At 37.7% G+C, this 57,671-nt stretch carries 57 protein-coding genes (2 of these 57 only partly in view); 28 read left to right on the top strand and 29 right to left on the bottom strand.

Annotated features, from left to right (window positions below; translation table 11 throughout):
• The 5 genes in view from EPR_RS04435 to EPR_RS04415 are tightly spaced (at most 15 nt apart) and all read right to left on the bottom strand, a layout consistent with a single transcriptional unit that may run on beyond the window.
• Positions 1-756, bottom strand: partial view of a TRAP transporter large permease gene (locus EPR_RS04435; RefSeq protein WP_200764068.1) — the 5' portion only. Its footprint begins 537 nt before the window's first position; 756 of the gene's 1,293 nt are visible here — the first part of the coding sequence; its start codon is at positions 754-756; its stop codon lies off the left edge, out of view.
• The gene (locus tag EPR_RS04430) at positions 753-1,253 is read right to left on the bottom strand and encodes a TRAP transporter small permease subunit (protein ID WP_200764067.1); all 501 of its coding nucleotides are present in this window, start codon (positions 1,251-1,253) and stop codon (positions 753-755) included. The genes EPR_RS04435 and EPR_RS04430 overlap by 4 nt, the downstream gene beginning before the upstream one ends.
• 9 nt (positions 1,254-1,262) lie before the next feature.
• Positions 1,263-2,693 (bottom strand): Mur ligase family protein, encoded by a 1,431-nt coding sequence (locus EPR_RS04425; protein WP_234697177.1) that lies wholly within the window; start codon positions 2,691-2,693, stop codon positions 1,263-1,265.
• Positions 2,694-2,708: 15 nt separating this feature from the next.
• Positions 2,709-2,981 carry an acylphosphatase gene (locus EPR_RS04420; RefSeq protein WP_200764066.1) on the bottom strand — a complete coding sequence of 91 codons (273 nt, stop codon included), beginning with the start codon at positions 2,979-2,981 and terminating at the stop codon, positions 2,709-2,711.
• Positions 2,968-3,693 carry an alpha/beta fold hydrolase gene (locus EPR_RS04415; protein WP_200764065.1) on the bottom strand — a complete coding sequence of 242 codons (726 nt, stop codon included), beginning with the start codon at positions 3,691-3,693 and terminating at the stop codon, positions 2,968-2,970. The genes EPR_RS04420 and EPR_RS04415 overlap by 14 nt, the downstream gene beginning before the upstream one ends.
• Before the next feature lie 123 nt (positions 3,694-3,816).
• On the opposite strand from EPR_RS04415, the gene EPR_RS09325 reads away from it, so the two are divergent.
• Entirely contained in the window at positions 3,817-5,001 is a 1,185-nt protein-coding gene (locus EPR_RS09325) for an OmpA family protein (RefSeq protein WP_200764064.1), read from the top strand.
• A 39-nt stretch (positions 5,002-5,040) separates the two neighbouring features.
• Here the strand turns inward: EPR_RS09325 and EPR_RS04405 are convergent, their stop codons facing one another.
• Genes EPR_RS04405 through ruvA form a run of 5 tightly spaced genes read right to left on the bottom strand, consistent with a single transcriptional unit; the run spans position 5,041 to position 8,782 of the window.
• Positions 5,041-5,649 carry a trimeric intracellular cation channel family protein gene (locus tag EPR_RS04405; protein ID WP_200764063.1) on the bottom strand — a complete coding sequence of 203 codons (609 nt, stop codon included), beginning with the start codon at positions 5,647-5,649 and terminating at the stop codon, positions 5,041-5,043.
• On the bottom strand, positions 5,636-6,760 hold the full coding sequence (locus tag EPR_RS04400; protein WP_420827469.1) for a BaiN/RdsA family NAD(P)/FAD-dependent oxidoreductase: 1,125 nt from the start codon (positions 6,758-6,760) through the stop codon (positions 5,636-5,638). The genes EPR_RS04405 and EPR_RS04400 overlap by 14 nt, the downstream gene beginning before the upstream one ends.
• A 27-nt stretch (positions 6,761-6,787) precedes the next feature.
• Entirely contained in the window at positions 6,788-7,108 is a 321-nt protein-coding gene (locus tag EPR_RS04395; RefSeq protein ID WP_200764061.1) for a hypothetical protein, read from the bottom strand.
• Between the two features lie 46 nt (positions 7,109-7,154).
• Positions 7,155-8,192: a D-alanine--D-alanine ligase gene (locus EPR_RS04390; RefSeq protein ID WP_200764060.1), complete on the bottom strand. Its 1,038-nt coding sequence runs from the start codon at positions 8,190-8,192 to the stop codon at positions 7,155-7,157.
• A gap of 29 nt (positions 8,193-8,221) precedes the next feature.
• Complete coding sequence (gene ruvA / locus EPR_RS04385) at positions 8,222-8,782, bottom strand: Holliday junction branch migration protein RuvA (protein WP_200764059.1); 561 nt, start codon at positions 8,780-8,782, stop codon at positions 8,222-8,224.
• 173 nt (positions 8,783-8,955) lie between these two features.
• Between ruvA and EPR_RS04380 the strand changes: the two genes are divergently transcribed.
• Positions 8,956-10,737 carry a sensor domain-containing diguanylate cyclase gene (locus EPR_RS04380; protein ID WP_200764058.1) on the top strand — a complete coding sequence of 594 codons (1,782 nt, stop codon included), beginning with the start codon at positions 8,956-8,958 and terminating at the stop codon, positions 10,735-10,737.
• Between the two features lies 1 nt (position 10,738).
• On the opposite strand, the gene EPR_RS04375 is transcribed toward EPR_RS04380, so the two are convergent.
• The 3 genes from EPR_RS04375 to EPR_RS04365 all read right to left on the bottom strand — a co-directional run bounded on the left by EPR_RS04375 (position 10,739) and on the right by EPR_RS04365 (position 13,712).
• A complete protein-coding gene (locus tag EPR_RS04375) occupies positions 10,739-10,945 on the bottom strand; it encodes a hypothetical protein (RefSeq protein ID WP_200764057.1) in 207 nt (68 codons plus the stop codon).
• Between the two features lie 130 nt (positions 10,946-11,075).
• Positions 11,076-11,459, bottom strand: coding sequence for a DUF2784 domain-containing protein (locus EPR_RS04370; RefSeq protein WP_234697194.1), 384 nt, complete (start codon positions 11,457-11,459; stop codon positions 11,076-11,078).
• Positions 11,460-11,519: 60 nt separating this feature from the next.
• Positions 11,520-13,712, bottom strand: coding sequence for an EAL domain-containing protein (locus EPR_RS04365; RefSeq protein WP_200764055.1), 2,193 nt, complete (start codon positions 13,710-13,712; stop codon positions 11,520-11,522).
• Between the two features lie 556 nt (positions 13,713-14,268).
• Here EPR_RS04365 and EPR_RS04360 point away from each other — a divergent pair.
• A complete protein-coding gene (locus EPR_RS04360) occupies positions 14,269-14,895 on the top strand; it encodes a multiheme c-type cytochrome (protein WP_200764054.1) in 627 nt (208 codons plus the stop codon).
• Entirely contained in the window at positions 14,892-16,430 is a 1,539-nt protein-coding gene (locus EPR_RS04355; RefSeq protein WP_200764053.1) for a GGDEF domain-containing protein, read from the top strand. The genes EPR_RS04360 and EPR_RS04355 overlap by 4 nt, the downstream gene beginning before the upstream one ends.
• Before the next feature lie 39 nt (positions 16,431-16,469).
• Here the strand turns inward: EPR_RS04355 and EPR_RS04350 are convergent, their stop codons facing one another.
• Entirely contained in the window at positions 16,470-17,012 is a 543-nt protein-coding gene (locus tag EPR_RS04350) for a DUF2231 domain-containing protein (protein WP_200764052.1), read from the bottom strand.
• Positions 17,013-17,202: 190 nt separating this feature from the next.
• On the opposite strand from EPR_RS04350, the gene murJ reads away from it, so the two are divergent.
• The 10 genes from murJ (at position 17,203) to EPR_RS04300 (ending at position 28,177) form a co-directional block, all read left to right on the top strand.
• Positions 17,203-18,609, top strand: a complete 1,407-nt coding sequence (gene murJ / locus EPR_RS04345) for a murein biosynthesis integral membrane protein MurJ (protein WP_200764051.1) — start codon at positions 17,203-17,205, stop codon at positions 18,607-18,609.
• The gene (gene cysS / locus EPR_RS04340; RefSeq protein WP_200764050.1) at positions 18,596-19,993 is read left to right on the top strand and encodes a cysteine--tRNA ligase; all 1,398 of its coding nucleotides are present in this window, start codon (positions 18,596-18,598) and stop codon (positions 19,991-19,993) included. Before murJ ends, cysS begins: the two co-directional genes overlap by 14 nt.
• 1 nt (position 19,994) lies before the next feature.
• On the top strand, positions 19,995-21,701 hold the full coding sequence (locus tag EPR_RS04335) for an ABC transporter ATP-binding protein (protein ID WP_200764049.1): 1,707 nt from the start codon (positions 19,995-19,997) through the stop codon (positions 21,699-21,701).
• Between the two features lie 58 nt (positions 21,702-21,759).
• Complete coding sequence (locus EPR_RS04330) at positions 21,760-22,851, top strand: quinone-dependent dihydroorotate dehydrogenase (protein WP_200764048.1); 1,092 nt, start codon at positions 21,760-21,762, stop codon at positions 22,849-22,851.
• A gap of 115 nt (positions 22,852-22,966) precedes the next feature.
• Positions 22,967-24,238 (top strand): M16 family metallopeptidase, encoded by a 1,272-nt coding sequence (locus tag EPR_RS04325; protein ID WP_420827468.1) that lies wholly within the window; start codon positions 22,967-22,969, stop codon positions 24,236-24,238.
• Positions 24,231-25,118 (top strand): 4-hydroxy-tetrahydrodipicolinate synthase, encoded by an 888-nt coding sequence (gene dapA / locus EPR_RS04320; RefSeq protein WP_200764046.1) that lies wholly within the window; start codon positions 24,231-24,233, stop codon positions 25,116-25,118. The genes EPR_RS04325 and dapA overlap by 8 nt, the downstream gene beginning before the upstream one ends.
• Before the next feature lie 2 nt (positions 25,119-25,120).
• The gene (locus tag EPR_RS04315) at positions 25,121-25,888 is read left to right on the top strand and encodes an enoyl-ACP reductase (RefSeq protein WP_200764045.1); all 768 of its coding nucleotides are present in this window, start codon (positions 25,121-25,123) and stop codon (positions 25,886-25,888) included.
• An 8-nt stretch (positions 25,889-25,896) separates the two neighbouring features.
• Positions 25,897-26,427 (top strand): CDP-diacylglycerol--glycerol-3-phosphate 3-phosphatidyltransferase, encoded by a 531-nt coding sequence (pgsA, locus tag EPR_RS04310; RefSeq protein ID WP_234697176.1) that lies wholly within the window; start codon positions 25,897-25,899, stop codon positions 26,425-26,427.
• Between the two features lie 15 nt (positions 26,428-26,442).
• Positions 26,443-27,507, top strand: a complete 1,065-nt coding sequence (rseP, locus tag EPR_RS04305; RefSeq protein WP_200764044.1) for an RIP metalloprotease RseP — start codon at positions 26,443-26,445, stop codon at positions 27,505-27,507.
• Positions 27,500-28,177 (top strand): YggS family pyridoxal phosphate-dependent enzyme, encoded by a 678-nt coding sequence (locus tag EPR_RS04300; protein ID WP_200764043.1) that lies wholly within the window; start codon positions 27,500-27,502, stop codon positions 28,175-28,177. The genes rseP and EPR_RS04300 overlap by 8 nt, the downstream gene beginning before the upstream one ends.
• Positions 28,178-28,192: 15 nt before the next feature.
• Here EPR_RS04300 and EPR_RS04295 read toward each other — a convergent pair whose 3' ends face one another.
• The 3 genes from EPR_RS04295 to EPR_RS04285 all read right to left on the bottom strand — a co-directional run bounded on the left by EPR_RS04295 (position 28,193) and on the right by EPR_RS04285 (position 30,445).
• Entirely contained in the window at positions 28,193-28,420 is a 228-nt protein-coding gene (locus EPR_RS04295; protein ID WP_200764042.1) for a hypothetical protein, read from the bottom strand.
• A gap of 62 nt (positions 28,421-28,482) precedes the next feature.
• Positions 28,483-29,556: a tRNA pseudouridine(13) synthase TruD gene (gene truD, locus EPR_RS04290; protein WP_200764041.1), complete on the bottom strand. Its 1,074-nt coding sequence runs from the start codon at positions 29,554-29,556 to the stop codon at positions 28,483-28,485.
• A gap of 70 nt (positions 29,557-29,626) precedes the next feature.
• Positions 29,627-30,445, bottom strand: coding sequence for a thiamine-phosphate kinase (locus EPR_RS04285; RefSeq protein ID WP_200764040.1), 819 nt, complete (start codon positions 30,443-30,445; stop codon positions 29,627-29,629).
• A 132-nt stretch (positions 30,446-30,577) separates the two neighbouring features.
• Between EPR_RS04285 and sdhA the strand changes: the two genes are divergently transcribed.
• The 6 genes from sdhA to EPR_RS04255 all read left to right on the top strand — a co-directional run bounded on the left by sdhA (position 30,578) and on the right by EPR_RS04255 (position 36,622).
• Positions 30,578-32,293 carry a succinate dehydrogenase flavoprotein subunit gene (sdhA, locus tag EPR_RS04280; protein ID WP_200764039.1) on the top strand — a complete coding sequence of 572 codons (1,716 nt, stop codon included), beginning with the start codon at positions 30,578-30,580 and terminating at the stop codon, positions 32,291-32,293.
• Between the two features lie 17 nt (positions 32,294-32,310).
• Positions 32,311-33,279 (top strand): succinate dehydrogenase/fumarate reductase iron-sulfur subunit, encoded by a 969-nt coding sequence (locus EPR_RS04275; RefSeq protein WP_200764038.1) that lies wholly within the window; start codon positions 32,311-32,313, stop codon positions 33,277-33,279.
• A gap of 10 nt (positions 33,280-33,289) precedes the next feature.
• Positions 33,290-34,168 carry a CoB--CoM heterodisulfide reductase iron-sulfur subunit B family protein gene (locus EPR_RS04270; protein WP_200764037.1) on the top strand — a complete coding sequence of 293 codons (879 nt, stop codon included), beginning with the start codon at positions 33,290-33,292 and terminating at the stop codon, positions 34,166-34,168.
• Between the two features lie 134 nt (positions 34,169-34,302).
• Positions 34,303-34,683 carry a class II SORL domain-containing protein gene (locus tag EPR_RS04265; RefSeq protein WP_200764036.1) on the top strand — a complete coding sequence of 127 codons (381 nt, stop codon included), beginning with the start codon at positions 34,303-34,305 and terminating at the stop codon, positions 34,681-34,683.
• Positions 34,684-34,745: 62 nt separating this feature from the next.
• Complete coding sequence (locus EPR_RS04260; protein ID WP_420827462.1) at positions 34,746-35,408, top strand: uracil-DNA glycosylase; 663 nt, start codon at positions 34,746-34,748, stop codon at positions 35,406-35,408.
• Positions 35,396-36,622, top strand: coding sequence for a type 1 periplasmic-binding domain-containing protein (locus tag EPR_RS04255; protein ID WP_200764035.1), 1,227 nt, complete (start codon positions 35,396-35,398; stop codon positions 36,620-36,622). The genes EPR_RS04260 and EPR_RS04255 overlap by 13 nt, the downstream gene beginning before the upstream one ends.
• On the opposite strand, the gene EPR_RS04250 is transcribed toward EPR_RS04255, so the two are convergent.
• Positions 36,585-36,965: a YbgC/FadM family acyl-CoA thioesterase gene (locus EPR_RS04250; RefSeq protein ID WP_200764034.1), complete on the bottom strand. Its 381-nt coding sequence runs from the start codon at positions 36,963-36,965 to the stop codon at positions 36,585-36,587. The two genes, EPR_RS04255 and EPR_RS04250, sit on opposite strands and share 38 nt — an antisense overlap.
• A gap of 226 nt (positions 36,966-37,191) precedes the next feature.
• Between EPR_RS04250 and EPR_RS04245 the strand changes: the two genes are divergently transcribed.
• Positions 37,192-37,539, top strand: coding sequence for a type IV secretion system DNA-binding domain-containing protein (locus EPR_RS04245; protein WP_200764033.1), 348 nt, complete (start codon positions 37,192-37,194; stop codon positions 37,537-37,539).
• A 424-nt stretch (positions 37,540-37,963) separates the two neighbouring features.
• The gene (locus EPR_RS04240) at positions 37,964-39,004 is read left to right on the top strand and encodes a hypothetical protein (protein WP_200764032.1); all 1,041 of its coding nucleotides are present in this window, start codon (positions 37,964-37,966) and stop codon (positions 39,002-39,004) included.
• A gap of 2,066 nt (positions 39,005-41,070) precedes the next feature.
• On the opposite strand, the gene EPR_RS04230 is transcribed toward EPR_RS04240, so the two are convergent.
• From EPR_RS04230 to EPR_RS04210, 5 genes are all read right to left on the bottom strand, one after another.
• Entirely contained in the window at positions 41,071-41,709 is a 639-nt protein-coding gene (locus tag EPR_RS04230) for a hypothetical protein (RefSeq protein WP_200764030.1), read from the bottom strand.
• Positions 41,694-42,689 carry a cyclic GMP-AMP synthase DncV-like nucleotidyltransferase gene (locus EPR_RS04225; protein WP_200764029.1) on the bottom strand — a complete coding sequence of 332 codons (996 nt, stop codon included), beginning with the start codon at positions 42,687-42,689 and terminating at the stop codon, positions 41,694-41,696. The genes EPR_RS04230 and EPR_RS04225 overlap by 16 nt, the downstream gene beginning before the upstream one ends.
• On the bottom strand, positions 42,686-43,702 hold the full coding sequence (locus EPR_RS04220; protein WP_200764028.1) for a patatin-like phospholipase family protein: 1,017 nt from the start codon (positions 43,700-43,702) through the stop codon (positions 42,686-42,688). Before EPR_RS04220 ends, EPR_RS04225 begins: the two co-directional genes overlap by 4 nt.
• Entirely contained in the window at positions 43,692-44,036 is a 345-nt protein-coding gene (locus tag EPR_RS04215; protein WP_200764027.1) for a hypothetical protein, read from the bottom strand. Before EPR_RS04215 ends, EPR_RS04220 begins: the two co-directional genes overlap by 11 nt.
• A gap of 90 nt (positions 44,037-44,126) precedes the next feature.
• Positions 44,127-45,053 (bottom strand): helix-turn-helix transcriptional regulator, encoded by a 927-nt coding sequence (locus EPR_RS04210; protein ID WP_200764026.1) that lies wholly within the window; start codon positions 45,051-45,053, stop codon positions 44,127-44,129.
• A gap of 511 nt (positions 45,054-45,564) precedes the next feature.
• Between EPR_RS04210 and EPR_RS04205 the strand changes: the two genes are divergently transcribed.
• The 6 genes from EPR_RS04205 (at position 45,565) to EPR_RS04180 (ending at position 50,628) form a co-directional block, all read left to right on the top strand.
• Positions 45,565-46,356 carry a TOBE domain-containing protein gene (locus EPR_RS04205; protein WP_200764025.1) on the top strand — a complete coding sequence of 264 codons (792 nt, stop codon included), beginning with the start codon at positions 45,565-45,567 and terminating at the stop codon, positions 46,354-46,356.
• A gap of 72 nt (positions 46,357-46,428) precedes the next feature.
• Positions 46,429-47,910 carry an OprD family outer membrane porin gene (locus tag EPR_RS04200; protein WP_200764024.1) on the top strand — a complete coding sequence of 494 codons (1,482 nt, stop codon included), beginning with the start codon at positions 46,429-46,431 and terminating at the stop codon, positions 47,908-47,910.
• Between the two features lie 9 nt (positions 47,911-47,919).
• Positions 47,920-48,666, top strand: coding sequence for a molybdate ABC transporter substrate-binding protein (gene modA, locus EPR_RS04195; RefSeq protein ID WP_200764023.1), 747 nt, complete (start codon positions 47,920-47,922; stop codon positions 48,664-48,666).
• 131 nt (positions 48,667-48,797) lie between these two features.
• Entirely contained in the window at positions 48,798-49,058 is a 261-nt protein-coding gene (locus EPR_RS04190) for a TOBE domain-containing protein (RefSeq protein ID WP_200764022.1), read from the top strand.
• Between the two features lie 8 nt (positions 49,059-49,066).
• A complete protein-coding gene (modB, locus tag EPR_RS04185) occupies positions 49,067-49,753 on the top strand; it encodes a molybdate ABC transporter permease subunit (protein ID WP_200764021.1) in 687 nt (228 codons plus the stop codon).
• Entirely contained in the window at positions 49,750-50,628 is an 879-nt protein-coding gene (locus tag EPR_RS04180; protein WP_200764020.1) for an ABC transporter ATP-binding protein, read from the top strand. The genes modB and EPR_RS04180 overlap by 4 nt, the downstream gene beginning before the upstream one ends.
• On the opposite strand, the gene EPR_RS04175 is transcribed toward EPR_RS04180, so the two are convergent.
• The 6 genes from EPR_RS04175 to EPR_RS04150 form a co-directional block, all read right to left on the bottom strand.
• Positions 50,600-51,313 (bottom strand): DUF481 domain-containing protein, encoded by a 714-nt coding sequence (locus tag EPR_RS04175; protein WP_200764019.1) that lies wholly within the window; start codon positions 51,311-51,313, stop codon positions 50,600-50,602. The two genes, EPR_RS04180 and EPR_RS04175, sit on opposite strands and share 29 nt — an antisense overlap.
• Before the next feature lie 96 nt (positions 51,314-51,409).
• Positions 51,410-54,460: an efflux RND transporter permease subunit gene (locus EPR_RS04170; protein WP_200764018.1), complete on the bottom strand. Its 3,051-nt coding sequence runs from the start codon at positions 54,458-54,460 to the stop codon at positions 51,410-51,412.
• A 9-nt stretch (positions 54,461-54,469) separates the two neighbouring features.
• A complete protein-coding gene (locus EPR_RS04165; RefSeq protein WP_200764017.1) occupies positions 54,470-55,684 on the bottom strand; it encodes an efflux RND transporter periplasmic adaptor subunit in 1,215 nt (404 codons plus the stop codon).
• On the bottom strand, positions 55,677-56,873 hold the full coding sequence (locus EPR_RS04160; RefSeq protein ID WP_200764016.1) for a TolC family protein: 1,197 nt from the start codon (positions 56,871-56,873) through the stop codon (positions 55,677-55,679). Before EPR_RS04160 ends, EPR_RS04165 begins: the two co-directional genes overlap by 8 nt.
• Positions 56,874-56,946: 73 nt before the next feature.
• Positions 56,947-57,252 (bottom strand): hypothetical protein, encoded by a 306-nt coding sequence (locus EPR_RS04155; RefSeq protein WP_200764015.1) that lies wholly within the window; start codon positions 57,250-57,252, stop codon positions 56,947-56,949.
• A 55-nt stretch (positions 57,253-57,307) separates the two neighbouring features.
• On the bottom strand, positions 57,308-57,671 hold the end of the coding sequence (locus EPR_RS04150; protein ID WP_200764014.1) for a bifunctional 3,4-dihydroxy-2-butanone 4-phosphate synthase/GTP cyclohydrolase II. 659 nt of this gene lie beyond the right edge of the window; 364 of the gene's 1,023 nt are visible here — the last part of the coding sequence; its start codon lies beyond the right edge, outside the window; its stop codon occupies positions 57,308-57,310.

Raw genomic sequence — 57,671 nt, 5'->3', positions numbered from 1 at the left:
CACACCTACAGCAGCAGATTCAGTCGGAGATGCAATACCGAAAAATATGCTTCCCAAAACGGCAAATATCAGCAAAAGAGGCGGTATTACACTTTTAAATACATCTATTACTATCTCTTTTCCTGGTTTTTCACTCTTTATGGCCGGAGCGCTTTGGGGCTTCAGCCATGCGACTGTCAAGATATAGGCTATATAGAGTCCAACAAGAATAAGACCCGGTATAACGGCAGCTTTAAAGAGGTCTCCAACACTTACACTCATAACGTCGCCAAGCACAATAAGTACTATTGAAGGCGGGATTATCTGCCCCAGAGTTCCGCTTGCAGCAATCGTTCCGGAAGCCAGCTTACTGTCATATCCGTGTTTTATCATAATAGGCAGCGAAATAAGACTCATCATTACAACGCTTGCACCTACAATTCCTGTAGCCGCTGCAAGTATGGCTCCCACTACCACTATGCTTACGGCAAGTCCGCCTCTAATGCCACCAAAGAGTCTTCCCATGGACTCGAGAAGTTCTTCAGCCATTTTTGTCTTTTCCAAAACAAGCCCCATCATGATAAAAAGAGGAACGGCCATGAGTGTGAAGTTTTGCATAATGCCATATATTCTGAAAGGAAGAAGGCTGAAGACTTCAAGTCCGATTTCAGGAAACAGGGCAGCAAACAAAACGGCAACAGTACCGAACACAAAAGCAACCGGAAAACCTAAAAGCAAAAGAATGAGTGCCGAAACAAACATTATGAGGCCAATCATTTGGCCTCCCTGAGATAAAGAATGTTCTTTATCACTTCAGAGATAGCCTGAAGCGCAAGGAGAGCGAAACCCAAAGGAATTGCCGATTTTATAACATATCTGCAACAAAGCCCTCCCGGATCGGAAGAGGACTCATGCTGCATATAGCTCATCATCACAAAATCAAAACTGTAATATATGATAAAAATACAAAAAGGAATAATAAAAAAAAGCGCACCGGCGATATTTATATAGAGTTTCGTCTTTTTGGAAAACTTCTCATAAAAGATGTCTACCCTGACATGCTTGTCATGTTTAAGTGAATAGGCAAGGCCCAAAAGAAAAACAAGATCAAAAAAATGCCACTCCAGTTCCTGTAAAGCGATAGAGCCGCTGTGAAAAAGATATCTGTTTACAGCATCGAAAACTATCAAAAGTGCCAGTAAAAAAGATAAAAGTGCTGCAATATATGCCGTATATTTCGTAAGAGTATCGATAAAATATGAAAGTCTCTTCATTCCTCACCTCTACATAAAACTCGGAGCATCATTTGAAAAAAGTATCAAATCACCGGCTTTTGTTTTGACGGCCAAAATTTCCTGAAGTTTTGTTTTGTCTTCAAGGATAATTTTTTCTGCTTTTTTTATATTTTTGTCCAGCACATCTCTGTTCAACTTTCCGGTGATTATAACAAGATCGAAAACTTCGTCAATTTTTTTAGCCAATTTTTCATTTGCCTCTGCCGTGCTCTCTACAATTCCTGGGGTTACCAACACTTTTCTTCCTCTGAATGTGTCGACAAGTTCGTACGAACTTATCATACCCTCCAGATTACCGTTGAAACTGTCGTCTATTACTGTTTTTCCGCCGGCTTCTATTTTTTGGAGCCTGTGTTCTACGGGCTTTAGTTCACTTACACTTTTTTGTATCTCTTTTATATCCATTCCCAACTCTTTTGCCACCATAATCGCGGCAGTTATATTAACAGCGTTGAAAGCACCGAGCACGGGAGCTTCAAAATGGTATATCCGCTCATCAATTTCCAAATCGAATGAAACACCGTTAAGATCAGCTTTGAGATTTTTTATATTTTGCCCGAACTTTACGATATTTTCTTTTGTTTTTACCGGTATTTCATAATACAAAAAAGCCTTTTTGAGCCTTTTACTGGCAAGTAGTTCAAGCTTGGTCGCAATAATCCTCTCCAAAGACTTGAAATACTCTATATGCTGTTCGCCTATTTTTCCTATAATTGCATAATGATGATTCAAAAAAGTAGCTATTTCGTAAATATCCCCCCTCTCTCTGGCTCCGGCTTCTACCACATAAATCTCGGTATCGTTCGGCAGTTTTTCGTTGATGTCTTTCAATATACCCGCAAGTGTATTTACGCTTCCGGGAGTTGCATAGGTTTTAAACTTTTTTGAAAGTATCTGTGAAGTGTAGTTTTTTATGCTAGTCTTTCCATAGCTCGCTGTAATGGCAATAATGGTCGGGTCTATATTATCGAGTCTTTTTTTGGCCTCTTTTTTAAAACCTGCAAAAAGAATTTTTTCTATGATATTACCGGCAATCAGGGCAGCGGCCAAAGGCAGTATAGTACTGAAAACTCTGCAGTCAAATTTGGCAAGGCATAAAAGATCAAAAAAGAGAGAAAAAAGAACAAGTGCAGCAAAAAAACGTTTTACCCTGCCGGTAAATACAAGTTTTTTGTCAATTTTGCGCTGCCATAGCCATAATGCGGCAACATATGGAATAAGAACAGCCCACACATACTCTCTTAAAGCTATGTAAGCAAAAAGCGGTATAAAAAAGAAAAAAATATGCAAAAGTTGATTATGGTGATGTAGAATGACCCTTTTAAGCCTGTAGCTATACCACTGTAAATTTAATATTAAATAATATCCCATAGCGAGAATCAGCAGAATATGACCTGTCAAATGTAAAATCTTCTCCAATGTCTTCTCCGTAAATTAGTAAATTATTTCAAAACCTTTATCAGATATATCATCTATAGGTTCTATTTCCACCTTCTCTACTCGAGATAATGGAGAACCTTTTTTCAGCCCTTCCAGAAAAAGCCTAAACTTTTCATCATCTTCAAAAGTTGCAGCCGCCTCTACTCTCCCGTCAGGTAGATTTCTAACATATCCGCTTATACCGAGATTTTCGGCGAGCTCTTTTGTATATTTACGAAACCATACTCCCTGAACCCGCCCGCTTACGATAAATCTATAGCTTTTCATAGTTTTCCTCAATACTTTTTGCGATTATGGAAGAGTTTTTCAAAAAGAAGTAGTGATCGCCCTCATATACTTCAAAACGGCAGTTTCGCAAAAGAGAGGCTATCTTCTCTCCTGCAGCCAAAGGTGTAGCTTTATCCTCTTTTCCCCAACAGACAAGCGTTCTGCCCTCATATTTTTCAAAGAGCGGAGCAAAATCCTCATCTACAACATTTTTAAATGTTTCATACATATTTTGCGGCATATCTTTTGCATCTTTTGAGACAAAAAATCTTCTGATTTTTGCTCCACCTACAGGTTTAAGCAACTTGAACAGAGCTATTTTTGCCCTCACTTTCAAAGATTTTGGCAGTTTTATGCCAGCAGTAGAGAGCAGCACAAGAAGTTTAGGCTTTAAAAACAGCGCAACTTTTCCTCCAAAGGAGTGACCAACCACGATATCCTTTTTCGCACCGATTTTGTTTAAAAAAATATCGATAATATTTGCATAATCTACGGTTGTCAGAACTTCACTGTTGGGACTTTTGCCAAAACCCGGCATATCGACATAAATGTGCCTGAATTCGCAAAGAGTTTTTGAAAAAGCGCTCTTCATCACCTTTTTATTGCTGCCCCAGCCGTGTAGAAAGACTATATCATCCTCTTTTTGCAAATTTAAAATATCATAACTTATAGTAAAGACCTTTTCTTTATAGGATATCTCTTTTATGGCCAAAAATAAACCTTTCATAATTTTTTAAAATTTTATCAGATATGGCCTTCAAAATGATTAAATCATCACCTCTTTTTAATAAAAAAATGTTATCATGTAATTAAGTAAAATTGAAAAGGAGCAGCGATGGGTAAAAAAATTGTACTTTGTGCGGCCGTGATTCTATTAAGCGGCTTAGCATATGGAGGAGAAAATAGTTATGAAGCTGCGGTTACAGGAGCAGTAGAGTTTACGGATAACGACAGTGCACTTGAAGACAACCTCAAAAACTGGGGAATAAGAGGAAACAAAAGGTTGACTGACAACTGGCTTGCCGGAATATCCTTCGAACAGTCAAACAATGCCGATTATTCCGGTTTATTAGATGAAACGGATATAAATAGATTCGCACTTAACGCCATATATGAATTTACTCCTCAAAACAGTTATACAGCTTATATAATCGCCGGTCTTGGTTATCAGGAGATAGACAATGAAAAAGCAGGCCTTGATGACGGAAATTTTGCACAACTGGGAGTCGGTTGGAAAACAAACATCATCGAAAATCTTGATTTTCTTTTAGAAGCGAGATATTTAAGGGATTTTGAAAATGCCTATAACGATTTCGCATTGACAGCCGGTCTTTCTATACCTTTTGGAGCAAAAAAAGCTGCTCCTGTACCGGAACCAAAACCTGTCCCTGTTCAAAAAGGAAGATATATACCTTTAGACAGTGACAACGACGGTGTTATAGATGAAAATGACAAATGCCCCGCAACACCGATAAATGTGAAAGTGGATACGGATGGATGCCCTCTGGATACGGACGGTGACGGAGTATACGACTATCTCGACAGATGCCCCCATACTCCAAAAGGCGTCAAAGTGGATGAGAAAGGTTGTCCTCTTGACAGTGACGGAGACGGAGTGTATGATTATCTCGACAAATGTCCCGGAACTCCAAAAGGATTTCAGGTAGATAAAAACGGTTGTCCTATAATTTATAACTTCAGAATCAATTTTGATTTTAACTCAGCAAAAATCAAACCCCAATACCTGCCGAAAATCAAAACTTTTGCCGAATTTCTCAAAAGGAACAAACCTTACAAAGCTGAAATTCAGGGCCACACAGACAGTATCGGCTCAAAAGCTTACAACAAAAAACTCTCGGAAAGAAGAGCAAAAGCGGTATATGAAATGCTGATAAAACTTGGTGTCGAGCCTGAAAGACTAACTTACATTGGTTACGGAGAAGAGATGCCAATAGCAGACAATAGCACAGAAGAAGGAAGAGCCAAAAACAGAAGAGTAGAAGCTCATCTTTTTTACTAAACTTTTATCTGCCGGACATATCCGGCAGATAAATCTTACTTATCTGACCTTTGGCAGATGCCAGTTTCTGTAATATGCAACAAGTCTAAGTATAAAACCGAATACAAAAACTGTCAACAAAGCAAGTAAACTTGTCTGATTGAAAATATCCAGCAAAAAGACAACAGTTCCGATCAATATAGCGACACTGCCGTAGAATTCACTTAAAAGTATAAGTGGTATCCGGTTTAGAAGAATATCTCTCATTACCCCTCCTCCTACTGCAGTTATCAAAGAAAGAAGTATCACACCAAAAAAGTTAAATCCAACCTCAATTCCTGCAAGAGCACCGGAAATGGCAAATGAAGAGAGACCTATAGAATCGCTGATGATAAAAAATTTATGATTTTGGATTTCGTTTTTGGCATAAAGTTTTAATGTAGATGCAATTATCAGCGCTGCAATCACAATCAATACAGGCAGATAGTGTGTAAAAGAGTAAAGTTCTCTTGAACTTAGTATATCTCTTACGATTCCGCCTCCTAAAGCGGTAAGAAATGCCGAAACAAAAATACCAAGCAGATCAAGTCTTTCTTGTACCGCAACCCAGAATCCGCTGAGAGCAAAAGCTCCTATCCCTATAATTTCAGCTATCTCAAGGGCATTCATCTATATATTTTCCTGCAATATATCCGCTTGAAAACGCCCACTGGAAATTATACCCGCCAAGTTCACCGGTAACATTCAACACTTCTCCTGCGAAAAAAAGATTTTTTACCTTTTTGCTTTCCATATTGAGAGGATCTATTTCATCGGTTGATATACCGCCTTTTGTCACTTCTGCTCTCTCAAATCCAAATGTTCCTGCAGGCGCAAACTCATAACTTTCTAAAAGTTTCAAAATTTCTATCTCTTTTTTGCCCAAATTCTTAACAGGTTTGTCTATCAGACCAAATCTGTACAAAAACTCTTTTACAAACCTTTTCGGTAAAGGAAGCTGCGATATTAGCTGCCTGTTTTTATATCTCAACAGCTCTTCAAGCTTTTTATCGTCAAGAAAATCGACTGAAATCTTTCCTCTATCCCAATACAAAGAAGCATTTAGCATTGCAGGACCGCTAATGCCTCTATGAGCAAACAGAATATCTCCTCTTATCTCTTTTTTTGCAGTTTTTACTCTTGCCCGAAAAGATATTCCACTTAGATTTTTGAACCAAAACTCATCTTTTTGGACCGTAAATCCAACAAGAGCCGGTTTCAAAGGGACTATACTGTGTCCAAACTTTTGGGCTATTTTGTATCCTATATCAGAAGCTCCCAGTTTTTTATAACTGATCCCGCCTGTAGCCACGAGAACAAATTTTGCTTTGAAACTCTCCTTGTCGCATCTGACTATAAAAAAATCCTCTACTTTCTCAACATCTAAAATCTCATATTTCAAAAAAACCGATATATTTTTTAACTCTTTTTTAAAAATGCCCAGTATATCGTCGGATGAGTGCGGACAAAAAAACTGATTCTCTTTCCTCAGAACAGGCTTTAGTCCCTTTTCTTTGAAAAATTTAAGCAGATCTTTATTTGTAAATCTCTCAATTACACTCTGAACGAAACTTTTTTCTCCCAGATAGTTGGTCCAGCCCAGATATCTGTTGGTTATGTTGCATCTGCCGCCGCCGGATATTTTTATCTTTGCGCCTATATCACCATTATGTTCGATCAGCGCCACACTTTTTGATTTTATGACAGACGCAGCCATCAGACTGCCTGCACCCCCACCCAAAATCAAAACATCGAACTCTTTTATTTCTTATGCCTTTTCAAAAGGATTTTTATCAAATATCATATAATCTATACTCTTATCATGCGTAAAGGTTTTCAGTTCACTTCTTTCATCGCTTTTCATAAATGTCTTAAATACCGTTGCCAGATATTTACCTTCCGAATTTTTCAATCTCTCATATTCTCTTATATTGAAATTTACATATGTTGTCATAAAGACATTTTGTCCATCTTTGTCTTTCATTTCCATATTCAAAGCGACTTCCACAAACTCTTTGTCATATTTGCCTGAAAGTCTTCTTACAGAAACAATCTTTCCTACGGCAAAAGTGTATATTTTTGCAGGCAATTTTGCTCCTTTATGATTCGTGATCGATTTTTCCTATTTTCAATATCTACTTACCTTTCGCTTTCTGAATGGTATGTATATACCTGTACTCAACTTCAATATTTTTTTGTTTTGGCAGATTCTGGGCCAGATTTAATATGACATTTTCAAAGTCTTCAAAAAGATAATTCGCCATACTGCCGGGAATCGGATTTATCTCATTTAGATACACTTCGTTGTCAATAACAAAAAAATCACATCTTATCAAGGCCCCTTCAAAAAGAGGCAAATATATTTTTTTAAACACTTTTTTCAGTTCATCTTCCAGAGACTGTGCAATATCGGCCTTCAAAACCTGCTTGGTTCTGGCAAAGTCAAGATATTTTTTTTCAAAGTCCAGAAACTCGGCTTTTTGCGGTTCTTCTACCATTGAAAACAGAAAATCCTCTCCTTTGCATCCTGCAAGGTTGTACTCCTTGACACCTTCTATAAAGGGCTCAACAAGCACCTCTTCGTCAAACTCAAACGCCACATCCAATGCGAAATCAAGCCCTTTTTCATCTTTTACAACACTGACTCCGATAGAGCTTCCGAGTCTGAGAGGCTTTATGATTACAGGCAGATCAAACTCGATCTTTCTTTCACCATTTTTTGATATTAATTGATATGGCAATATTTTTACGCCTTTCTCTTTGGCAAACATTTTTGTAAAAAGCTTATTGAAACTGATAACGCTTCCCTCAATTCTGGGGCCTATATAAGGGATCGAGAAAAATTCGAACAGTGAGGCAAGTTTGCCGTCTTCGCCATCTCCTCCGTGGACGAGATTGAGCACTACATCTGCTTCAACTTTTTTCTCTTTAAGAAGCCCTTTTTGGTAAAAGCCGCCATTTTTCAAAAAGAGATTCGGATACTTTTTATAATCTTTGCTGCTAAAAAGCTTTGATTTCATTTCACTTTCCGGAATGAGATAAAACTCCCTCCCGGCATCCAAAAAGATAAATTGAAGCTCGTTTTCTTTTATGATATCTTTCAAAGCAATTGCACTGACTATGCTTATTTCGTGTTCAAAACTCTGTCCGCCAAAAACTATCGCGATTTTCATTTTATTCCTTTTTGCACACTATTCAATTTCTATTTGATCTTCTGTATCTTTCTAAGTGCCTCTTTTACCAAATCAGCCGTATTGTCCGATTCGCATTCTGAGAGTACTTTTGAAATATGCTCTTTTTTAAATCCCAGACTCTCAAGCGCCATCTGGGCTTCCTGATGTGCACCGCTAACTGTTTTGCCTCCGGAATCCAGTTTAAAATCGCCTAATTCCACCAATATCCTTGAAGCGCTCTTCGGGCCGATTCCGGGTACTTTCTTCAGCATCGACAGGTTGCTCTGTTCAACAATTTGCACAAATGTTTCCGGTTTAAAAGTAGAACATATCGCCATAGCGACTTTTGGCCCTACCCCGTTGATTTTTATCAGGGTATCAAACATCCTCTTTTCGTTGATATCAACAAAACCGTATAAGGCTTCGTTATCTTCTCTTATTATATGTGTGGTATGAAGTCTTATTTCTTTCTCTTTTATTTCACTGCTGCAGTTTACAGAAACAAACACTTCATAAATTACACCGCCTACATTCAAATGAACAAATGTCGGCTCTTTCTTTTCAACTTTTCCTACAAGACCTATTATCAACTCATTCTCCAAATCGTTTTCGATATTGTATTTAAATTATGATAAATTTATAATTTATAAAAGCAGAGTCAAATATCTCTTTATAAGTTATAATTTTTTAATAATAATTTTTATAAAATAGAGCCGTCTCGGCTAACTGTATTATTTACCCAAGATAAAAATAACGGAGAAAAATGAAAACCTATAATACTCTATTTAAAGGTAAAGAACATTTTGCCGATTTTGTCAAAAAAAACGGAATAGAAGATGGAGAAAAAACTCTTATACAGGTTTTTTGCGGGATACCTAAAAAAAAATATATAAAATCTCTGATAAAAGATATATCCGATATTCTACCCAAAAGCAAACTGATTGGAACAACTACCGCACATGAGATTTTTGAAGAGAAAGTTTTGCGTAATTCATGCATTATTTCCATATCAGTATTTGAAGATACAATAATAAAAACTCTCCTGCTAAAAGGAGGTGATGATCTGGCTCTTGGAAAGTCTATAGCAAAAAGCACCATTTGTAAAAAAACAAAGGCTCTCATAGTTTTCTCCGATGGTCTTATCAGCGATGGAGAAAAAATAATAAAAGGCATAGAGTCAGTTTCCAAAAACATCAATATTGCCGGTGGCAGAGCAGGAGACAATGGATCGCTAATTGAAACTTTTGTCTTCGATAAAAATGAAATAGTAAATTATGGAGTAGTAGCTGCATCACTAAACTCCGATACTCTTAAGGCAGTGACAAGGTACAGTCTCGACTGGCAACCTGTTGGAAAAGAGATGAAAATCACTAAAGCAGAAGGGAACAGGGTTTATGAAATAGATGGCAAAAGCGTAAAAGATATATATAGAAAATATCTTGGTGATGAGATAGCACAGGAGCTTCCCTATTCGGCATCAGAATTTCCATTTATAAAAAAATCTGCAGACGGTACCTATATAGCAAGAGCGGCTATAAAGGTTTTTGATGATGGATCACTCTCTTTTATCGGACATCTAAAAAAAGGTGATATCGTAAGATTCGGCTTTGGAAATGCGGATATGATAATAACAAGCAGTCTTGAAAATACAAAGTACATTTCCAATACAAAACCGGAATCTATTTTTATATACAGTTGCGCCGCAAGACTCAATCTTTTACAAGAAGACGCCGCAAAAGAAATCGCCCCTTTCAGTAACACCGCCAAAACCTGCGGTTTTTTTACATACGGAGAGTACTACAGCAGTAAAGATAAAAACGAGTTGCTCAATATGACTATGACAATTCTTGCTCTTAGCGAAAATAGCGTTAACTCATACTTTTATGATAAAAGCAGTAATAAAAAAAATGAAAGAAACAATCTGTTTCAAAGCAAACATTTTAAACTTCTTAAAGCATTGACCAATCTATCAAATAGTGTTGCAAAAGACCTTAAAGAGGAGCAAGAAAAGCTAGAAAAACTCTTAAAAGAGACCCAAAGCCTTGCAAATAAAGACTATTTGACAGGACTTTACAACAGACACTTTTTTTACCAAAATGCCAAAAGAGTGCTTGAAAAAGCAAAACGTAACGGCAAGCCGTTAACCGTAGCTACAATAGATATAGATAAATTCAAAGAGATAAACGATACATTCGGGCACAAAGTGGGAGACAGAGTATTGAAAGAGACTGCAAAAGTATTGAAAAAATCATTAAGATCCTCTGATCTTTATGCCCGATTCGGCGGAGAAGAGTTTTGTGTACTCCTTGAAGATCTCTCTTATGAAGATGCTGTTGCTGTTTTTGAAAAAATGAGAAAAAATTTTGAAAACAATGTAATTACAGTAAACAAAAAACCTTTTAACTGCACTATCTCAATTGGTGTCTTTTACGGTCTTTGTAACGATATAGATCATATGATAGCCGAATCAGACATACTTCTTTATAAAGCTAAAAGAAGAGGAAGAAATAGAGTAGTCGCTCAAAAAGCGGATCTTTTTACTTGATCTATCCTGTTGTACCCTCAACCCACAACACAACCGCAAGTCCAAAACCGGTGATCATACCGAACATCCCAAGTATAATCTCAATCTTTTTTCTTTGCTCCGGTTTTTTTCTTATTAACGGCTGAGCAAGCATGATATAGACAAAGCCTATTACAAATCCTATCAGCAAACCAGATCCAATTACAAACGGCAGGCTTGTAAATATCATCTGTTCCCTTTTTATTTGGGTTTAAAATAGTATAGCAAAAATCTTTCTATATACTCTTAACATATATCGCTTCAATTAAAAATAAGAGCGTATAGTTTCGGTTCAATACATTTTTTCACTCGGTTCTATCTCATCTATTTTTATGTAAACTTTTGACAACTACAAAACTATATATGCCTAGATTTAATACAATCACAAAAATTCCCAATAAAATTTCAATTTCACGGGTAATACCCGCAGGATAAATTATATGCAATAGATAATGTTCTATAAATCCTCCTGTATACCCTTCTTCGCCGCTTATCTGTCTAAAATATTGTTCCCATGGAGTTAGAGGACAAATCCACCCCTTTATCTCCACCAAAGCTCCCCATATGACCGCAGGAATGTGTAAATACATAATCCAGCGTCTCCTCAATACAAGAAATCCTCCAAATAATACAAACAGAATAAATATAAAATGTAAAATCACAAGGATATCTGCAGCAATACGAAATAACATATAAATTTCCATTTTCAACTATATTCATATAAGGGTAAATTAGAGCAGATTCTAATATTTTAAATTATGCAATTATACAAGTTTAGGAGAAGGCTTGCCAAAATAAAACCCTTGAAACTCATCTATACCGAGCTCTTTTGCATATTGAAAAATCTCTTCGTCATATATAAATTCTGCAACCGTTTTGATGTTTAATTCCTTTGCAAAAACTGCAATAGTTTTGACTATAATTTTGCTCTCTTCACTGGTATGTATATTTCTTATGAGAGACCCGTCTATTTTCAGATAGTCCGGTTGCAACTCGAGTATATGAAAATAGTTCGAATACCCACTTCCAAAATCGTCAATAGCAATTTGCGCTCCGAATGAACGGACTTTTTTTATAAATGATTTAACATGTTCAAAATCTTTTATACTCTCATCTTCCGTAATTTCAAAAATAATTCTTTCCGGAGAAGCAAAAGAGTCAAGTTTTTTTATGATGTATTGCTGCATCTCTTTGTCGATAATATCATTTGGAGAGAGGTTGATTGAAACTTTTTCCTTTCTGTTTTCAAACATTCTGAAACTTTGATCGATAACAGCTTTGGAAATCTGTGGATACAGATTAAATTTTTGCGACAGTTCCAAAAATTCACACGGAGCTATCACCTCCTCTTTTCCATCAGTGTTTTTTATCATTCTTACCAAACTTTCATATTTTATAACTTTTCCATTTTTATCGGTAATCGGCTGATAATATACCACTATATTATTTTCTTCCAGAGCCTTTTTTATATCTTTTTTCAACGCAATGATTTTCTGCGTATCTTTTTTGGTATCAATTTTACTGCTATAAATTAGATATTCTCTCCTCTCTTCTCTGGCTTTTTCAAGAGCCATTAGAGCTTTCTCAAGCGATGTCTTTTTGCCATAAACAATTCCGGCCGTTATCTCTATATCTGTTTTAATACCAAGTTCCGGCAATACAAATGAGTGATTACGAACCGTTTCGTATAACTCTTTTATAAAATATTTACACTGGTTGGGATCAAATTTATCAAAAGCTTTCATAAAAACAAATTCATCGGAAGAGATTCTATAGAGTGAAAAATCTCTTTTTTGTGCAAAAGACTCCAGAAGCGAACCAAACTGCTTGAGTATTTCATTGCCGGCTTCAACGCCGTAAAGTTCGTTTATCGTTTTAAATGCATTGATGTCTACCAGTACCAATGCCCTGTTTTTATTACCTTGGGAATCTTTTCTAAAAGCTACTCTGTTTTTAAGCCCTGTCAGTTCGTCTGTATAAATAAGATTGTGAATTTTTTTGAGAAAAAAATCAAAACTGTAGTTTAGGATTATAAAAAGAATAAAGAGTGGAAAAATGAAAATGAACAAAAATTTGTAAAAGAGATCTCTTTTACTCTCTATCTCCTCAGTAACATCTTCAGCCGCCAGTAAAACTGCTGCCCTGTTTCCTTTATGATCATACAACACAAGATCGTTTTCTACAAAATAGTGTCTATCGTTATATGTAACAAAATTATTATCATCCTTACTGTGCAAATCTATCTTTTCAAATGCCTTAATAAAAAGTGGATCACTGCTTGCCAAAGAGAAATCATCCTTATCAATAAACTCTTTTTTTTCAATCATAACGGACTTCATCTCCTTTTTAATGGCAAGAGCATATTTCAGATCGATTATTTTTGTAAGTTTTCTTATAAAACTTGCAGGCTCTATCCCAAACTCTACAAGTCCAAGATACTCATTTTGATAAAATATCGGCAAAACGATTCTGTACGTCATTTTAAGTTTTCCAACTTCAAAACCGTAATGTTTTATTTTTTCTCTGTTTGTATCTATAATAATTTTTCTTTTTTTATTGAGTTTATCTCCGTACATCTCCGGTTTATGCACTCTTAAAAAAGCTGATCCATCTTCAAGCCTGAACGTCATGATTTTTACATAAGGATTCTCTTTTGCCATCTGCTTATAAAAGGGGGCAACTATTTTGTAAAGCTTTTCCCTGTTTCTCTCTTTGAAAGCCTCTTTGACTCCTGGCTCGTTCAGTATTCTAACCAGTCTTTTTTCATAAACGTCTCTCTCATGCTCCAGATTCTGATGAAAGAGTTTATGAAGAATCTTATCTTTTGCTTCTATAGTTTCATGCAGTTTTCTTTCAAATATATGGTTCACATAAAACAATATAATAGCAACAACTAGAAAAATAATAGAAAAAGTAGCAAATAGAGTACGAAACTTTATCTTTTCAGGTGATTGCATATTTATTCCAATATCTAATATTTTGTAAAATAGATGAAATTATAACAACTTTTATTTCTACAAATAAAACTTGACACAAGAAACATTATAAAAATTAATATATTTTAAAAAGTTTAATTTTTTAAATTAAATCTATTTTATACATACTAAGAAATTGTAATTTTTTTCAAGCAATAATTTAATAAGATAATAAGTGTAAATGTTTTATTATCTCTTTTTATTCTTTAAATTTGAGTATTTGATAAATTGTGATACAAAAATATCACATTTTTTTATTTGAAAAATTTAATATTTTTGGAAAACATATAGAATAGATGTTTGTAAAGAGTGATATAGACGATATGAAAACGATATTAAACTAAAAAGTTATCAAAAATTTTTGAATAAGAATTTAAGTAAAAATTATCATAATAAGATAAAATAACATAAGAGGTTGTTATACTCGTACTTTTAATAACAAAGCGTGTGATTTTGTCAAAAAAGGCTTTAATTAAGCTGCCCGGATAAAATATTTATGATATACTGTATATATAAAATCAGTAGAGGAACTATGAAATTGTTAAAGAGAATATACACAAAACTGGCAGTACTGTTTTTTGGCGGAATGATACTATCTGTATCCGCATATTCAAATGATCCAAGAATCGAGGAAGAACTTAAAGCTCCGCCTCCGGAAATACCTCTTAAATATGCTTTAGGTGAAGAGGCTTACAACAAAGCCATGACTTCCGGAAAATATTATTATAAAGGAAATACAAAATGCAGATTGTGCCATAGGCAGTTTTTTATCGGCCGAAAAAAAGACAAGCACGATTTTGCGATGAAAACCCTTATAGAAACCGGTTACCAGGACAATCCCCGATGTCTAGTTTGCCACACTACGGGTTATGGGGTACCTAACGGCTTTATCAGCACAAAAGAGACACCAAGACTTGCCAACGTCCAGTGTGAAGGATGCCACGGACCTGGAAGTTTGCATATAAAGATAGCAAGAAAAACAAAAAAAGGTGGTGGTTTTCTCGCTGGACCGGAAAATCCGGCCGTACTCAAAAAAATGTGTGAAGCATGCCATACCGAAAGATGGAATAGATCTTATAAAAAAGAAAATTTTCATGAAGCATATAAAAAGTACCGTGATCCAAATCCAAATAAAAAAAAGAAAGATAAAAACAGCAGGCAATGAAAAATATAAAAGTTTTTAAGAAAAACAGCATTATAGTCTGGCTTGTTTTTCTTGTTGTGACCCTTTCAGCAGTCTCTTTCTATAACTATCATATCCAAAAAAACATATTGTTAAAACAGATGCAAAGCGACGCAAAAGATATTGTTAACTCCATTACAGCAGCAATAAAAAGATTCCATGATATCAAATCAACAATGAATCTTCAAAAGCTCGTTAGCGATATGTCACTGGGTCTAGATATTTTCGAATTTAGATATCTCAAATCAGACGGCGTAATAAGCAACTCCATGTTTGAAGATGAGATAGGTAAGATACACGATTCAAAAAGTTTTAGAAAAACTATGCAGGGGGATATGGAGTTTGGAAAATTCTTTTTTGAAACAAGAGACTATGTAGACGTTATGGCGATATATTATCCAATCAGTATGAACAACGACCTGGTTGGTATTATAGACCTGGCGGTCGAAGTACCACAATATGCCCTTTTTGGAGGACAAAATCCAAAATCGTTTCTTGTAAACAAACAGACAGATATTATGAATCTTTTAAAAGCTATTGAGGGATCCATAAAAAACAGTATTTCAATATTTGAAGAGACAGATATAGAAGATTTTCTTGACAGATATGTACACTCAGCAGAAAATATTTTACAAATAACCGTTATAGACCAAAACGGCACTGTCGTAGTAAGCAGCAATAAAGAACTAATCGGTAAGAGACTCAGCCCTGTAGCTTTTAAAAACGGGCAGATTGCCGAATTAAACGGTAGACCAGTTTACAGAATGCTTGCAAATGAAGGTATTTTAGGCGGTGATGAAAACAAAAAACTTATGCTGCTTATTGATGCGGCACCATACAAAAAAAATGAAAAAAGACTTCTTCAAACCGCTTTGATTACCAGCGCGGTAGCACTCTTTATAGCTCTTTTTATCGCCAGGGCTATCTATCGATCTGCAATTGAACAGTCAAGAGAGGAAAAAGAGCGTCTAGAAAGACTTGTAAAAGAGAGAACAAAAGAGATAGAGCTTCTAAGTAAAACTGACTCTCTGACAGGTTTGTGGAATCGAAGGTATCTAGAAGAGATGTTAGAAATGGAGTTCAAAAGAGCTCGTCGCTACGGGCACAATATATCAATATTGATCGTTGACCTGGATCACTTTAAACATATAAACGATACATACGGACATATGGCTGGTGACGAAGTTCTGCGTCAGGTAAGCGAACGTATTCACAAATCTATAAGAGAAACAGACTTTGTTGGCCGATACGGCGGCGAAGAGATAGTGGTAATACTGCCTGAGACAGATATTAAAACTGCAAAAATAATTGCGGACAAGATTCGTCACTCTATAGCAGATAAACCTGTTCTGTTTGAGGAATATACAATCAAAATAACTGCAAGCATCGGTATTAGCAATCTTCAAACTGAACACAAAGACTATCACGAAGTATTTTCTGAAGCCGATGAGGCTCTTTACAGAGCTAAAAAAGAGGGAAGAAACAGGGTCGTTGTATATAAAAACAGAGAAGATTAACTAATCTTCTCCAAATATAAAGCAGATTGTAACTTTTTGTTAATCTTCCTGAAAACTCTTCTTAACGCTTTTTATTCTTTTAATTTTTTCTATACACTCTTTATCTTCAATCGGGTCAAATTTATCCATGATTCTCTGTTTAACAATATCATCTTTGATTCCGCCCGAATATTTATAAACTATTATCCCGCCCTCTCTGCCTTGATAAAGCGAAAGCAAAATTGTAGCTACAATAAAAACAACAGAATACTTTTCTAAATCAAATTTATTTGTTCTGCATGCAATCCATTTTAACAATGTAGTTACAAACAGCATTCCAACAACTACAAACCCAAACTCCTTATGCTCTTCAATCTCTTTTAATCCCTTTTCTAGAATATATGAACTGTTTATGATTTTTTGAGCATCGATAATTCCTGTAAAAAGAGCAAAAAATGATACAAGCAGAGAAAAAGCAAGTATTCGCGTCGTAGCTTTCGAATATGTTTTGTCTTTGGTAGCAAGATATGTCAACTGGGAAAAAAGAGACACCAGAGGCAAAGCTATTACAAAATGAACAAATGGAGGATGTAAAACTTCCATGATAAATCCTTTAAACCATCGGACTAATTTGATTATGCCAATTCCTATCTTGATTTTGGTTTAATTCATTTTCACAATATTTTTGATATCTCATAATCACCCTTTTGCTATAATTACCCTATGAATACGATTAATTTTATAAAAAAACCTGCAGAGAAATCCACTTTTTTTCTGCAAACAGCAGACAATAATGCATAAAAAGATTTTTACAAACAGTTTTGGCATCCTGTTTTCGAGGATTTTGGGTTTTATAAGAGACCTTCTTACAGCTTCTATCCTCGGCGCAAACGTTTACAGCGATATATTTTTCGTAGCTTTTAAATTTCCCAATCTTTTCAGAAGAATTTTCGGCGAAGGAGCTTTCATACAGAGTTTCATGCCCTCTTTTATCGCCTCAAAGAACAAAAGCATCTTTCAGGCTGCGGTTTTTTTGAGATTTTTGGCGATCATCCTTTTTATCTCGATACTTGTAACTTTTTTCGCACCTTATGCAACCAAACTGATAGCTTTTGGTTTCAGCGACGAACTGGTAGTCAAAGCGGCTCCGTATGTGGCTCTGAATTTTTACTATCTTGATCTCATTTTTATAGCTACATTTTTAGCCGCTCTTTTGCAATACAAAGAGCACTTTGCTACTACGGCATTTTCAACAGCTCTACTCAATATTGCTCTTATAACAGCTCTTCTTGTATCCAGAAACAAAGCTGAAGAGGAGATAGTATGGGCTCTTAGCATTGCAGTCATAGTAGGCGGTTTTTTACAGGTTGGAGTCCATTTGATAGCGCTGAAAAAATTGAATCTCTGCAAAATGTTCATAGGTGGATTTTTTAGACTCAAATCAGGCTACAAAAAGATTGAAAAAGATATCGCAAAGTTTAACAAAAACTTCATTCCCTCCATATTCGGAAACAGTGCGGCGCAGATATCAGCTTTTATCGATACATGGCTTGCCTCTTTCCTGGCAGCCGGATCAATAAGCTATCTATACTACTCAAACAGGATTTTTCAGCTTCCTCTCGCACTTTTTGCCATTGCAGCGGCTACAGCTATTTTTCCTTCCGTTTCAAAAAAACTGAAACAGAAAAAGGAAAATGAAGCTCTAAAATTTTTAACTCAAGGGTTTTGGCTGCTCTTTTTTCTGCTGACTCTCTCTACAGTGGGCGGCATTATGCTCTCACATGAGATTGTATGGCTTCTCTTTGAAAGAGGGGCTTTCACAAGAGAAGATACTTTAAATACCTCTTTGGTACTGGTGATGTATATGGGCGGACTCCTGCCCTATGGTTTGGCAAAGATATTTTCCCTTTGGCTCTATTCTACCGATCGGCACGGCAAAGCGGCAAAGATAGCAGGAGTATCTCTTGGCGCAAACATCGTGCTTTCTGTTTTGCTTATATTTCCCTTGCAGGCGGCAGGACTGGCTCTTGCATCTACGCTATCCGGTTTTCTGCTTTTTGCCATGACTGTCAAAGAGTTTGGTACCAAAAGATTTTTGGTTATAATTGCGGATAAAAAAGCCCTATATCTGATAGCGGCTATTATAATAGAGATAATTATCTTATATCTGGCCAAAGGTTTCATTGATGGTTATTTATGACAGTTCCAAAAAAAAAGAGGTGGTTTTTAAACCCGTAAAAGATAAAGAAGCGCGTATCTATGTCTGCGGACCCACAGTTTATGATGACGCTCATCTCGGACATGCAAGAAGTGCCATTGTTTTTGATCTGCTCCGACGTACACTTGTAAAACTGGGTTTCAAAGTCACTTTTATGAAAAATTTTACCGATATAGACGACAAAATAATAAAAAAGGTGTTTGAAAGTAAAAAAAGCTTAGAAGAGATAACAGGATACTATATCAAAAGGTATCTTGAAGATATGGATGCCCTTAATGTGCAAAGAGCTGACATTGAGCCCAAAGCTACCGAGTCTTTGGAAGCGATGTTTGAGATGATAGAAAGACTCTTGGAACAGGGTTGCGCATATAGAACCAAAAGCGGCGATATCTACTTTGACATCTCCAGCGATGCTCTGTACTGCTCTCTTTCACACAAATGCGATGAAGAGAGCCTGAGCCGCGTAGAACCAAATCCCGAAAAGAGAAACAGCGGCGATTTTGCACTCTGGAAAGCCTGCAAAGGCGAAAACGATATCTGCTTTGACTCGCCTTTTGGCAAAGGACGACCCGGATGGCATATAGAGTGTTCGGCGATGATAGACAAATTTCTCGCTTACAAAAACGAAGAGTATGCCATAGATATCCACGGCGGCGGTGCAGACCTCTTTTTCCCGCACCACGAAAACGAAGCTGCACAGACCAGATGCGCAAATCACCAAAAGCTGGCAAAATACTGGATGCATAACGGTTTTGTAACTATAAGCGGCGAAAAGATGAGCAAAAGTCTTGGAAACAGCTTTTTTGTCAAAGATGCACTTAAGATTTATGATGGAGAAATACTCCGTTTCTATCTGCTGGCAACTCACTACAGGCAGAGCCTGAACTTCAACGAAGAGGATCTTTTGCAAAACAAAAAGAGACTCGATAAGATATACAGACTAAAAAAGAGGATATATGGCATAAAGCCCTCATCTGCGGATAAAGAGTTTGAAAAGAGTTTTCTTGAAGCTTTGCAAGAAGACCTCAATATATCAAAAGCCCTGGCAGTAATCGATGCAATGACGGCCCAGGCAAACGAACATCTGGATAAAAACCCCAAAGACAAAGCTTTCAAACAGAAAACCGCTGCCAATATTGAACTAATAACTGAGGTATTGGCAATCGGTACAAAAGATGCGTATGAGTATTTCCAGCTCGGTATCGACAAAGATACAAAAAGAAAAATCGAAGAGCTTATAGATAAGAGAACGGAAGCCAAAAAAGCGAAAGATTTCAAAAAAGCGGACGCTATAAGAGAAGAGCTTCAGAATATGGGGATAAACATCATGGATACCCCGCAAGGCACATTATGGGAGAAGGCGTAGATTGAAAAAACTGTTCAGATATTACCTGCCCTACCTGAAAGAGTACAAACTACAATTTTTCTTTGCCATCATAGGTATGGTAATGATCGCTGTAGGAACTGCAGGAACTGCACAACTGATAAAACCTGTTCTTGACGAGATATTTATCAATAAAGACGAAGAGATGTTAAAAATCATGCCTTTTGCCATATTTGGCGTCTTTTTTCTCAAAGGTCTAGGAAGATATATACAGACCTACTATACCACATATATCGGGCAGGATGTAATCAGAAGACTCAGAGACAATCTTGTAGGACATCTTCTGCATCAGGATATCGACTTTTTCAAGAAAAAGCACTCCGGCGAACTTCTCAGCCGTGTAACAAACGATATAGCGAGAGTACAGAACGTTGTCTCAAACATGATACCCGAATTTGCAAGGGAGATTTTGACTATTATCGCACTTGTGGGATACGTCATATATCTAAGTCCCAAACTTAGTTTCTATTTTCTTGTCATTATGCCTCTGGCTGTCATACCTCTTAGCAAACTTGCAAAAAAGATGAAAAAATACTCAAAACTCTCACAGGAGAGCACTTCTGACCTGACCTCAAGATTAAACGAGATATTTCAAAATATCGAAGTGATCAAATCAAACTCGACTCAACCGTATGAGCTTGAAAGATTTGAAAAAGAGAACAGAAGAGTTTTCAAATACGCTATAAAACAGATAAAAACCAACGCCCTCACCTCTCCGGTAATGGAACTTCTGGGTTCTATCGCCATAGGCCTTGTCATCTATATAGGCGGAAAAGAGGTTATTGACGGCCATATGACCGTAGGTAGTTTCTTCGCCTTTTCGGCTGCACTTTTTATGCTCTATGACCCGATACGGAGACTCTCCGGACTATATAACAAGATGCAGGACGCTGTAGCCGCTACAGAAAGAATGTTTGAGCTTTTGAGCATAAAACCGACTGTGAAAGAAGGTGACAAAGACCTACCAGAGAAAATAGAAAATATCCGCTTTGAAAATGTAAAACTGAGCTATGAGGACAAAGAGGTGCTCAAAGGTATATCATTTGAAGCAAACAGAGGAGAGAGTGTGGCTTTCGTTGGCGACAGCGGTGCGGGTAAAAGCTCGATTGTCAGCCTACTTGTAAGATTCTATGCCCCCGACAGCGGAAAGATACTCATAAACGGTATACCTATTGATGAGTTCAGACTCAAGTCCCTCCATAAAAAAATAGCCTATGTAACACAAAACATCTATATATTTAACGACACTATAGCCCAGAATGTTGCATATGGCGAAGATGTTGATGAAGAAAAAGTGATAGAAGCTTTAAAAAAAGCGTATGCATGGGAATTTGTAAAAGAGCTCCCGGAAGGTATACATACTCTTCTGAGCGAGGGAGGAGCAAACCTATCAGGCGGACAGAAACAGCGTATCGCTTTAGCGAGGGCTTTTTATAAAGATCCGGAGATACTGATACTCGATGAGGCTACAAGTGCACTTGACAACAGAAGCGAAAGATTTATCAAAGAGGCAATATTTGAATTTTCAAAAGAAAAGATAACATTTATCGTTGCACACAGACTGAGCACCATTGAAGATGCAGACAAAATAATAGTTCTCAAAGAGGGACAAAAAGTCTGCGAAGGAAAACACAAAGAGCTTCTTGAAAAATGCGATGTTTACCAAAATCTGCAAAAAACGATTCATTAATTGGCTATTTATATATTTTTAAGTATAATCCGTGTTAATTATAGAAATTGGGGTAGATATGTTCGAATATGAAAAGATAAAAAATATTATTTTCAAACTTGACCCTGAGACGGCGCATCATATAGTAGAGTGTTCACTCAGAGCCGCTGATATGCTGCCTGTTCTATTCAATCCTTTTATCGAAAAAAATTTTGTGGACGACGAGAGATTGGGTCAGAATATTTTGGGCAAAACTTTTTACAATCCCATCGGTCTGGCCGCAGGTTTCGATAAAAACGGCACAATGATAAGACCTATGCTTGCTCTTGGATTTGGCTTTACAGAGATAGGTACCGTTACCCCAAGACCGCAAAGCGGAAATCCAAAGCCCAGACTCTTCAGATATCCACAATTCGAATCCATTCAAAACGCTATGGGATTTAACAATGACGGCATGTACAAAGTCCAGCAAAGACTCAAAAAAAGATTTCCTTTCGTAACGCCTGTGGGAGTAAATATAGGAAAAAACAAAATAACCCCTGAAAAAGAAGCACTTAACGACTATGAACAGCTTATCAAAGGATTCAAAGAACTTTGCGACTATATGGTGATAAATATCTCCTCTCCAAATACACCTGGTCTAAGAGACCTGCAAAACGAGGAGTTCATAAACGCGCTTTTCAATATGGCAAAAGATATCACCGACACGCCTATACTACTAAAAATCGCGCCCGATATGGAAAAATCGCAGGCTATTGATCTTACTTCTATGGCTGTCGAAGCGGGTGCAGACGGGATAATAGCGACAAATACCACAGTCGATTACTCTCTTTTGCCGGATTCAAAAGATTTTGGCGGAATAAGCGGAAAAGTGCTTAAAGAGAAGAGTTTTGAGATATTTCAAGCCATAGCAAAAGAGCTGTTTGGAAAAACCGTTCTCATATCTGTTGGCGGTATAGACTCTGCCGAAGAGGCTTACAAAAGACTCAAAGCAGGAGCCTCCGCTGTTCAGATTTACAGCGCTTTGATATTTAAAGGCCCGGGTCTTGTCAAAGAGATAAACGAAGGATTGTTGAAGCTTATGGAAAAAGAGGGATACACTCATATCAGTGAAGTAATTGGGTCTGATTTGAAAAGCTCAGCCAATCAGTCGTCACATACCAGTTTATAATTTTTTGTCAATTAAAGAGTTACGACTAACTGGCAAAAGACTCGAATACAAAGAAGGTATTATGATAAAAACGGTAAAACTTGTTATTTTTTCTATAATTTTCACAGGAGTTTTGATGGCCTCTACATTGCCGAAGTATTACGAAAAAACGTTAGATAACGGCCTTAAAGTGGTAGCTATACCTATGCATAACGAAAGCGGTGTTATCACCACCGATATATTTTACAAAGTTGGCAGCAGAAACGAGGTAATGGGAAAAAGCGGAATAGCCCATATGCTCGAACATCTCAATTTCAAATCCACCGAAAACTTAAAAGCCGGAGAATTTGATGAGATAGTCAAAGGTTATGGCGGCATCAACAACGCTTCAACCGGTTTTGACTATACGCACTATTACATAAAATCAAGCGCTAAAAATCTCTCAAAATCACTTGAACTTTTTGCTGAACTTATGCAAAACCTGAAACTCAAAGATGAAGAGTTTCAGCCAGAGAGAAAAGTTGTAGCCGAAGAGAGAAGATGGAGAACAGATAATAATCCAGTAGGATATCTATACTTCAGACTCTTTAACAACACGTATATATATCATCCCTACCACTGGACCCCGATAGGTTTTATGAAAGATATTCTAAACTGGACCATAGAAGATATAAAAGAGTTTCATAAAATATACTATCAGCCTCAAAACGCCATAATTGTGGTCAGCGGCGATATAGATCCGAAAAAAGTTTTTGAAAATGCCCAAAAATATTTCGGTCATATAAAAAACTGTTGCGATATACCTGAAGTGCATCAGGTTGAACCGAAACAGGATGGCCCAAAAAGGATAGAGATATACAAAGAAAGCGAAGTTGAAATGATAGCGATAGCTTATCATATACCAAATTTTGAACATCCCGACCAGGTTGCACTCTCTGCTATAAGTTCGCTTTTAAGCGATGGCAAAAGCAGCAGACTTTATGAAAATCTTGTTGATAAAAAAAGACTTGTAAATCAGATATACGCTTATAATATGGAAACTAAAGATCCGGGTGTCTTCATTTTCCTTGCCGTTTGCAACCCGGGCGTCAAAGCGGCCGATGTGGAAAAAGAGTTTTTAAAAGAGATAGAGAAGATCAAAGAGGGAAAAATCACAAAAGAAGAGCTCGAAAAAATAAAAATAAATACAAGAGCCGACTTTATATTTTCTCTCGAAAATTCAAGCAACGTCGCAGATCTTTTCGGTAGCTATCTTGCACGGGGCAATCTTGAACCGCTTTTGAAATATGAAGAAAATATCGCCAAACTCAAAATAGAAAATTTAAGCGAAACGGCCAAAAAATATTTCAAAACTGAAAATTCCACTACTCTGATTTTGAGAAAAAACAACGGGGAGAAAAATGAATAGACTCAAAGGTGCAATGACGGCTCTTATAACGCCGTTCAAAAATGGAAAAATCGATGAAGAGAGATATGCGAAACTTATAAAAAGACAGTGTGAAAATATGATAGATGTGGTTGTACCGGTTGGTACAACCGGAGAGAGCGCAACACTTAGCCATGATGAACATAAAAGATGTATAGAGATAGCTGTAGAGGTCTGTAAAAATACCGAAACAAAAGTTATGGCGGGTGCAGGAAGCAACTCTACGGCAGAAGCGCTCGATCTGGCAAGTTTTGCACAAAAAGCCGGAGCCGACGCTATTTTATCGGTTACGCCATACTATAATAAACCAACACAAGAGGGGCTTTATCAGCACTACAAAGCTATAGCCCAGTCAGTTGATATACCGGTTCTTCTTTATAACGTTCCGGGAAGAACCGGTGTAGATCTGCAGCCTGAAACAGTATTTAGACTTTTTGACGATGTGGAAAATATATATGGTATAAAAGAGGCGACAGGTTCTATCGAAAGATGTGTAGAACTATTGGCGAACAGGCCGGAACTTTATGTAATAAGCGGCGACGATGCCATAAACTATCCGATTATTGCAAACGGTGGCATGGGAGTTATATCCGTCACGGCAAATATTATGCCAGATAAGATTTCCACACTGGTACATGCAGGAATAGCCGGTCAGTTCGACACGTCAAAACTCATAAATGACGAACTGTTTGAATTAAATAAAGTGCTTTTCTGTGAAAGCAACCCTATTCCAATAAAAGCGGCCATGTATATAGCTGGACTTTTGGACAGACTAGAATACAGACTGCCGCTTGTGGCACCATCAAAAGAAAATATGAAAAAGATAGAAGAAGTCTTGAAAAAATATGAAATCGTGAGGTAAAAATGAGCAACAAAACATTGGTAATAAGCGGTGGAACGAGAGGAATCGGCAAAGCGATAGTTTATAGATTTGCCAAAGAGGGAGTAAATGTAGCTTTTACTTACAGAAGTAACGAAGAGGAAGCGCAAAAAATTGTAAAGGATCTGGAAGAGAACTATGGTATAAAAGCCAGATGCTATCCTCTGGACATAATGCATCCAAACGAGTACAAAGAGCTTTTTAGAAAAATCGACGAAGACTTTGATAGAGTCGATTTTTTTATATCCAATGCAATAATTTCAGGTCGCGCCGTTGTCGGAGGTTTCGCTCCATTTATGAGACTTAAACAGAAAGGTCTTAATAATATTTATACTGCAACAGTTCTTGCTTTTGTGGTTGGAGCTCAAGAAGCAGCTAAAAGAATGGAAAAAGTCGGCGGCGGAAGCATAATCAGTATGAGTTCAACAGGCAATATAGTCTATACTCCAAACTATGCGGGACACGGCAACGCTAAAGCGGCAGTAGAAACAATGGTAAAATATGCCGCCATGGAACTTGGAGAAAAGAATATACGTGTAAATGCAGTTAGCGGTGGGCCTATCGATACCGATGCCCTTAAAGCTTTTCCAAATTATGAAGAGGTTAAATACGAAACGGTAAAAAGAGCAGCTATCAAAAGAATGGGACGACCCGATGATCTTGCCGGTGCATGCTGGTTTTTATGCAGCGAAGATGCAGGCTGGATAACAGGACAAACCATCGTCGTTGACGGCGGAAGCAGTTTCAGATAATAAAGATTATGATACTGAATATTCCCAATATTCTGGCTCTGATCAGATTGCTAATAGCGCCTTTTATGTTTCTTTTTCTGGTCAACAGGGATCTTTTTCCGAATATCCATCCCTCATGGCTCGATTTTTTTGCGGCGTTTTTATTTGTTTTGGCTTCAATCACCGACTTTTTTGATGGATATATTGCAAGAGAGTTCAATCAGATTACCCAACTTGGTAAAATTCTGGACCCTCTTGCAGACAAAATGCTCACCCTTGCCGGTTTTCTTGGCCTTATGATGCTTGAACGTGCAAATCCCTGGGCAATATATCTGATACTGACAAGAGAGTTTTTCATAACAGGCCTCAGAGTTGCTGCCGTAGGAGAAGGAAAAGAGATATCAGCATCATTTTTGGGAAAAACAAAAACTGTAATTCAGATGTTTGCCATAGGTTTTCTTATAATGAACTGGCCTTTTGGTGAAGTCCTGCTTTGGCTTGCCGTTGCGATTACACTTTATTCAGGATATGAGTATATCAGGGAATATATGAAGCAATAACTAACAAGGACTTTAATGGGTTTTATAGTTTCTTTACTGGTTTTATCTTTTTTAATATTTTTTCATGAACTTGGCCATTTTTTAGCAGCCCGACTCTTTGGTGTAAAGGTTGAAAGATTCAGTATCGGTTTCGGAAAAGTTATCGCCAAAAAGCAGATAGGAGAGACCGAATGGGCTCTAAGTTCCATTCCACTTGGCGGATATGTCAAGATGAAAGGCCAGGATGATACCGATCCTACCAAAAAAAGTTTTGATCCTGACAGCTACAATTCAAAAAAACCGTGGCAGAGAATCATCATTCTTTTTGCAGGCCCCTTTGCAAACTTTTTCCTTGCATTCTTGCTCTATTTTACAATAGCTTTGATGGGCAGCGACACATACGCTCCGGTTATAGGAGAAGTTTTGCCAAATTCCGCCGCATATGAAGCGGGACTTAAAAAAGGTGATAAAATAATAAAAATAGATGATACTCCCATACGCACATGGGAAGACCTGAGTAAAGCTATCAAAGAGAGCCGTGGTACCATAAAACTTGTTGTTGAAAGAGACGGAAAAGTTTTTAATCTCGAACTTATACCCAAGATCAGTGAAACAAAAAATATTTTTGGCGAAACAGTAAAAAGAAGAATGATAGGTATAGCTCCCTCGGGTGATCTGGTCAAAGTAGAATACGGTTTTCTTGAATCATTCAAAGTAGCATTTGAAAGAACAGTCCAGGCAGGCAAGATGATAATCGTAGGTATAGAAAAGATGATAGAAGGCGTTGTTCCTCTTAAAGAGGTAGGAGGCGTAATCTCTATCGTTGATATTACAGCAAAAGCCAGTCAGATCGGTATTGTAGCACTCTTTTCTCTTACTGCGCTTATCTCTGTAAACCTTGGAGTTTTAAATCTTTTACCAATACCTGCTCTTGACGGAGGGCATATTATATTTAATCTTTATGAAATGATAACAAAAAGGACACCCAGTGAAGAGGTGCTATACAAACTTACCCTGCTGGGATGGTTTGTACTCTTTATGCTTATGGGGCTGGGCATCTACAACGACATAAACAGACTTTTAGGAGCTTCAAATGGATAAAATGAGACTAAGAGAAAACTTTGATGAGATAGTTCAAAGAGTCGAAAAAGCAAGACTCAGAGTTAGCGAGTATCATATAGTAAAAATAGTGGCTGCAAGCAAATATGCCGGAACACAAGAGATAGAAGAGCTTTATGACTTAGGCCAGAGAGCCTTCGGTGAAAACAGGGTACAGGACCTAAAAGAAAAGTCGCAGGCCCTTGAACATCTGCCCATTGAATGGCATTTTATAGGCAGACTTCAAAAGAACAAGATAAATCATCTAATAGACCTCAATCCCTTCCTTATGCAGTCTCTTGACTCCTATGAACTGGCACTTGAACTGGACAAGAGGCTTATAGCAAAGGAAAGTGTAATGGACTGCCTTTTACAGATAAACAGTGCAAAAGAGGAGACAAAAGCCGGCGTCTATCCGGAAGAGGCATTTGACACATATCAAAGAATCATTGCAGACTGCAAAAAGATAAATCTAAAAGGCGTTATGACCATAGGCGCCCATACCGATAACGAAGAAGAGATAAGAAAAAGTTTTGAAACTACATACAAGATTTACGAAGCTCTTCAGCCACACGGAGCCAAAATCTGTTCTATGGGAATGAGTCACGATTTTGAACTTGCCATTGAGTGCGGAAGCAATATGGTGCGTATCGGTAGCCTTTTTTTCAAATAGTATGACGTAAAAGCGTCATACTTCGCACTCAGGCGGTTCTGTATCACACTCTTTGCCGCAATACTTGGCTTCCATCTCCTCAAGTGCTTTTCGCATCTCTGTGAGTATCAGACTGGCCGCTACATCTTCATCCAGTTCCGGAATATCCCAGCCAAACCTTTTCATCCACTTTTCAAAAACCTCTTTGGTATCCCGGTTTATATCATCCGAATACCTGCACTCTTCTATATATTCTGCTCTCATCTTCTATCCTTTTCATATTTTCTGCAATAATACATTAACATAATTTTTACCGGTTTTTCTTGTTACAACCTTCTATGCGCTATCTCTTCGAGCAAAACTGTGGCGTAGCTCCCTTTTGGGAGAAAAAAACGAAGTTCATACCATGCGTTCTCTTCTTTGTAGCAACCCTCTATATTTTCCGGAAAAATCCATGCAAATCTTCTATCTCCGTATGCGGTTATATTTTCATCATCAAAATCTTTTTCGATATCTCTTGCAAGTCCGTTGGCTCTTTTCGTTTTCGCTCCGGGTAGCAGTCCGGTCGGACTGATAACTCTTTGAAAAAATCTCTCGCTCTCCTCTATTACGCTCTCTATCTCAAAAAGCCTTCCGTGGGGATAGTGCTGAGCCAAATCTCCCGGCAGAAGCTTGAAAAACTGTCTCTGTTCTTTCAGCTCCTCTATTATCCCTTCAGGCAGATCCAGAAGCGTCATCAGCTCCTTTTTTCCGAAACTCTCTACAAACTTGGATATCTCTACCCTTTTTGATAGCCAGAGATTGAAAAGATGACTCTGGTAGGCATTTACAAAGAGTCTCTCTTTTTTTCTGTTTCTCTCTCTTCTTTTTCCCTCCACTATCTCTTTTCCCAGTATATAGTTATCTCCCTCTATTCCAAAACGCTGATATCCGAAGAAGTTGGGCATACCCTCTTTTTCTATTATTTTTATAACATTGTCTATCTTTTTGGCATTAATGCTAGAGACCTTTTTTAGTTTTATATAAAACCTGTTTCCTTTCAGATGACCTGTACGTATCTTGTTTTTGTGTCTATCGGTTTGTGTGATTTTGATATCCGGATGCGAAAAAGAACTGAGTTTCCCTTCATATTTTTTGTTTATGGAGATATGCTGATATGTAAGTGCATTTTTGTCTTTAAGTCCCGCATATCCTATATCTCTGACTTTGACTCCCAACTGCTCGCTGAAAATTTGGAGCATCTGCCAGGTGGTAAGGTTTCTTTTTCTGACTTTCAAAATCAGATGCTCCCCTTCCCCGCTGAAAGGATACAAAGGAACCTCTTCGACCACAAAAGTCTCAGGAGACTGTTTGAAATAAAAATCTATCGGTGAGTGATTCAAAAAAAAGATTCTATCCATTTGGTTCCTTTTTACTATATATTGATGTAGGACCATTCGCTTACGAAAAACTGATCACTGTTTATTTATCTTAAAAATGATGCGGTCTGCATCTGTTTTTATAACTTTTCCTTGCCGCTTTTGCAAAAACAGTTAAAGGTGTTCTGGTTTTTTTGGAAATTCCCATTATTACAGGTAGATATTTTTTGTCGAAAGCAAAGAGCAGTTCAAACTCTTCGCCGCTACAACCGATAGCTTTTGGTATTTTTTCAAAAAACTCAAATCCCATCCTGTTCGCACGGGAAAGCTTTTCGAGATCATGAAACAGACCGTCTGATATATCCATCGCGGCATTCATATATTTTGCAGCTTTTTTCATAAAACTGTCTCTTAAAACTGGTTTTATAAACTTTGAACTTCTAGGTATTTTAAAACCTCTTTGTAATCTGCCAAGATCTTTTTTTACAGTTCCAAGTTTTCCGGTATACGCTATCAGATTACCCTCTTTTATCCCTTTTCTAAATATCGGATTTTTTGATTCGGAAATTATAGTGATGGAGATATCAAGTTTTGGTCCGCTTACGGTATCTCCGCCTACTATTTTCACCCCGTATCTTTCTGCCGCTCTTTTCAGGCCATCAGAGAGAATCTCCATCTCATAAGGTGTGATATTTTTTGGCATAGATACCGTTAGAAGTGCATACAGGGGTTTTGCATTCATGGCTAAGGCATCTGAGATGTTGACAAGCATCGCTTTTTCTCCGATATCATCAAGCCTCATCCACTCTCTTTTGAAATGGACATCTTCAAAAAAGGCATCCTGTGAATATACATAATTATCTATAACACATGCATCGTCACCAATAAACTTATTATTAAAAAGATTTATAAAATAACTCTCTTTGTCCAACCCTATCCTTTCATAATTTTGGTAATTATTGTAACAGAGAGCTTCTTAAAACATAATGCAAAACTATTTTTAAACTTTTTAATATTATAAAATGATATAATCAAAAAAAATTTCACCATAAGGAAAGCTTGGATGGAAATTCCTGTTTATAAATATGATGTGATAATAGTCGGGGCCGGGCTTGCCGGATGTGCTGCGGCAAGAGAGATACAAAAAGCCGGCAAAAAAGTGGCGGTTCTTACAAAACTGCATCCACTAAGAAGTCACTCCGGAGCTGCGCAAGGCGGTGTAAATGCAGCGCTCAGTGAAGATGACGACATTGAACTCCATATGTTCGATACCGTAAAGGGCAGTGACTATCTTGCAGATCAGGATGCCGTAGAATTGATGTGTTCCAAAGCACCTGAAACTATAAGATGGATTGAGCATATGGGTGCGGCATTCAGCAGAAAAAGCGACGGGAAAATTGCACAAAGGCCTTTTGGGGGACAGAGCAAACCAAGAGCCTGCTATGCAAAAGACAGGACAGGACTTACCCTGCTTCAGACTATATATGAGCAGGCACACAGAGCAGGTGTAGAGTTTTGGGATGAATGGTATGTAGCCGATATTATTTATAAAAACGGAAAAGTATCAGGAGTATGCGCTTACAACCTAAGAGATACATCTCCTGCAGTTTTCAACGCAAAAGCCGTTATGTTTGCTACAGGCGGATATGCAAGAGCCTTCAAAGTAAACTCAAACGCCCATGCAAACACGGGAGACGGTCTTTCCATATTTGCAAGACACGGATTGCCTCTTGAAGATATGGAATTTGTTCAGTTCCATCCGACCGGCCTTGCCGGAAGTGGGATTTTGATATCCGAAGCTGCGAGAGGAGAAGGCGGAAGACTCTATAACGCTCTTGGTGAAAGATTTATGGAAAAATATGCGCCTGAAAAGATGGAACTTGCTCCAAGAGACGTAGTCAGCCGCGCGATAACAAAAGAGATACTTGAAGGAAGAGGTGTAGGACCCAACAAAGATGCCGTCGCCATAGATCTGACCCATCTTGGCGAAGAGATCATAATGGAAAGACTTCCGGAGCTAAGAGACCTTGCTCTTACATTCCTCGGACAGGATATGATAAAAGAGCCTATTTATATTGCTGCTACTGCACACTATTCCATGGGCGGGATACCTGTAGATATCGAGGGACATGTGAGAAAAAATACAAATGAGTTTGCAGAAGGGTTATATGCTGCCGGTGAGTGCGCCTGCGTTAGTGTACACGGTGCAAACAGACTCGGGGCAAACTCTTTGCTTGAAGCTCTCTTCTTTGGAAGACATGTGGGAGAAACTATAATAAAAGATATGGAAAATGGAATCTCCTGCGAAGAGGCGACTGCCGAAGATGCTCAAAATATGATAAAAGAGCTCGAGTTTATCATGACAAACAACGGAACCGAAAAAACTTCCAAACTAAGAACGGAACTTCAAGAGAGCATGACTGCAAATGCCGGTGTTTTCAGAACGGAAGAGTCGCTTAAAAAACAGAAAGAAAAAATCAAAGAGCTAAGAGAGAGATTTAAAAACATCCGAATAGAAGACAAATCGAAAGTATTCAACACAGACCTTCAAGAAGCGATAGAACTTGGGCATATGCTTGACTATGCCGCATTTATTGTTGAAGGAGCATTGGCAAGAAAAGAGAGCCGCGGAGCTCATTACAGAGAAGATTATCAAAACAGAGATGATGAAAACTTCCTGAAACATACAATGGCTTACATGGATGAAGAAGGAAATATCAGCCTTGAGTATATGGATGTAACTCTGGGCAGATTTGAACCTCAAGAGAGAAAATATTAGGCCCAAAAGGAAAAAATATGAGCAATACAAAAAAAGTAACACTAAATATTTTTAGATTTAATTCCGAAACAGATTACCTTCCTCATTATCAAAAAGTCGAACTCGAAGTAAGCCAGGAGGAGGTTGTTCTCGACCTTTTAAACAGAATAAAATGGGATATAGACGGAAGTTTCAGCTACAGAAGAAGCTGTAGACACGGAATATGCGGAAGCTGTGCGGTAAAAGTAAACAACAAAACTGTACTTGCCTGTAAAGAGAGGGTATTTGATCTGATAGATATATTTGGAACAGATTGGACTATCGATCCTTCAAGTAAGTCAAGAGCGATAAAAGACCTCGTTGTTGATAAAAAAGATTTCTGGGAAAAATACAACGCAGTAACACCTTATCTTGTCGCCGACATAGACGAACATCCGGAATGTGAAAACATCATACTTCCCGAAACTGCAGAAAAACTTGAAGAAGCAGACTACTGCATCCAGTGCGGATGCTGTTACTACGCATGTCCGGTCATAGAGGTAAACGAGGACTATTTCGGACCGGCAGCATTCGTAAAAGCCTATAGATTTAATGCCGACGTCAGAGATAACGCCAAAATAGACAGACTCAAAACAGTCGACCCTATCGGACCGGGAGTTTGGGACTGCGTAAAATGTTTCGAGTGCAGCGAAGCTTGTCCGAAAGATATAGACCCGCAGTCAAAAATCACAAAACTCCACAACCAGCTTTTCGAAGAGGGAGTGGCTGAGAATAATGTGGCAAGCCGACATGCTGTAGGGTTTAAAAAATCTATTGAAAAACACGGTATCCTTGACGAAGGAATGCTTGTTGCATACAGCGAAGGGTGCGCAGTGGTCAAACACATACCGGAAGCTTTAGAGATGTTCAAAAAAGGCAAAATCGTAATGCCTTGGAATATGCCTAAATCGAAAAATATGGACGAAATCAAAAAACTCGTCAAAATTTCTTCAACAGCCAAGTTTTAAAAGGAAGAGTATGGAAAATCTAAAATATGCACTTTATACAGGATGTACGGCCAGAGAAAGTACGCCGGAGCTTCTAAAATCTACATTGGCGGTTGCCAAAAAACTGGGTATTGAACTGGTACTTCTTGATGAAGCAAGCTGCTGCGGAGCAAGCCATCTCCAGGACTTTGACGATTTTCTCTCACTGGTTTTGAATGCTAGAAATATTTGCTATGCCGAAAAGCTTGGCCTGCCGATGGTTACCATATGCAATACCTGTCAGCTCAATACCGCTATGACCAAAAAGAGACTCGACGAAAATCCCGAGCTCAAAGCCAAAGTAAATGAAAAGCTTGCAGAAGTGGGACTCGAGTATAAAGGGACTTCTGAAGTAAGACACTTTTTGTATGCACTCATCGATGACTATGGCCTTGAAAACATCAGCAGCAAAGTAGAAAAGCCGCTCAGCAGTCTGAATATCGCCGCTTTTTACGGCTGTCATAACATCAGACCCAGTGAGCTGCACGATGGAAGCAATCTGAATGAAAATCCATACAAACCTACTTCTCTTGACAGACTTATAGAAGCGCTTGAAGGGAATAGTGTAGATTATGAACACAAAAACAAATGCTGCGGTTTCCACGTTGACCTTCAGGCTCCCAGAACGGCAAATCTGCTAAGCGGGCATGCTCTTTTGGACGCTATGGACAATAATGCCGACGTTATGGTAACACCATGCCCTCTTTGTCATCTAAATCTCGATGTAAAACAAAAATCTATCAGCAAAACGGTGGGACGTGATATAAATCTTCCAGTGATACATCTTCCACAAATGATAGGTCTGGCTTTGGGCATTTCTCCAAGCGATTTGGGACTCCAGCACCACGTAACAGAAGTAGCAACATCATAATAAAAAGGACAAAAAGGGCTTTTTGCCCTTTTTCTGCTTCTCTTCTTAAACCCTTTTAAATAAGATAAAATTTATCCTCTTTTAAACTCCCAGTTGTTACAATTGTGTTACAATAATAAAAAAAGGAGGCCAAAATGCCAAAAATAAACAGATATGTAGATATTAGCGAAGTTGAAAGAGAGTCTAAAAAAGATTATATAGATAGACATTCTCCATTTGTTCATTGTGAAAGCAGTGCAAAAAAAGGTGAAAAATTCACAGTGAAGGTAAAAGTAGGCGAAGAGTACACTCACCCTGATGATTTTGACCACTATATTGCATACGTTCAGCTATGGGACGGTGAGAGACTGCTTGGTCAGGCAACATTCACTCCAGGAACACTCGGAAATATAAAAAGCCATGTAGAAGTCGATTTTCACATAATTCCTCAGAAAAATCTTACTCTTACTGCTATGAGCTACTGTACAAAACACGGACTTTGGGAAAGCGACCCGGTAAAAGTTACAGTAGAATAACATAAAGCGGAATCTCTTTCCGCTTTATCTCATTTTAACCCCAATTGGGCTATCATCACTCTATGAATAATCTGCAAAGACTCCAGCTGTTGAAAAATTTATACTATTTAAAATGGATAGGGTACGATTTTTTGGATAATATCAAAATAGAAAAAAATAGATTGAATCTTCCGAACAATCTGGAAGAGCTTAGAAAAATTGTTATGTCGTGCCATCTATGCCGCCTCTCCAAAACGAGAAAAAATGTGGTTTTCGGTGAAGGAAATCCAAACGCTGACCTGATGTTTGTAGGAGAAGGTCCCGGAGCGACGGAAGATGAGACCGGAAGACCGTTTGTGGGCAGAGCCGGACAGCTTTTGACAAAAATGATAGAAAACGTTCTTGAAATAAAAAGAGAAGATGTGTATATAGCCAACATTGTAAAATGCAGGCCGCCCAACAACAGAGTTCCTACCGAGGAAGAGGCCCAAACATGCAAGCCGTTTCTTTTAAAGCAGATAGAGATAATATCACCAAAGATAATTGTCGCACTGGGTGCTACAAGCTATAGATACCTTACAGGTGACAATACACCCATATCTAGAATCAGAGGTGAAACGGTGAAGTTCGGAAAAATAGTACTGATTCCCACATATCACCCGAGTTTCCTGCTTAGAAACCCTTCAAAAAAGAAAGAAGTATATTTAGATCTTTTAAAAATCAAGAGGCTGCTATGCGAAGAGTGATTACTGTTTTTTTATCGGCAACTTTGATATTTTCAAATCTTTTTGCCAAGAGTTTTTTGATATCGCCAATCTCTCTTCCAAAATCGGAAATAATCGATCTTGATGTATACAGCTGCAACGAAATATGCCTTGAAGAGTATCTAAAAAACGGCCAGATATTCTCTTTTTTGGCAAAAGCCAAAAATTATGCAGGAGCCAATGAAAAACTTGCCGAAGCTTATCAGGTCTACACATCTCTTTTCAATATCCGAAAATCGAAATTTTTCGGAACTGAAATGAGAATCGCACTACTCTCCTCAAGTAAAGTTATAGGCAGATATGCGGTTTCAACTACAAACTCTGTTTTAGCATATCTCATCTCAAAAAACAGCAAATTCAGTCTCAAACATTTCGATATGGAAGATGAAGAGTATGAAACTATCTTCGATGCTATTCAAAAAATCCAAAGCGAAGGTTATGGCTACGTCATTGCACCTTTGACAAAAAAAGGAGCATTAAATCTCTCATCCATAGAAACCGAACTGAATATATTTATACCTACTATCAACAAAAGCGATATTTCCATAGACAAAAATAACATATATTTCGGAGGCATAGACTACAAAGAACAGATAGATACTCTTTTGAACTTTTCAAATGAAAAACTGGCCCTCTTTTACGATGAAAACAGCGACCTTTCATTAAACCTGACAGAAATCGTGGAACAGAATACACAGGGAAGCTATATACTGAAATTTCCGGTAAAAAACCACGCTTCAAATCTAAAAAGAGTATTTAAAAGAAACAGAGATCTAAATAACAGCACCGTAATACTCAATACTCCCATTGTCAAAAGCAGTCTTATTCTTTCGCAGATGACTCTATACGATATTGAGCCTTATTATGTACTTTCCACACAGATAAACTATACGCCTCTTATTTTCACTCTTACCCAATACAAAGACAGAAAAAAGATGCTCATAGCAAACTCTATCGGGAAAAGTCCGGAATTTCTCATAGAGACAAACTCACTGCTTTCAAACGATATCACATACAACTGGATAAACTACTCTTCAACTTTGGGGATAGACTACTTTTTCAGTATGGCAAACAAAGAGAGACGGCTTTTCGCAGAGCCGGTATCGGAAAATCAGATAATCTACAACACCACAATAGAAAAGCCTTTGAGAAGCAGGTTTATTTTTCTTGAAGAAGCGGTAGAAACAGATTTTTAAATTCTACCGGTATTCTTGAAGGCCTGCTGTCGCACAAAAAAACAAGTTTGATATCCATCGCAAATATCTTCTCTTCATCTTTATAAATCTCCTGACAAAGCTCTACAAAAGTACTTCCGAGCTTTTTAAGAGAGGTTTTTACCTCCAAAATATCGGCAAAAAATGCCGGCTTCAGATACTTGGCCTGCAATTCTTTAACAACAAAATGACAATCACCTGCCACAGGCTTAAGCCCCTTTTGAAAAAATATCTCAGAACGCGCCCTCTCGCAGAATTTCAGATAATTAGCATAATAAACAACACCGCCAACATCTGTATCTTCGTAATAGACTCTTATTTTCACTCTTCTTTCCCTTAAATACGATACTTTATATGTTAACAGTTATTTTAATAAAACTCGATTATAATTTCTATTAAGTGTTACCCGGATAGTCCTCTACCTTTAATTGTACTCCTAATAATCTTCCAAAACAGATTAATTATTAGATTCTAAATTGGTTTAATAAATTACAACAGAGTTTCATACGGTGTACGGCCATTGTTTCTATACCCCCAAATGGGGCCATTACATGATTACACTGGCCAGATCTAAAGGTAGAAGAATTATTTACAGCGTACAGGAATTTCAACATCTTGAAGATATTTACCAAAATGAGATTGCAAGAACTATTCTTGGCAATACAAACACGATATTTGTTTACAGAACCACAAATGCGGAATTTCTTGAAAAAATGCTTGGACAGCAAGAAGTCCTTGAATATAGCGAAAGCAGATCCATGGGAAGTGCGGATATGGCAGATAGAATTACCGCAAGCAAACAGAAAAAAACAAAACCGCTTGTCCTGGCATCGAAATACAACGCTTGGCCAACCTTGAATTTTATACCAAAATATTGCTCCGGATATTACGAAAGCTAGGCTTAAATATATCCATAGAGAGCCAAAAGAGCCAAAGTTTATTTCAAATATTGAAAAAATCAAAAAGAAATAAATCGAATTATCAGATAATATGCCAGCTGATGAAATTCCAAAGTTTTTGGACGAATTAGACAGTATTTGAGGGGGAAGTATTTCCCCTCATCCTCCTACAATTTTTTGTTATAATTTAATCTTTTAGAATATCTAAAAGTTTTTTCTTTTTTTGCAATATGTTACCTTAATTATATATGCATTATTATCACAAAACTATAGTTTGATATTAATGTTACTTATAAGAGTTTATATCATAATCTATATAGTATTTTCATATATTTTAAACTAAAGAAGTTATAATTAAAATTTATATAGATATAATTTATTATAAAATAATTAAATTTCTGAAAAATACACTAAGGTCACATGAATGTCTGTAATTGGTTATAGAGAGTGGAATATTTGGACAAATCTCGATTTCTTCAATGATACAAACGAGATATTTGGTGTTGCGCATTTCAAAATAACACCGTCTTTAATGGCTGAACAAACAGTAAAGTTTATTTATGAGAAAATTGAATATATAAGACAAGGTGGAGAACAGTTCGAAGATGAGACTTTAAAAAACTACTTTGACTTAACCTGGATCACTTCCACGAATGAACTAATAATCCAAAAAAGAAGTTCAATCATTACTGCCAATGAAAATATCAAAGAGTTCATTAAAATATCTCTTTATGAACTTGAAGCATTATCCTTGTCTCTCGATTTCCCTTTAACATGTAATGAAATCAAATTCTATATACCTCCAACTCAGCCTTTTTATGGGATTGCTTTTGTCGCATCAAGAACTCCCCTTACCAGAGGTATTGGATTCGAAATAGAAGAAAGAAATGCAGCGTCATTAAGACTGACAAACAACTTTAATACATTCATGAATTTGGATCCAATTCATAGAGTTGCTACACGACACTACCTTACAGGATTAACTATTTTAGGTCTTGAAGACCAATTTTCTGGCCTTATTGATGCTGCGTTCATGCAATTTTATCAGGCAAGTGAAATTTTATGTGGAGAAAATTACAAATTAAAAGATGTGAAAATATATATTGCAAAAAATTTCCAGAGCGAATCGCGAGATCTTCAAGTTATTGCACATCATGTTTGGCAAGTTAGGCATACCTACTTTGGTCATGGTAATGCTAAGAATATAGAAAATATTGAGAGTACATTTAATATAGCTAAACAAGTTTTAGTAGCACGCTGGCTAAGTAAACGGTTGCTTGATTTAACTTTAAATTCAACACCACTTATCAGAGAAATGCGTCTATACCATAAAGGAAATTCTATCGGATTTACAGGCACTTTGGCGGAGATAAAAAACACATTTTATTGTAATTATGACTTTACTGATATCGAAATTCTAGACCAAGATGGAAAAATTATTGAAACAATAAATATTGTTTATTAACTAGTCAATTAATCTGAACTGCAACTCGTCGGCAAATTTTCGTGCAGATTCAATGGGATAGCCGTTTGCAAAGTTTGTCGGTAGCTTCATGACGGGCAGGTTATTTCGGTCGTTATAATTTAAATGTTATTATGATAAAAAATAATGAGTTTTATTAATATTAAACTATAGTGTACACTAACGTTCGCAATTTTACTTGACACTATCGTTAAAATCGATAAAATATTATTAAAGGTATGCTTTGTTTAAAACTATATGATTGAAAATGACACATCCGGCTTTTTTAATCTTCACCATAACAAATATATAAAATTTTTATATGAAAATAATCTTGTTTCTGCAGATGATTTAAAAAAATTCTTTAATCATTTTTCAATTACACCTGAAAAATATAAGGAGATAGCAAAAGCTAAAGATATTGCGAAGAATACTATAAAATGCGAAAGGATTATTTCTTAGTATCCAATCATAAAAAATTTTCCTGCTGGTAATGAAAATTCTTATTTTGTTCCTCTAATTAGTTTGTTGATTTATTCCATTTCAAAATCTCTGTTTCCAAAAATATACAACATTCATAAAACAGCTGATTTTAAAAGTAAATTCGGAAAATATTTTGAAGAATATATATATAATTTGACAATTGCTTCATTCGGTAAAGATAAAATTATAAGATGTGAAGAACTAGTTAGAAAAAAACATAGCAATATTGCTGAATTTCAATTAAAACTTGATTCTAATACAGAACTTTTTATTAAGGCAAAAGCAATATATATAGATGAAAAAAATATCTTGAAATCAGATATAGATAAACTAAATAGATGAATTGAAAAAAATCTTAGAAAAGCTTATAATCAGATAATAAGTTGCTTTGAACATACAAAAAGCAAAGACAAGTTTGGAATTATAGTAATTATGTCCTATTTTCCAGGATTAAAATATTTTTCTGAACATTTGAAGAAAAAAGGAACAAAGGATATCTCGGATAATATTGTAATTATGTCTGTTAATGAATATGAAATACTAATTGATAATCCTCCTGAAGTTATTAAAAAAATTCTATCTGTTATCAGAGACTCGGATCCATGGCATAAACCTGATATTATATTAGATATTGAAAGATTCGGAGGACACTTAATTATTAATAGTTATCTAAAAAAAAGTTAGAGAAATTTTTAACATTCTAAGTAAAAAAATCAAAACATCATAGCTTTTCCAAGCTGTTATCTTTTATAGTTTACAACAATTTTAACCAGGATAAGTCGGACAAGTTCATTTTATGGGGTTTTGAGGGAAAAAAAGTAAAACCGGATAAGTCGGATAAGTGAAACTATTACTAAATCATTTTATATTTGTAGAGAATCATATATTTTTATATTTTCGTGCCTAAAATCGTGACCATTTTTTCACTTAAAATACAAATTTTAGAAAAACTATTTTAAATACTTTCCCTTCTTTAGGGGATTTTTCTAAATTTTATAGAATAAAAAATCTTCGTAATAAACCCGTCATTTCACTCTCAAATCCTTTTTTTATGAGCATCTTAGAGACTCTTATCATCAAGTGTCCATATGTATGCCTTTTTTCTATTTTCTTAAAGCATATTTCATCGCTCTCTTCGATAAAGTTGTATAGATCTTTCAGGTATGCGAGACATCTTAGCCCAAATCATTTTCGATATTCATGAACCTATCTGCACCCCGGCTGTAGCTGCAATGCAAATGCATATCTTATATTATACAAAGGTCTGGCTTTAATGTCGGTCTTTTTGAGGATTCTTTGAAAATTTACGCCAATGACATCGTAGGAATAGAACTGCTTTTGTGTGAGCTGATAAAGATGTACTCACACTCTTTTATTAGCTCACATTGATCTTTGAGCCCTTCCAATCTGTAGGTCTAAAAGCGTCGTTTGGACTCATAAAACTATATCGATATCATCCCTCTATAGCGACACGCCTCCGATACGCTGCCCAAAATCTCTGTCAAATCCTCACTGTTTGACTATCTTGGTCACTGCATCCATCTCTAACCTCCTCTTTACAGCATACAAAATGTTATCTGATAAGGTTAGGAGTACAACACTTTTTTCATCCTATTTATCCCCTTAAAAACCAACGGATGGCAATTCCTTAGCTTTTTACCCTTTCCACATAAACATTTACTTTGACGATTTGTCAATAGTACTTTGGCTAATTCTTCTTTAGTCAGTCTTTCGAAAAGATCTTGAATCGAAATAAAGCCACTTGCAAACTTTTCAATATGACCCAAATATCCATGGGCATACTCTCCCCATGGAAATGAACCATACCGATCAAAATAGCTTAATTGAAAGAGAAAGCCTTCAACTGCGTTTTTAAAAAACTCTTGTATGGTAAAACCATTTGTAAAAAAAATATGTTCATCACCTTGTATTGTCAAGCAGAATGAACCATTCGTATTGATATGAAGATCAGTCGTATCAATTTTATATTTTTGAGCAATTTTTTGAACCTTATCACACTCACAAATGACTTTTGGAAGTTTTGTATGTGAATCTATATCATTGAAAAATATTCTCACATTATAAGCATCAAAAACCTTTGTTTCTTGATACTTTCGTTTAAATGAGAGCTCCCCAAATATCTCATTGACACTCTTATCGTATTCCATGTTTGGATATCGATCGAGAATCCAATCGATATCTTGTTGTGTTAATTTGATCGCCATGGCCTAGCCGTAACATCAATAGCTTCGTAGGTACTTTTACTTTCACTTGCTCTATTGATTTGATCTTCGAAGAAGTCATCGTTAAAGAACTTGCTCCAAGCCTTCATTGCCTGCTCATGTGTACAGTCGGCATTCTCCAAAACATTTAGTGTTTCCATTAGTACTTTATCAAGTTCATCATATATCTTTTGAAGCTTAGACTCTTTTCCATCACTGATTAAGTCACAGTTGACAGGATTATATACATCCATATCCTCACTCAATCTATCTCTAATTGCCTTCAAAGTTTCATATAGTGACTCATCATCACGTCCTGCTTTAGCAACATACTTTTCATCAACCAGAACACTGATGATAAAACCGCTTGGCATATTCCAAGAACTCCGACTTCTTGCCCATTTTTTGATGAGTCTTGTTATTCTTCTCATTTGGCGACCATTGGCTTTATCGGGGCTTTTTTCAATAACAGCTTCTTTGAACCATTCCGTAATAGCTTCCGGATCTGACTCTTCCCAATTGCTACTGGCAAGTTCCTGGACGATATTGCCATTTTCATCCTCATAACGACGATAAACCGGCATATCTACATGGTGACCTTCTTCATAGTAAACCCTGACGCAGTTTTTTAAAACTTCCGGCTGCTTGTTAAAACGGTCATCTTGCATTGCATTGCAAACCATCTGACGTACAGCCAAAGCAGTCTTGTCCCCTCCTTGACTTCCTTTGATATCTTCACGATCAAAAATGATTCCTACATCGATATCATAGTCATTTTCAGGATGCTGATTGAGTGTATGCATAGCATAAGAGCCTTGGGATATACTATCCTCATATGCCGGACCACCATTCTTGGTAAGTCCATTTTTCAGCCGTTCCAAATTTGCATCCCGATAATCTCTAAGCTTACCTTGCTCTTTCTCAGAAAGGCGAACTTTCTCATTATGGTATTTTGTCATTTCAGTTGAACAGTCATAAATCATAGATTTTCTCCTATCATATTCTCATTTATCCATTTAATATCATCTGCTACCAAGTCCGAGATATTTTTCAACTCACCAAAACACTCAACATCATCAAGCTTCATTTTTGAGCTGAGTTTTGGGTTGATTCTTCTATATGCACCAGATGAGACTTCAAGAAGTGTTTTCGCTTGAAATTCAATGAGCTTTGCCTGCGAAGCCATGATTATATCGATTAAAGGTGTACTTTTTTCATACTTTCCAAGAGGGATCTGAAATAACCAGTCAAGACCTCCGGTATTCAAAAGGGGTTTAAGGTCATAGGGTTTTTCAGTTTGCTCACCCGTACCGATGGACAACAACAAAATATCTCCAAGATTAGTAGGCTTTGGTGTTCCTCTTTTGCTATTTCTTTCAAAGGTCAAAGCATCTGTGATGCCTATCATCGAAGGATTGTTAGCAACGACCCCTCCGTCTATAAGATAATCCGAGTGTTTCAAATTTCTTGCAACCGGAAAATACACTGGAGCAGAAACGGACGCAATAATTGCGCTGGAGAGTTTCTCATCCACCCTTCCTTTGTTCTTATCTGCAAAGTCTGACTTATAGAGTCTTGGTGTCATCGTACTGATATCGACAGTCGTGACTACCAAATCTATTTTTACATCTTCAAATGTCAAGCCCTCGAAATAGCTTTCTGCCTTCTTCTGAAGTTCGGAGGGCTTGTATTTGGGAAACATGATACTTGCACCGGCAATTTTCTTCCTTCTCATCTGCTTACCGAAAATAATCGGAATATCATTTTCATAAAACTTTCTAATTTCTTTGGCACTTTTACATATTGCTAGTAATCCTGCAATAATTGCGCCTGTAGATGTGCCTACAATCAAATCAAACCTTTCACCGAGAGGTTTTTTATTCCCTTCTTTTTCGTTTAGGTGCTTTTCAATATTCTCAAGAATACGAACTGAAAGGTATCCTCTTACTCCTCCGCCATCTAAAGAAAGGATTTTAAATTTTTTATTATCTGCCATATCTTCCCTCCAGTTTTTCTACTATCATATCAAGGAGTCCCACTGCATACAGAAAATATGTTAAGATGACAGACAGTCCAACTGAAAGCAGAAAATAGTGTTGTTTGATATATAGGTATCCAATACTGGTAATGACTATGAAGATGAGAAGCAACAGTGTGGTTTCTGTCAGCTTGTTTTGTTCTCTTTTTGAAAGATCGAAATAAAAAGCGATGTCATACCTGAATATGAATACCACCGCTGCTACTGAAAAAGTGATCGCTATCAGACCGATATGACTCTCAAACATACTTATGAATTGTTCGATAATAATGTGTTTAAGGTCTATGTTCATTTTATACTCCTAATGGTTTATTTCGGAGAATCCTTAAAGATTCTCACATTAGAAGTATGGCGTGAGTAAAAGCGAAATGGTTCGCTTTATCTATTCTTGGAAGTCAAAATTGGAGTAGTTTTGGATATTTTTTTCGATTTGTTGACATAAGGAATCTGGAGACTCAACTTTAATGTAAGGCAGATATTGTTGGATGGTAGGGATAATTTCCATCTCGTCAGTAACCCATATATTGAGATATTCATAGTTTTCATTGTATGGATACTGTGTGATAGACTGCGAACCAGAAAGGGGTTGCCTTTTGAAGTATTTGCTTATTTTCTTATGCACTATAAGCTTAACCGGTATCAGTTCTCCATCTTTGAAGTAGGCGTTGATTGCATTGTCGAGATGATCTATCACTCTATTCTCGGGAGTTGTGAATATTTCATTTTGAAGGTCGAGAGCTTGAATGCTTTTAAGATGATATTTCCGCACTTCATTGTTTTCAGTATCCCATAAAAAAAGATACCAATACCCTTCAAGCATCACAATTTTAAGCGGATATACTACCCTGTCTTTTCCATTATATTTACAATGAAGCACTCGTTTTTGTACTATGGCTGTTTTGATGATTGCAAGTTTACTTTCATCGTCTCTGCCTATTTGTTCCATCTTGGTTTTTTTGAATATTACAAGTGATGCTCTGCGTTTAAAGCGGTTAAAAAGCCTTTGGGTGGCAAGAGCAAACTGTCGGCCATATTTTTTGGAGCTATGCTCCAGTAGCTGCATAGTAATAATCTCATATTCACTCAAAAGAGTTTCAGATAAAAAGCCTTGTCGCGCCACCCATCCCTGAACGCTTTTGTCGAAATGTACTTCGGCATTTTCTATGGGAGTCAAGTACTTTTTGAAGTTATCCTGAATCGTTTTTTGAGGTATACCTAACTCTTCACTCAATGCAGGTATATTGAGAGTCTCACCATTTGAAAGTCTTCTTAAGATTTTTGGTAAAGCATTGATAATGTCTTGATTCACTCTTAGCTCCCATACCCACTGATGGTTCTACTGCCATCAGTTCTTCTGCCATATCCTCTATATCTGCTACCTTAAGTTGTCCGTTCATCCCATGTATCATTTTTAAGGGAAAGGTAGTCATATTCAAGTCTGATAAGAAGGTGTATAATAGCAGGGAGTTTGGCTCTGGCATCTTCGTTATATTTCATCCAATCATTCAACACTAATTATATTGAGTATCCCCGGGATGTGAATACTCTTCAGGATAAAAGTAGTCCACCTTCTACCTTATTACTTAACTATCCTATTCCTTAATTCTACTACATTATAAGCAATTATAACCAATTATCGTGAATTTTACGACAGTAATTACAATATTTGACTTATACTTATATTTGCATAAATTCAAATACATCTGCAATCTTAAAAAAAAGAGTAGGGGTGTTATATGTTATAAACTTATACATTTTATTGACATTTCGTTATATTTTTCTGTATATTACGATAAAGAAGAACACTGTATCGGAGCAGTATGAAAAACAGTCTTGACGGACGCCTTTGGCTTGGCAGATCAGAACATAGTTTCCTGGGTAAAGGGCGTATAGAACTGCTTGAGCAGATAGAGAGGACTGGCTCTATCAGCAAAGCAGCAAAAGCCATGGGGATGAGCTACAAGGCTGCCTGGGATGCGGTGGATGCTATGAACAACCTATCCGAAAAGCCTTTGGTTGAACGTGTCACAGGCGGCAAAGGCGGCGGCGGGACGGTGCTGACTCCCTATGGCAAAGAGGTTGTCGAAACGTATAAAGTACTCCAGGAAGAGCATAGACGTTTTTTGCACAATCTGTCGCTTCGAATAAATGAAAAGGATGGACATTTGCGCCTGCTTAAAAATATGGCTATGCGCGTAAGCGCACGCAATCAACTATCCGGAAAAGTCATCAAAATCCACAAAGGCGCTGTAAACAGTGAAGTGGTTTTGCAGCTGCAAGGTAACGACACGGTAACCGCTACGATCACCAACGACTCGCTCAGAGATCTTGACATCTCTATCGATTCGCAAGTTACCGCACTTTTCAAAGCCAATGCGGTTATGCTCAGCACGGACCCCGATATAAAACTCGGCGTAGAAAATCGCTTTGCAGGCAGAGTTGAACGTATAAGCAGAGGCAGCGTCAATGCCGAAGTGATTGTAGCCCTCAGAGGGGGCAATACAATATGTGCCGGTTTGACCAATGCAGCGCTTGATGAACTGGGACTCAAAGAAAAAATGGATGTAGTCGCTTTTTGCAAAGCAAGTAGCATTATCATTGGAATCTATTGATATTTTTTTATAAATAGCGTTATATATCAAATTATATAACTATAATAACGACAAACTTTAAAAGGAAGAAGGATGAGAAGCAGTCTTAAATATATCAGCATTGCCGCAGCCGCTCTTCTTGCACTGCAAAGTGATGCTTTATATGCCCAAGATCTGCCCAAACGAGCACTTAAAACAAACGGTCAGCTTATTTACTACAAAACTCCGGGCATTGCGGATAATATCGCTCAAATGTTCACTGAAGGAATGTTTTACGGACGCTTGCGTTCAAATACATTTTATTATAAATGGGAAAAGGAAACAGAAAACCAGGACTCTCATTTTATTACAGGTGTTGGCGGTTCTCTTATCTTTAAGAGTGCATCATTTGCCGATATCGATTTTACAACCGGCCTATACTATTCCAAGGCATATTTCGATGCTGAAAAAAACCCGGCAGAAAGACTCAAAGCAGGAAAAGACCTATTTAGCCGTTTTGATTATATAAACAGCGGCAAAAAGTCGATGGCACTGCTCGGCGAAGCATATATCCGCTACACAGGTATATCAAAAACTGAGCTAAAAATAGGCCGCCAATTGGTTGAAACCTTCTATACCAAATCAAATGATACCAAAATGATACCAAACACTTTTGACGGGATTGTTATCGATACAAAAGCCATCCCGGATAGTACAGTCCGTCTGGCATATCTAACAAAACAGAAACTGCGCGATCACACCAAAACCCACTCTCTGCTGATGTACGGCGACAGCAATCTGACCTCTTTACAGCATCCTGAGTGGAGCCAAAACGATGATTCGGCTATGCACAAAGGGCTGACCTACAGCAGGCTTAAAGTCGCCGGAGTCGATACGCAGGCACCTCTGATAACAGGTGATATACATAACAAAACATTTGAAAATCTAAAACTAAACGCCTCCTTTTACACCGTACCTGAACTGATATCGGAAGTTATGGCCGAGGCGAACTACAAAATAGATATGGGAACATACTCGCTGACTCCGGGGGTGCGCTACATAAAACAGTTTGATAAGGGAGCCGGGAAAATCGGCGGTGCTGCCTACAACGGCTCACTTGCAGGCAAAACCGGTGCTGCCGGCGGCTACAAAGAGGCTGATTCGCTCGATTCGCAGATGATAGCGGCTCGCTTGGTAACCAGATATCAAAACTATAAACTAAACATTGGTTATACTCATGTATTTGACGAAGCCGATCTCATCACACCATGGCGAGGATTCCCCACATCAGGCTATACCCGCTCCATGGCTCGCTACAACTGGCAGGCAAATACCAAAAGCTACCGAATTGAACTGGTCAGAAATGCAAATTCCAAAGGAATTTACAAGAAAATTTTTACGCAATTTTCTTTCCTTCACACTGATGCGGATGAGAAGAAAGGATACTATGACGAAAACTACTATTATGCAGGTTTTGTGCAAAATCTGCCTGGAATGGTAAATCTGCAATGGCGCTTGAGACTTGGATACAACGATACCAAAAAGCCTGATGCCGACAGTCTGGATGCTAGATTTGAGATCAACTATATATTTTAAGGGGAAGGCGTGAAAAAGTTTTTTGCAGCACTTCTTTTTATTGCAAATTCTCTAATTGCAGGCAAAATCAATATCGCCGTTGCCGCCAATGTAAGCTATGCAATTGATGAGCTGAAGGCGGAATTTGCAAAAACTCATCCAAAAACGAAAGTACAGGTAACTCTGGGCAGTAGCGGTAAACTGACAGCTCAGATAAAACACGGTGCGCCCTTTGAACTTTTTATGAGTGCCGATATGAAATATCCTGAAATGCTCTATAAAGAAAAAATCGCAGTGACAAAACCCGTTGTCTATGCAGAGGGGGCATTGGCCTATTTGAGTACAAAAAAACAGGATTTCAGCAATGGCATAAATCTGCTTACCGAAAACAGGATAAGAAGGATAGCGATTGCCAATCCAAAAACCGCACCTTACGGAAAAGCAGCCGTTGAAGCTATGAAGAACGCCAATGTATATGACAAAGTAAAAGAGAAACTGATATATGCCGAATCAATATCCCAAACCGTTGCTTATACTATCACGGCAGCAGATATCGGTTTTGTTGCAAAATCATCCATTTACAGCCCAAAGATGCGCAAGTATAAAGAGGGTGGAAACTGGGCAGATGTGGATCCCAAACTATATACGCCCATCAAGCAGGGAGTTGTGATTTTGAAAAAAGGGGCAAACAACAAAGAGGTAAAAGCGTTTTACAATTTTGTTTTAAGTGACAGAGCCAAATCTATCTTTAAAAAATACGGATACATAATACAATGAACTGCCTAAAAGCCCAAGTAACAGATATTAAAAGTCTTGATAACCTCACAGTTGTCTCTTTTGACTTTGAAGGTCAACCTATGCGCATGGTAGCACTCGAACTCAATACTCCAATCACGATAGGCTCGCGGGTGAAGTTGGGAGTCAAGGCCACCAATATAGCACTTGCCAAAAATCTTGACGGCCAACTCAGCATCTCAAACCAACTAACCTGCACCATTGAGCAGATCAACAACGGGGAGCTGCTCAGCAGCGTAAAGCTGCGCATAGGAAGCCATCTGATAGAAAGCATCATCACGCGTGAATCCTCGTTGCGTATGAATCTTAAGACAGGTGATATTGTCGTTGCACTTATAAAGGCAAGCGAACTTTCCATAATTGAAGAAATATAGGAGAAAAGATGCCGGATATAGATTTTCAACCGTTTATTCTCTCTTTTAAGCTGGCAGGTATAACATCAGCGGTACTGTTTGTGATCGCTCTGCCTCTGAGTTGGTGGCTCAGCCAGACAAAGTGGCGCTTCAAACCTGTTATAGAAGCAGTCACTTCGATGCCTATCGTATTGCCTCCTTCGGTCCTTGGCTTTTATATCCTGTATGCCCTATCCTACAACTCACCGATAGGCGCTTTTTTTGAAGAGACTTTCGGTATCAAACTGGTCTTTTCCTTCACCGGTCTTGTGATTGCAAGCTGTTTTTACTCCTTTCCTTTTATGGTGCAGCCGCTGCAAAGCGGATTTGAAGCCTTAAACAAAAATATGCTCGAAGCTGCCTATGTTGCCGGCAAAAGCAAGCTTCAAACCCTGCTATCCGTGGCTCTGCCAAATATCAAACCATCTTTAATGACCGCTATTATTATCACATTTGCCCATACAGTCGGTGAATTTGGAGTAGTGCTTATGGTCGGCGGTTCAATTCCAGGCGAAACCAAAGTAGCTTCAGTTGCCATATATGAGCTTGTAGAGATTATGGACTATAAAACTGCACACATCTACAGCGCTATTATGGTTGCGATCAGTTTTTTAGTGCTTTTGATTGTTTATATGTTCAATCAGAGTCAAAATAGGCATATGAAAGTAACCCAATGATCGAACTAAATATTCATAAGACCCTTCAGGGAAGTATCGGCAAGATGGAATTAGAAGTGCAACTATCTATCAAAGAGCATGATTTTGTTGCATTGGCAGGACAAAGCGGTAGCGGTAAGACGACGCTGCTGCGGATACTTGCAGGACTTGAGAGTGCTACGGGCAGGATCGTTGTCACAGATGAAGTATGGCTGGATACAAAAACATTTCTTCCGCCGCAGAAGAGAGGTATCGGGTTTGTATTTCAAGACTACGCACTTTTTTCCAATATGAGTGTTGAAGAGAACCTTTTGTTTGTCAATAAAGACAAAGAGCTTGCAAAGCATTTGATGGAGCTAACCGGTCTGTATGAGCTGAGAAACAGACTTCCTCAGACTTTGAGCGGCGGACAGAAACAGCGGGTGTCACTCTGCCGTGCACTTATGAAAAAGCCAAAACTTCTGCTTATGGACGAGCCGCTCTCAGCACTCGATCCTGCAATGCGTAGAAAGCTTCAACATGACATCATAACACTTCATAAAGAATTCGGAACTACTACCATTATGGTAACTCACGATCCAAGCGAAATTTATCGTCTTGCAAATCGTGTCATAGTGTTGGATCATGGAAAAATCATTCAGGACGGAATACCGAAAAATATTCTTTTAAAAACAAGAGGAAGCCAAAAATTCACACTTCACGGCGAACTGCTAGATATCATAAAGACCGATGTTATTTACATTGCCGTCATAGCAATCGGACAGCAAATCGTCGAAGTGGTTCTAGATGAAAAAGAGGCAAAGGAGTTTGAGATAGGCGAAACAGTACTGGTAAGTACAAAAGCTTTTGCCCCTTCCATAAGCAAACTTACCAATCTATCACCAAAGATACCATAAACGTTCTGTCGCTCTTTTTCTTTCCTTCGGGAGGCGTGTTTTTATAATCGATTTTGTAACTTACGCCCAGGGAAAAATGGTCGTTTATTTTCGATTCTATAGAAGATTTGGAATATACAAAATAGTTTTTCAAGTCCGAAAACTGGCTTCTTATATTTGCCTCTTCTTTAAATTTCAGATTTTCAACGATTCTATACTCATAGTCTAGTCCCGCTCTCCAGGAAGCGTAACTATCAGTACCCGCTTCTTTTATTTTATCAACCGAATAAAGCACGTTTCCGGACAAAAAGAGTGTGTGCTTTGGCAGATTTAAAGCTCTGTATTTCAAACCCGGACCTGTATACATTTGATAGTCAAAACCTGAAAATCTATCTTTTTTGTATCCCAAAAGATAATCAAATTCAAGGTCATCGTTGAAGAAATAGTAGTAGTTTATTTCACTTTTCCATACATTTTTACTGACATCTCCGTCATTTTCTGCATAATACGCATCCACATCAAGTGTAACTTTATGAGGTTTCCAGCTTTTTTCGGCACTGAAATCCAATCCGAAAGATTTTGTATCTGTGTTTCCGCTAGTTTGAATATATGAAAGTTCCGTATGGGTTTTTAGCTCTGTTGTCTCGACCTCGGCTGAGAGCAAAAAAAGCGGAAGAATGATAGAAAAAACCAATATTCTCTTCATAAAATCCCTTTGAAGGTTTTGAGAATACTAACTTTTTTTTCCCTAAAAAAAGATAAAAAATCCGGCCCGCAGGCCGGAAAATTTCAAGATGTTTCTTTAATGTGCTTTTTTATAGAAAAGCAGATAAAGAGCGGGTAGCACAACAAGCGTCAAAATTGTCGAGCTGATGATTCCGCCTACAACGACCACTGAAAGAGGATACTGTATCTCGCTTCCGACCCCCGTGGCAAAAAGCAGAGGTAAAATACCGAAAAGTGTGGTAAATGCTGTCATCAAAACAGGCCTTAGACGCAAAAGAGTTGCATCTTTCAGGAGTACTTCCAATCCCACATGCGGAAACTTGGCTCTTAGTTCATCAATAAAACTGACCAAAACTATTCCGTTGAGTATCGCAATGGCAAATATCGCTATAAAACCAACTATAGCTGACACACTCAAATACTCTCCACTTATAACCAATCCGGCAATACCTCCTATGAGTCCCAAAGGAACACCAAGAAGAATCAAAAGCGATTTTGAAACTGAATTGAATGCGGTATACAGTAATAAAATAATAATCATAATCGTAATAGGAACAATAATCATCAGTTTTTTCGTGGCTTCCTGCATATTTTTAAAGTCTCCTGCCCATCGGATATAGTAACCTGAAGGAATTTCTACCTGTGCTTTGATTTTTTCATTTGCCTCCTCGACGAATGAAGCCACATCTCTTCCTTCAACCTCCATAGAGATAACCATATATCTGCTCAGGTCTTCGCGCTTTATGAAAGAAGGTCCCTGAACAACCTTTATATCGCACACCTCATCGAGTCTGACCATTTTACCGTTTGGTGAACGAAGCTGCAGAGCTTTTATATTTTCTATGCTTTTTTTTGCATCTTTTATCTTGGGAACTATCCCAAATCTTCTAACCCCCTCTATCTTTTCGGTAACAGGCTCTTCTCCTATACCGTGTCTTATAACATCCATAACCTCTTGTACGTCAAGACCGTACCTTGACAGAGCAAGAAAATCCGGCTTTATATCTATCTGCGCCTGTCCAAGCTGAGTTTCCACCTCTACTCTTTCGAGTCCTTCCACACCTGAGAGAGTTTTCGTAATCTGTTCGGCTATAGAGTTCATCACCTTTTGATCTTCTCCGAAAATCTTTACCGCAAGCTCAGCTTTTACCCCTTCAAGCAGCTCTTCTATACGCATAGCAATGGGCTGGGTCGGGATAAATTGAACATAATAAAAATTTTTTTCCAGATCATGAGTCATCTTCTTCGCAAGCTCCTCGATGTTTTTAACATCCGGTTTAAGCGTCAACAGTACTTCCATATAGTTAGCCTGCGCGGTTTCGCCTTTTTCGCTTCGCCCTACCATACTTAGAACAGAGTCAACACTCTCATTATAGTTTTTTAATATATACTTCTCTATTTTTTGTGCCGTATCTACATTTTGTCCCAGTCCGGTTCCGGGTATTGCGATAACACGGTACATGATAGACTCTTCATTGAGTTCCGGCATAAACTCTCGTCCCTGCTGCATAAGCTGCCACATCATCACTAAAAAGAGAGCAGTAACCGAGACAACAACTATTTTTGCATGCTTTAACGCAAACTCCAAAACAGGCAGATATAGTTTTTTGATACCGTTCATAAGAGGGCTTGAAGCATGTTTTACAGGTTTTAACATAAGATATGATAAAACAGGAATAAGAAACAGTGCAACGGCCAAAGAACCTATCATGACAAAAACTATATCTATCGCCATCGGTGAGTATAGTTTCCCGGCAAGGCCCTCGAGACTCAAAAGAGGAATAAAAACAGCCAAAATTATCAGCAGCGCAAAGATTACTGGTTTTGCAACACCTGCAGTTGCTTCGGCTATAATCTGTGTTTTTGAGAGCTCAGGTTTGTCATGAAGAATCCTGAAACAGTTTTCCACAATAACGATAGTACCGTCAACTATCATACCTATTGCTATAGCAAGGCCGCTAAGGCTCATTAGATTTGCGCTTATACCGTACTTCTCCATAAGCAAAAAAGCGACAAGAAGTGAAAGAGGCAAAGAGACGATGACTATAAATGCACTTCTGAGTTCAAACAGAAACAAAAAGAGTATAACGGCAACAAGAGCCGCGCCGCTCATGAGAGCCGAAGTCATTGTATTTACAGCTTTGTGTGTTATTTCGGTCCTGTCGTAAATGGTTTTAATCTCCACACCTTTGGGCAGCGCTCTGTTGACGATAGGCAGTTTTTCCTTGATATGTTCGACAACTTTTGCAGCGTTTGTACCGCTTCTTTGTAAAACCATTCCGAACATCACCTCATCGCCATCTATGCTGACAGCTCCAAATCTTGGGGCTTTCCCTACAGATACATCCGCCACATCACCTATTGTTACTGCTTTTGCTTCCTGTGCTCTTATCACGGTGTTTTTTATATCTTCTATACTTTTATAAAGACCGGATCCACGTATAAGATACTGCTCTCGATTCATTTCCAGATATTGGCCGCCGACTGCCTGATTGCTTCTTTGAAGTGCAGACACTATATCGTCAAATGTCACATCAACAGCCTGAAGACGTTTGGGGTCTATTATCACTTCATACTGTTTCTCAAATCCTCCCCAGCCTATCACCTCCTCTACTCCGTCAACCGACTTTAAAAGAGGTGCAACAACATAATCTTGAAGTTCTCTAAGTTTCGTCAGTGTCAATTTTTTGTTTTTATCTTGAAGTGCATACCAAAATACCTGTCCAAGTCCCGTAGTATTGGGACCCATAACAGGCCTACCCCAACCTTTTGGTATATCAACGCCTCTTAACCTTTCAGCAACAAGTTGACGTAGAAAATAGATATCGTAATCATCCTCAAAAAACACCGAAACATAAGAGAGTCCAAACATAGAGTTTGAAAGTATCATCTTCACTCCTGGCAAACCTGCCATTGCCGACTCTATAGGATAGGTTATCAGTTTTTCTATATCCTGTGCTGAATTTCCAGGGCTTTCTGTATAGATAACCACCTGTTTCGGGGTGATGTCCGGAAAAGCATCGATAGGTATATCTTTATAGGCTTTATAGCCAAACCCTGCTATCGCTATAAAAAGTGCGATTACAAGAAGCCTGTATCGGATCAACAGTTTAAAAAATTTTTCCATATTAAATCCTTAATGACCGTGTCCGCCAAGCTCAGACTTGAGCAGCAGCGATTTTACAAAATATACTCCCTCCGAAACATACTCCTGACCGGCTTTGATACCTGCAACAGCAACATCATCTCCGTTAACAGCCAACAACTCAACAACAAGAGGAACAAATCCTGGACCCTCTTCATGGCCATGTTCATCATGCTCTTTATGATCGGCATTCATCTCATGGCTGCTATGATCTTCATGATCAGTATGCTTTTCATGATCTTCTTCATCATGGTGATCGTTCCCATGCTCTTCGTGGTTATGCTCTTCTTCATCTTTGTGAGACTCCTCAACAAACTCAGCCTCTTCGGCAGGCACAAAAACAACCCACTCGCCTTTGAACATTGTAAGGGCCGACCTTTTTACAGCCACATATTTTTTATACGGTTTAACTGCTATACTCATCTCTCCGAAAGCATTAAGCAAAAGTTTCTCTTTATCACTCTCTATCCAGAAAAGCACCTGTGCTCTTTGTGTCTCTTCGTCAACTTTCGGCAAAAGCTGTTCGAAACTGCATTTAAATCGTCTTGAACCGATCTCTAACCACCCTTTTACATCATTATCCAGATCGTATGCATCTTTTACTGCAACATAGGCTATTGCATAATATCCGCTCTCGTTTACAAGTTCGGCTATAGAAGTTCTGGCTTCGAGATTTGAGTGAACAGGAACTAGAAGGCGACTTATAACACCATCGGCATGAGCGTGTATAAAAAACTTGTCCGTCGCCTTTTTTACGCTTTTTGGATCTATATCTAAAGAAGAGAGCTGAGACTTTACGGTACCCAGATTTGCAGATATTTCAGCTATTTTTATTATCTCGTCTGTAAGTTCCTTCTTGGATGCCAGACCTTTTTTGAACAGTTTTTTAACGGACTCAAGGTTTTTTTGAGAAGCTTCGAGCTGCTTTGAGAGATAAACATAATGGGCGGTTAACCTTGAAAGTTCCAAAGATTTTATCAGAGCTATTTTTTCGCCTTTTTTCACTTTTTGACCAGGTTTTACATAGTACTGCTCCAGATGGCCTGAAATCCTGGAGACTATGTTTTGGCGCTGGTTTGAAAGCTGCACCACTTTCGCGTTTACATTCAGTGTCTTGCCGAATGTTTTGATAGTCGCTCTGTCCAAAACGATATCCGAAGCATTTAACATTAAAAATGAAAAGATTATTATCAGTAATTTATTCATAATAGCGTCCTTGCAGATAGTTTAATTCTATAATATGGCTGTTGGCCTGCTTTTGAAGCGTCAAAAGCTTTCGTTTTGTATCAAGAAGACGGTTTTTCGCATCCAAAAGATCCAGAAGCGAACCTTTCGAGATACGGTAACCCTCTTCAAAAAGTTTTAAAAGTTCAGTTTCTTGTTTCAAAAGCTCTTTTTGCATCTCATACATTTTTTTCAGATTTCTCAAAGAGGCATATAGAGACTCTATCCGTTTACTTTGTCCTGTCTCTAAATAATTTTCCTCAAATGAAGCCTGTAAAGCCTTTATACGCGCCAATTGAGCCTCCTCTTTATTTCTATTGAACAGAGGCAGTTCGATTGCAACGCCGGCTCTCATTATTGACTGATCCGGTTCGTTTTCGTATTCGGCAAACAGGTCTATCTCCTTTATCAGACGGCTTTGAAGTTTTGCTTCTTTTATGTATTGATCCCGTTTTTTTCGCAGGATCTCTATATCGGGACTGTTCACTGTTTTCGACTCCGGTATATCATCAAATTTATAAATAAACTCTGTTTTAAGGGTAAATTTTTCTTCAATACCCGAAAGTGAGAAAAGTTTGTAATACGCCAATGACAATTCATTTTCCCGGGAGATAATAGTATTTTTCACATTGGCAACTTCAAGAGATGCCTGTAGAAATTTCGCTTTTGTTCCAGTACCATTCTCAAATCTCTGTTTTGCTATCTGTTCAAGCCTTTTGGTAATTTCGAGTTCTTGTTTGAGCAAAGAGACCATATGATGCTTATATACATACTCTGTATATGCCTTTTCCAAAGAGAAAATAAAATTTGCTTTGCTTCTTTTGTATCCTGCATCGGCTAATGATCTCTCTGATCTTGCCAAAGCTTTCAAATCCTCTTTCAGGCCAAACATTCTGACAGGCTGAGATATCGCAGCCCTCCAACCGTTCTCGGCTTTTAGAGTCTCCGATTCAAAACGGCTCGCCTCCATCTCAAAAGTAGGATTTTTGTAACGCAGAAGTATTTCGCTTTTCTTTTTGGCAACCGATTTATAAAGTTCCAAACTTTTGATATGAAACGAACTTTTCAAAGCAATATTTTTTAAAGTTTCAAAGTCTTTCGCCTCTTCTAAGGGTTTTTGCGCTCCCCATAAAAAAGCGATTGACAACAAACATAACAATATTAATTTCATGCACACCCCTTTAGGCAATAAAATACTTTTTATGATTATGATGAAGAAATAAAAATAGGAAAGTGATAAGAGGTTATGCTTTTGGAGGTTCGCAGACCTGTTTTAAATAAGGAGATTTATATTCGGTAGGATTATAAGGAACTTTTTTACAATGAGTTATAGTCAGAAGTACATTATGAGAAGTTGCAGGAATTGCATTGAAGTGAAACATGTGGTGAAAATCGCACACATCACCACACCCTTCACTCTGTTCAATCTCGGCGATATACTGTTCTACACTTATGTGTTCACAGTGATCAGCAGCAGTAAAAACAAGTGCGTGAGAGATGTTTAAAAACATTGCAAACAAAAGTATAACTGCTACTGCTCTCTTTCGCATCTATTTTCCCTTCCATTACTTTGCAACGATTATAGCAAAATTATCAAAAAAATTTTTAAATTTCAATCTCTTCTACGATATTTAGCCCAAAACCGCTAAGACCTATAAACTCTTTTCCTTTGTGTGACGTCAGAAGTTTTATATTTTTAACACCGAGATTTTTCAGTATCTGAGCACCTACGCCAAACTCTTTTGTCTGATCCTTTGACATACCCGGATTGTTTATAAATACCAACGTTCCGCTGTTTTTTTTAAGAAACTCAATGGAATTAATAAGTGATTTGTATCTTTTTTGATTTAGCAAAAGTTCCGCATCAGGTACAACATTATGAAATTTTACATTGCAGGTCTCATGTGGACTGTAAAATTGTATAGCTGTATGAGTGTTGTTCAGATGGTCTTTGAAATCGATTCTTTTT

The sequence above is a fragment of the Nitrosophilus alvini genome, from assembly GCF_015100395.1.
Lineage (GTDB): Bacteria > Campylobacterota > Campylobacteria > Campylobacterales > Nitratiruptoraceae > Nitrosophilus > Nitrosophilus alvini.
The sequence above is the reverse complement of the archived record's forward strand: the minus strand, read 5'-3'. Positions and strand labels throughout refer to the sequence as shown.

Coding starts and splice junctions, on each gene's coding strand:
- EPR_RS04325 (WP_420827468.1), top strand. CDS start 22,967: ATGGCCTCTACATTGCCGAAGTATTACGAAAAAACGTTAGATAACGGC.
- EPR_RS04365 (WP_200764055.1), bottom strand. CDS start 13,712: ATGCAATCACCTGAAAAGATAAAGTTTCGTACTCTATTTGCTACTTTT.
- EPR_RS04315 (WP_200764045.1), top strand. CDS start 25,121: ATGAGCAACAAAACATTGGTAATAAGCGGTGGAACGAGAGGAATCGGC.
- EPR_RS04245 (WP_200764033.1), top strand. CDS start 37,192: ATGATTACACTGGCCAGATCTAAAGGTAGAAGAATTATTTACAGCGTA.
- rseP (WP_200764044.1), top strand. CDS start 26,443: ATGGGTTTTATAGTTTCTTTACTGGTTTTATCTTTTTTAATATTTTTT.
- EPR_RS04275 (WP_200764038.1), top strand. CDS start 32,311: ATGAGCAATACAAAAAAAGTAACACTAAATATTTTTAGATTTAATTCC.
- murJ (WP_200764051.1), top strand. CDS start 17,203: ATGCATAAAAAGATTTTTACAAACAGTTTTGGCATCCTGTTTTCGAGG.
- EPR_RS04225 (WP_200764029.1), bottom strand. CDS start 42,689: ATGATTTATGACTGTTCAACTGAAATGACAAAATACCATAATGAGAAA.
- EPR_RS04270 (WP_200764037.1), top strand. CDS start 33,290: ATGGAAAATCTAAAATATGCACTTTATACAGGATGTACGGCCAGAGAA.
- EPR_RS04355 (WP_200764053.1), top strand. CDS start 14,892: ATGAAAAATATAAAAGTTTTTAAGAAAAACAGCATTATAGTCTGGCTT.
- EPR_RS04420 (WP_200764066.1), bottom strand. CDS start 2,981: ATGAAAAGCTATAGATTTATCGTAAGCGGGCGGGTTCAGGGAGTATGG.
- EPR_RS04375 (WP_200764057.1), bottom strand. CDS start 10,945: ATGATATTTACAAGCCTGCCGTTTGTAATTGGATCTGGTTTGCTGATA.
- EPR_RS04390 (WP_200764060.1), bottom strand. CDS start 8,192: ATGAAAATCGCGATAGTTTTTGGCGGACAGAGTTTTGAACACGAAATA.
- EPR_RS04220 (WP_200764028.1), bottom strand. CDS start 43,702: ATGGCAGATAATAAAAAATTTAAAATCCTTTCTTTAGATGGCGGAGGA.
- EPR_RS04230 (WP_200764030.1), bottom strand. CDS start 41,709: ATGGCGATCAAATTAACACAACAAGATATCGATTGGATTCTCGATCGA.
- EPR_RS04300 (WP_200764043.1), top strand. CDS start 27,500: ATGGATAAAATGAGACTAAGAGAAAACTTTGATGAGATAGTTCAAAGA.
- sdhA (WP_200764039.1), top strand. CDS start 30,578: ATGGAAATTCCTGTTTATAAATATGATGTGATAATAGTCGGGGCCGGG.
- EPR_RS04240 (WP_200764032.1), top strand. CDS start 37,964: ATGTCTGTAATTGGTTATAGAGAGTGGAATATTTGGACAAATCTCGAT.
- EPR_RS04170 (WP_200764018.1), bottom strand. CDS start 54,460: ATGGAAAAATTTTTTAAACTGTTGATCCGATACAGGCTTCTTGTAATC.
- EPR_RS04380 (WP_200764058.1), top strand. CDS start 8,956: ATGAAAACCTATAATACTCTATTTAAAGGTAAAGAACATTTTGCCGAT.
- EPR_RS04370 (WP_234697194.1), bottom strand. CDS start 11,459: ATGGAAATTTATATGTTATTTCGTATTGCTGCAGATATCCTTGTGATT.
- EPR_RS04180 (WP_200764020.1), top strand. CDS start 49,750: ATGATCGAACTAAATATTCATAAGACCCTTCAGGGAAGTATCGGCAAG.
- truD (WP_200764041.1), bottom strand. CDS start 29,556: ATGGATAGAATCTTTTTTTTGAATCACTCACCGATAGATTTTTATTTC.
- EPR_RS04330 (WP_200764048.1), top strand. CDS start 21,760: ATGTTCGAATATGAAAAGATAAAAAATATTATTTTCAAACTTGACCCT.
- EPR_RS04265 (WP_200764036.1), top strand. CDS start 34,303: ATGCCAAAAATAAACAGATATGTAGATATTAGCGAAGTTGAAAGAGAG.
- EPR_RS04165 (WP_200764017.1), bottom strand. CDS start 55,684: ATGAATAAATTACTGATAATAATCTTTTCATTTTTAATGTTAAATGCT.
- EPR_RS04405 (WP_200764063.1), bottom strand. CDS start 5,649: ATGAATGCCCTTGAGATAGCTGAAATTATAGGGATAGGAGCTTTTGCT.
- EPR_RS04430 (WP_200764067.1), bottom strand. CDS start 1,253: ATGAAGAGACTTTCATATTTTATCGATACTCTTACGAAATATACGGCA.
- EPR_RS04255 (WP_200764035.1), top strand. CDS start 35,396: ATGCGAAGAGTGATTACTGTTTTTTTATCGGCAACTTTGATATTTTCA.
- EPR_RS04160 (WP_200764016.1), bottom strand. CDS start 56,873: ATGAAATTAATATTGTTATGTTTGTTGTCAATCGCTTTTTTATGGGGA.
- EPR_RS09325 (WP_200764064.1), top strand. CDS start 3,817: ATGGGTAAAAAAATTGTACTTTGTGCGGCCGTGATTCTATTAAGCGGC.
- EPR_RS04205 (WP_200764025.1), top strand. CDS start 45,565: ATGAAAAACAGTCTTGACGGACGCCTTTGGCTTGGCAGATCAGAACAT.
- pgsA (WP_234697176.1), top strand. CDS start 25,897: ATGATACTGAATATTCCCAATATTCTGGCTCTGATCAGATTGCTAATA.
- EPR_RS04295 (WP_200764042.1), bottom strand. CDS start 28,420: ATGAGAGCAGAATATATAGAAGAGTGCAGGTATTCGGATGATATAAAC.
- EPR_RS04350 (WP_200764052.1), bottom strand. CDS start 17,012: ATGGAAGTTTTACATCCTCCATTTGTTCATTTTGTAATAGCTTTGCCT.
- EPR_RS04260 (WP_420827462.1), top strand. CDS start 34,746: ATGAATAATCTGCAAAGACTCCAGCTGTTGAAAAATTTATACTATTTA.
- EPR_RS04155 (WP_200764015.1), bottom strand. CDS start 57,252: ATGCGAAAGAGAGCAGTAGCAGTTATACTTTTGTTTGCAATGTTTTTA.
- EPR_RS04215 (WP_200764027.1), bottom strand. CDS start 44,036: ATGAACATAGACCTTAAACACATTATTATCGAACAATTCATAAGTATG.
- EPR_RS04175 (WP_200764019.1), bottom strand. CDS start 51,313: ATGAAGAGAATATTGGTTTTTTCTATCATTCTTCCGCTTTTTTTGCTC.
- cysS (WP_200764050.1), top strand. CDS start 18,596: ATGGTTATTTATGACAGTTCCAAAAAAAAAGAGGTGGTTTTTAAACCC.
- modB (WP_200764021.1), top strand. CDS start 49,067: ATGCCGGATATAGATTTTCAACCGTTTATTCTCTCTTTTAAGCTGGCA.
- EPR_RS04200 (WP_200764024.1), top strand. CDS start 46,429: ATGAGAAGCAGTCTTAAATATATCAGCATTGCCGCAGCCGCTCTTCTT.
- dapA (WP_200764046.1), top strand. CDS start 24,231: ATGAATAGACTCAAAGGTGCAATGACGGCTCTTATAACGCCGTTCAAA.